Annotated in this window: 53 protein-coding genes and 6 tRNA genes (2 of these 59 cut by a window edge); 34 read left to right on the top strand and 25 right to left on the bottom strand. The window is 69.3% G+C overall.

Annotated features, from left to right (window positions below):
- The 4 genes from BLV94_RS10245 to BLV94_RS10230 all read right to left on the bottom strand — a co-directional run.
- Positions 1-1,735: the 5' portion of a 3-hydroxyacyl-CoA dehydrogenase NAD-binding domain-containing protein gene (locus BLV94_RS10245; protein ID WP_072942303.1), read on the bottom strand. 374 nt of this gene lie to the left of the window's left edge; 1,735 of the gene's 2,109 nt are visible here — the first part of the coding sequence; it begins with the start codon at positions 1,733-1,735; its stop codon lies beyond the left edge, outside the window.
- A complete protein-coding gene (locus BLV94_RS10240; protein WP_072942301.1) occupies positions 1,736-2,944 on the bottom strand; it encodes a thiolase family protein in 1,209 nt (402 codons plus the stop codon).
- A 149-nt stretch (positions 2,945-3,093) separates the two neighbouring features.
- Positions 3,094-4,380, bottom strand: a complete 1,287-nt coding sequence (locus BLV94_RS10235) for a ribonuclease D (RefSeq protein WP_072942299.1) — start codon at positions 4,378-4,380, stop codon at positions 3,094-3,096.
- Positions 4,381-4,429: 49 nt separating this feature from the next.
- Complete coding sequence (locus BLV94_RS10230) at positions 4,430-5,824, bottom strand: WS/DGAT/MGAT family O-acyltransferase (protein ID WP_072942297.1); 1,395 nt, start codon at positions 5,822-5,824, stop codon at positions 4,430-4,432.
- 169 nt (positions 5,825-5,993) lie between these two features.
- Between BLV94_RS10230 and BLV94_RS10225 the strand changes: the two genes are divergently transcribed.
- Positions 5,994-7,244, top strand: coding sequence for an alpha/beta hydrolase (locus tag BLV94_RS10225; protein WP_072942296.1), 1,251 nt, complete (start codon positions 5,994-5,996; stop codon positions 7,242-7,244).
- Here BLV94_RS10225 and BLV94_RS10220 read toward each other — a convergent pair whose 3' ends face one another.
- Complete coding sequence (locus BLV94_RS10220) at positions 7,245-7,838, bottom strand: DUF3000 domain-containing protein (protein WP_072942294.1); 594 nt, start codon at positions 7,836-7,838, stop codon at positions 7,245-7,247.
- Between the two features lie 161 nt (positions 7,839-7,999).
- Here BLV94_RS10220 and hemE point away from each other — a divergent pair, with 161 nt between their 5' ends.
- Genes hemE through BLV94_RS10200 form a run of 4 tightly spaced genes read left to right on the top strand, consistent with a single transcriptional unit; the run spans position 8,000 to position 13,489 of the window.
- Positions 8,000-9,067 carry a uroporphyrinogen decarboxylase gene (gene hemE / locus BLV94_RS10215; protein WP_174705497.1) on the top strand — a complete coding sequence of 356 codons (1,068 nt, stop codon included), beginning with the start codon at positions 8,000-8,002 and terminating at the stop codon, positions 9,065-9,067.
- Positions 9,064-10,425 carry a protoporphyrinogen oxidase gene (locus BLV94_RS10210; protein ID WP_072942291.1) on the top strand — a complete coding sequence of 454 codons (1,362 nt, stop codon included), beginning with the start codon at positions 9,064-9,066 and terminating at the stop codon, positions 10,423-10,425. The genes hemE and BLV94_RS10210 overlap by 4 nt, the downstream gene beginning before the upstream one ends.
- Positions 10,426-10,429: 4 nt before the next feature.
- Positions 10,430-11,125 (top strand): hydrogen peroxide-dependent heme synthase, encoded by a 696-nt coding sequence (gene hemQ, locus BLV94_RS10205; RefSeq protein ID WP_072942290.1) that lies wholly within the window; start codon positions 10,430-10,432, stop codon positions 11,123-11,125.
- Positions 11,126-11,140: 15 nt separating this feature from the next.
- Complete coding sequence (locus BLV94_RS10200) at positions 11,141-13,489, top strand: molybdopterin-dependent oxidoreductase (RefSeq protein ID WP_072942288.1); 2,349 nt, start codon at positions 11,141-11,143, stop codon at positions 13,487-13,489.
- Here the strand turns inward: BLV94_RS10200 and msrB are convergent.
- From msrB to BLV94_RS10180, 4 genes are read right to left on the bottom strand one after another with little or no spacing between them, the layout of a single operon-like run.
- Positions 13,449-13,886 carry a peptide-methionine (R)-S-oxide reductase MsrB gene (gene msrB / locus BLV94_RS10195; protein WP_072942286.1) on the bottom strand — a complete coding sequence of 146 codons (438 nt, stop codon included), beginning with the start codon at positions 13,884-13,886 and terminating at the stop codon, positions 13,449-13,451. The two genes, BLV94_RS10200 and msrB, sit on opposite strands and share 41 nt — an antisense overlap.
- A gap of 58 nt (positions 13,887-13,944) precedes the next feature.
- Positions 13,945-15,279 (bottom strand): glycosyltransferase family 87 protein, encoded by a 1,335-nt coding sequence (locus tag BLV94_RS10190; protein ID WP_072942285.1) that lies wholly within the window; start codon positions 15,277-15,279, stop codon positions 13,945-13,947.
- A gap of 34 nt (positions 15,280-15,313) precedes the next feature.
- Positions 15,314-16,879: an alpha/beta hydrolase gene (locus tag BLV94_RS10185; protein WP_083395547.1), complete on the bottom strand. Its 1,566-nt coding sequence runs from the start codon at positions 16,877-16,879 to the stop codon at positions 15,314-15,316.
- A gap of 14 nt (positions 16,880-16,893) precedes the next feature.
- The gene (locus BLV94_RS10180; RefSeq protein ID WP_072942455.1) at positions 16,894-17,682 is read right to left on the bottom strand and encodes a pyrimidine reductase family protein; all 789 of its coding nucleotides are present in this window, start codon (positions 17,680-17,682) and stop codon (positions 16,894-16,896) included.
- A 34-nt stretch (positions 17,683-17,716) separates the two neighbouring features.
- Between BLV94_RS10180 and zapE the strand changes: the two genes are divergently transcribed.
- The gene (gene zapE, locus BLV94_RS10175; protein WP_072942283.1) at positions 17,717-18,733 is read left to right on the top strand and encodes a cell division protein ZapE; all 1,017 of its coding nucleotides are present in this window, start codon (positions 17,717-17,719) and stop codon (positions 18,731-18,733) included.
- A gap of 8 nt (positions 18,734-18,741) precedes the next feature.
- On the opposite strand, the gene BLV94_RS10170 is transcribed toward zapE, so the two are convergent.
- The 3 genes from BLV94_RS10170 to BLV94_RS10160 are packed head-to-tail and all read right to left on the bottom strand — an operon-like array spanning position 18,742 to position 20,853.
- Positions 18,742-19,272, bottom strand: a complete 531-nt coding sequence (locus BLV94_RS10170) for a GNAT family N-acetyltransferase (RefSeq protein WP_072942281.1) — start codon at positions 19,270-19,272, stop codon at positions 18,742-18,744.
- Positions 19,269-19,610, bottom strand: coding sequence for a hypothetical protein (locus tag BLV94_RS10165; protein ID WP_072942280.1), 342 nt, complete (start codon positions 19,608-19,610; stop codon positions 19,269-19,271). Before BLV94_RS10165 ends, BLV94_RS10170 begins: the two co-directional genes overlap by 4 nt.
- Before the next feature lie 22 nt (positions 19,611-19,632).
- Positions 19,633-20,853: an MFS transporter gene (locus tag BLV94_RS10160; protein ID WP_072942278.1), complete on the bottom strand. Its 1,221-nt coding sequence runs from the start codon at positions 20,851-20,853 to the stop codon at positions 19,633-19,635.
- A 441-nt stretch (positions 20,854-21,294) separates the two neighbouring features.
- Between BLV94_RS10160 and BLV94_RS10155 the strand changes: the two genes are divergently transcribed.
- The gene (locus BLV94_RS10155) at positions 21,295-21,783 is read left to right on the top strand and encodes a 2-isopropylmalate synthase (RefSeq protein ID WP_072942277.1); all 489 of its coding nucleotides are present in this window, start codon (positions 21,295-21,297) and stop codon (positions 21,781-21,783) included.
- A 70-nt stretch (positions 21,784-21,853) separates the two neighbouring features.
- Here the strand turns inward: BLV94_RS10155 and BLV94_RS10150 are convergent.
- The 5 genes from BLV94_RS10150 to BLV94_RS10130 all read right to left on the bottom strand — a co-directional run bounded on the left by BLV94_RS10150 (position 21,854) and on the right by BLV94_RS10130 (position 22,338).
- Positions 21,854-21,928: transfer RNA gene (locus tag BLV94_RS10150), tRNA-Val, on the bottom strand.
- A 16-nt stretch (positions 21,929-21,944) separates the two neighbouring features.
- Positions 21,945-22,017, bottom strand: a tRNA-Gly gene (locus BLV94_RS10145).
- 80 nt (positions 22,018-22,097) lie between these two features.
- Positions 22,098-22,169, bottom strand: a tRNA-Val gene (locus tag BLV94_RS10140).
- Position 22,170: 1 nt separating this feature from the next.
- A tRNA-Cys gene (locus tag BLV94_RS10135) sits at positions 22,171-22,241 on the bottom strand.
- A 24-nt stretch (positions 22,242-22,265) separates the two neighbouring features.
- Positions 22,266-22,338 (bottom strand) — tRNA-Gly (locus BLV94_RS10130).
- A gap of 252 nt (positions 22,339-22,590) precedes the next feature.
- On the opposite strand from BLV94_RS10130, the gene BLV94_RS10125 reads away from it, so the two are divergent.
- From BLV94_RS10125 to BLV94_RS10075, 11 genes are all read left to right on the top strand, one after another.
- Positions 22,591-22,662: transfer RNA gene (locus tag BLV94_RS10125), tRNA-Val, on the top strand.
- A 155-nt stretch (positions 22,663-22,817) separates the two neighbouring features.
- Positions 22,818-24,020, top strand: a complete 1,203-nt coding sequence (locus tag BLV94_RS10120) for an RtcB family protein (RefSeq protein WP_072942275.1) — start codon at positions 22,818-22,820, stop codon at positions 24,018-24,020.
- A gap of 77 nt (positions 24,021-24,097) precedes the next feature.
- Positions 24,098-24,523 (top strand): TIGR02611 family protein, encoded by a 426-nt coding sequence (locus tag BLV94_RS10115; RefSeq protein WP_072942273.1) that lies wholly within the window; start codon positions 24,098-24,100, stop codon positions 24,521-24,523.
- Between the two features lie 95 nt (positions 24,524-24,618).
- The gene (thrS, locus tag BLV94_RS10110; RefSeq protein ID WP_072942271.1) at positions 24,619-26,676 is read left to right on the top strand and encodes a threonine--tRNA ligase; all 2,058 of its coding nucleotides are present in this window, start codon (positions 24,619-24,621) and stop codon (positions 26,674-26,676) included.
- A gap of 5 nt (positions 26,677-26,681) precedes the next feature.
- Positions 26,682-27,257 carry an ATP adenylyltransferase gene (locus BLV94_RS10105; protein ID WP_072942269.1) on the top strand — a complete coding sequence of 192 codons (576 nt, stop codon included), beginning with the start codon at positions 26,682-26,684 and terminating at the stop codon, positions 27,255-27,257.
- Between the two features lie 79 nt (positions 27,258-27,336).
- Positions 27,337-28,002 (top strand): phosphatidylinositol phosphate synthase, encoded by a 666-nt coding sequence (pgsA, locus tag BLV94_RS10100; RefSeq protein ID WP_072942268.1) that lies wholly within the window; start codon positions 27,337-27,339, stop codon positions 28,000-28,002.
- Positions 27,999-28,904 (top strand): phosphatidylinositol mannoside acyltransferase, encoded by a 906-nt coding sequence (locus tag BLV94_RS10095; protein ID WP_072942266.1) that lies wholly within the window; start codon positions 27,999-28,001, stop codon positions 28,902-28,904. Before pgsA ends, BLV94_RS10095 begins: the two co-directional genes overlap by 4 nt.
- Positions 28,901-30,028, top strand: coding sequence for a glycosyltransferase family 4 protein (locus BLV94_RS10090; RefSeq protein ID WP_072942265.1), 1,128 nt, complete (start codon positions 28,901-28,903; stop codon positions 30,026-30,028). The genes BLV94_RS10095 and BLV94_RS10090 overlap by 4 nt, the downstream gene beginning before the upstream one ends.
- Positions 30,025-31,047, top strand: coding sequence for an NUDIX hydrolase (locus BLV94_RS10085; protein ID WP_072942263.1), 1,023 nt, complete (start codon positions 30,025-30,027; stop codon positions 31,045-31,047). Before BLV94_RS10090 ends, BLV94_RS10085 begins: the two co-directional genes overlap by 4 nt.
- Positions 31,048-31,198: 151 nt before the next feature.
- Entirely contained in the window at positions 31,199-32,101 is a 903-nt protein-coding gene (gene pdxS, locus BLV94_RS10080; RefSeq protein WP_015890540.1) for a pyridoxal 5'-phosphate synthase lyase subunit PdxS, read from the top strand.
- A gap of 152 nt (positions 32,102-32,253) precedes the next feature.
- Positions 32,254-33,075 carry an acyl-CoA thioesterase gene (locus BLV94_RS10075; RefSeq protein WP_072942262.1) on the top strand — a complete coding sequence of 274 codons (822 nt, stop codon included), beginning with the start codon at positions 32,254-32,256 and terminating at the stop codon, positions 33,073-33,075.
- A 5-nt stretch (positions 33,076-33,080) separates the two neighbouring features.
- On the opposite strand, the gene BLV94_RS10070 is transcribed toward BLV94_RS10075, so the two are convergent.
- Complete coding sequence (locus tag BLV94_RS10070; protein ID WP_072942260.1) at positions 33,081-33,704, bottom strand: nucleoside/nucleotide kinase family protein; 624 nt, start codon at positions 33,702-33,704, stop codon at positions 33,081-33,083.
- A 56-nt stretch (positions 33,705-33,760) separates the two neighbouring features.
- Here BLV94_RS10070 and BLV94_RS10065 point away from each other — a divergent pair, with 56 nt between their 5' ends.
- A complete protein-coding gene (locus tag BLV94_RS10065) occupies positions 33,761-34,615 on the top strand; it encodes an acyl-CoA thioesterase (protein ID WP_072942259.1) in 855 nt (284 codons plus the stop codon).
- Positions 34,612-35,220, top strand: coding sequence for a pyridoxal 5'-phosphate synthase glutaminase subunit PdxT (gene pdxT, locus BLV94_RS10060; RefSeq protein WP_072942257.1), 609 nt, complete (start codon positions 34,612-34,614; stop codon positions 35,218-35,220). Before BLV94_RS10065 ends, pdxT begins: the two co-directional genes overlap by 4 nt.
- A 55-nt stretch (positions 35,221-35,275) precedes the next feature.
- Here the strand turns inward: pdxT and BLV94_RS10055 are convergent, their stop codons facing one another.
- Complete coding sequence (locus tag BLV94_RS10055) at positions 35,276-36,196, bottom strand: hypothetical protein (protein WP_072942256.1); 921 nt, start codon at positions 36,194-36,196, stop codon at positions 35,276-35,278.
- Positions 36,193-36,549 (bottom strand): GntR family transcriptional regulator, encoded by a 357-nt coding sequence (locus tag BLV94_RS10050; RefSeq protein WP_072942254.1) that lies wholly within the window; start codon positions 36,547-36,549, stop codon positions 36,193-36,195. The genes BLV94_RS10055 and BLV94_RS10050 overlap by 4 nt, the downstream gene beginning before the upstream one ends.
- 144 nt (positions 36,550-36,693) lie before the next feature.
- Here BLV94_RS10050 and BLV94_RS10045 point away from each other — a divergent pair, with 144 nt between their 5' ends.
- The 10 genes from BLV94_RS10045 (at position 36,694) to BLV94_RS10000 (ending at position 48,167) form a co-directional block, all read left to right on the top strand.
- Positions 36,694-37,446, top strand: a complete 753-nt coding sequence (locus BLV94_RS10045) for a YebC/PmpR family DNA-binding transcriptional regulator (RefSeq protein WP_072942248.1) — start codon at positions 36,694-36,696, stop codon at positions 37,444-37,446.
- Positions 37,447-37,574: 128 nt separating this feature from the next.
- Complete coding sequence (gene ruvC / locus BLV94_RS10040) at positions 37,575-38,144, top strand: crossover junction endodeoxyribonuclease RuvC (protein WP_072942246.1); 570 nt, start codon at positions 37,575-37,577, stop codon at positions 38,142-38,144.
- Entirely contained in the window at positions 38,141-38,743 is a 603-nt protein-coding gene (gene ruvA, locus BLV94_RS10035; RefSeq protein WP_072942244.1) for a Holliday junction branch migration protein RuvA, read from the top strand. Before ruvC ends, ruvA begins: the two co-directional genes overlap by 4 nt.
- Positions 38,740-39,837, top strand: coding sequence for a Holliday junction branch migration DNA helicase RuvB (gene ruvB, locus BLV94_RS10030; protein ID WP_072942242.1), 1,098 nt, complete (start codon positions 38,740-38,742; stop codon positions 39,835-39,837). Before ruvA ends, ruvB begins: the two co-directional genes overlap by 4 nt.
- A 136-nt stretch (positions 39,838-39,973) precedes the next feature.
- Entirely contained in the window at positions 39,974-40,351 is a 378-nt protein-coding gene (yajC, locus tag BLV94_RS10025) for a preprotein translocase subunit YajC (protein ID WP_072942240.1), read from the top strand.
- Positions 40,352-40,496: 145 nt separating this feature from the next.
- Complete coding sequence (gene secD, locus BLV94_RS10020; RefSeq protein WP_072942238.1) at positions 40,497-42,167, top strand: protein translocase subunit SecD; 1,671 nt, start codon at positions 40,497-40,499, stop codon at positions 42,165-42,167.
- Positions 42,164-43,390, top strand: coding sequence for a protein translocase subunit SecF (gene secF / locus BLV94_RS10015; protein WP_072942236.1), 1,227 nt, complete (start codon positions 42,164-42,166; stop codon positions 43,388-43,390). Before secD ends, secF begins: the two co-directional genes overlap by 4 nt.
- A 1-nt stretch (position 43,391) precedes the next feature.
- Positions 43,392-45,158, top strand: coding sequence for an ABC transporter substrate-binding protein (locus tag BLV94_RS10010; protein ID WP_072942233.1), 1,767 nt, complete (start codon positions 43,392-43,394; stop codon positions 45,156-45,158).
- Positions 45,155-45,688 (top strand): adenine phosphoribosyltransferase, encoded by a 534-nt coding sequence (locus tag BLV94_RS10005; protein WP_072942453.1) that lies wholly within the window; start codon positions 45,155-45,157, stop codon positions 45,686-45,688. The genes BLV94_RS10010 and BLV94_RS10005 overlap by 4 nt, the downstream gene beginning before the upstream one ends.
- Before the next feature lie 103 nt (positions 45,689-45,791).
- The gene (locus BLV94_RS10000; RefSeq protein WP_072942231.1) at positions 45,792-48,167 is read left to right on the top strand and encodes a RelA/SpoT family protein; all 2,376 of its coding nucleotides are present in this window, start codon (positions 45,792-45,794) and stop codon (positions 48,165-48,167) included.
- 78 nt (positions 48,168-48,245) lie between these two features.
- Here the strand turns inward: BLV94_RS10000 and BLV94_RS09995 are convergent, their stop codons facing one another.
- Complete coding sequence (locus BLV94_RS09995; protein ID WP_072942230.1) at positions 48,246-49,040, bottom strand: peptidylprolyl isomerase; 795 nt, start codon at positions 49,038-49,040, stop codon at positions 48,246-48,248.
- A 22-nt stretch (positions 49,041-49,062) separates the two neighbouring features.
- A complete protein-coding gene (locus BLV94_RS09990) occupies positions 49,063-49,941 on the bottom strand; it encodes a peptidylprolyl isomerase (protein ID WP_072942228.1) in 879 nt (292 codons plus the stop codon).
- 177 nt (positions 49,942-50,118) lie between these two features.
- Here BLV94_RS09990 and BLV94_RS09985 point away from each other — a divergent pair, with 177 nt between their 5' ends.
- Genes BLV94_RS09985 through BLV94_RS09975 form a run of 3 tightly spaced genes read left to right on the top strand, consistent with a single transcriptional unit; the run spans position 50,119 to position 52,708 of the window.
- Positions 50,119-50,799: an MBL fold metallo-hydrolase gene (locus BLV94_RS09985; RefSeq protein WP_174705493.1), complete on the top strand. Its 681-nt coding sequence runs from the start codon at positions 50,119-50,121 to the stop codon at positions 50,797-50,799.
- Positions 50,800-50,814: 15 nt separating this feature from the next.
- Entirely contained in the window at positions 50,815-52,086 is a 1,272-nt protein-coding gene (hisS, locus tag BLV94_RS09980) for a histidine--tRNA ligase (RefSeq protein WP_072942224.1), read from the top strand.
- On the top strand, positions 52,049-52,708 hold the full coding sequence (locus BLV94_RS09975; RefSeq protein WP_072942223.1) for a hypothetical protein: 660 nt from the start codon (positions 52,049-52,051) through the stop codon (positions 52,706-52,708). The genes hisS and BLV94_RS09975 overlap by 38 nt, the downstream gene beginning before the upstream one ends.
- Positions 52,709-52,712: 4 nt before the next feature.
- On the opposite strand, the gene BLV94_RS09970 is transcribed toward BLV94_RS09975, so the two are convergent.
- From BLV94_RS09970 to BLV94_RS09960, 3 genes are read right to left on the bottom strand one after another with little or no spacing between them, the layout of a single operon-like run.
- Positions 52,713-54,110: a hypothetical protein gene (locus BLV94_RS09970; RefSeq protein ID WP_072942221.1), complete on the bottom strand. Its 1,398-nt coding sequence runs from the start codon at positions 54,108-54,110 to the stop codon at positions 52,713-52,715.
- Entirely contained in the window at positions 54,107-54,436 is a 330-nt protein-coding gene (locus BLV94_RS09965) for a type VII secretion target (RefSeq protein ID WP_072942219.1), read from the bottom strand. The genes BLV94_RS09970 and BLV94_RS09965 overlap by 4 nt, the downstream gene beginning before the upstream one ends.
- Positions 54,437-54,495: 59 nt before the next feature.
- Entirely contained in the window at positions 54,496-55,203 is a 708-nt protein-coding gene (locus BLV94_RS09960) for a TetR/AcrR family transcriptional regulator (RefSeq protein WP_072942217.1), read from the bottom strand.
- A 221-nt stretch (positions 55,204-55,424) separates the two neighbouring features.
- Here BLV94_RS09960 and BLV94_RS09955 point away from each other — a divergent pair, with 221 nt between their 5' ends.
- On the top strand, positions 55,425-56,652 hold the 5' portion of the coding sequence (locus tag BLV94_RS09955) for an amino acid permease (protein WP_072942215.1). The gene runs 311 nt beyond the window's last position; 1,228 of the gene's 1,539 nt are visible here — the first part of the coding sequence; the start codon lies at positions 55,425-55,427; its stop codon lies off the right edge, out of view.

The following is a 56,652-nucleotide window of genomic DNA, read 5'->3' as shown; positions in this document are numbered from 1 at the left end:
CCGCGGCGAGGGTCTCTCCGGTGTGCAATGCGACCGCCGGACCGACGAGCGCCAGCAACGTGAACGGGGTCATCGGCATCCCGAGTTCGGCGATGGCGTTGTCGGCCACCTCGAACGGGGTTCCCTCGTCGACCGCGTTCATGACCTCACCGAGGGTGCGGATCAGGAGCCGGTTGAAGACGAACCCGGGCAGGTCGGCGGAGCCGACGGCCGACTTCTTCAGCGCCCTGGCGGTGGCGAATGCCGTTGCCAGGGTGGCGTCGTCGGTCTTCTGGCCCTTGATGACCTCGAGCAGCGGCAGCACGGCGACCGGGTTGAAGAAGTGGAAGCCCACCACCCGCTCGGGGTGCTTCAGGTCCGCGGCCATCTCGGTGATCGGCAGCGAGGACGTGTTGGTGGCGAGGATCGTCTCGGGGGCGATGTGCTCCTCGAGTTCCGCGAAGATCTTCTTCTTCAGGTCGAGGTTCTCGAACACCGCCTCGATCACGAAGTCGGTGTTCGCGAACGCCGCCTTGTCGAGCGACCCGGACACGAGTGCCTTCAGCCGGTTGGCGGCGTCCGGGGACAGCCGGCCCTTGCCCTGCAGCTTGTCGATCTCGCCGTGGACGTAGCCGACACCCTTGTCGATGCGCTCCTGGTCGATGTCGGTGAGGACGACCGGCACCTTCAGCTGGCGGACGAACAGCATCGCGAGCTGGCTGGCCATCAGACCGGCCCCGACGATGCCGACACCGGTGACCTTGCGCGCGAGCGACTTGTCCGGTGCGCCCGCGGGCCGCTTGGCCCGCTTGTTCACCAGGTCGAACGCGTACAGCCCAGCGCGGAGTTCGTCGGCGAGCAGCAGGTCGGCGAGCGCCTCGTCCTCGGCGGCGAAGCCCTTGTCGAGCGACGCCGGGTCGGTGAGATCGGTGGTCCGAGCCAGCTCGAGGAGTTCGACGGCCTTGACCGGTCCGGGTGCGTTGTTCTTGGTCTTGCCCTCGACGATTGCCTTCGCGCGGGCGATCGCGTCGTCCCAGCCCTTGCCCCGGTCGATCTCGGGACGCGCGGGGGTGATCTCGCCGGCCAGGACCTGCGCCGCCCAGGCGAACGACTGCTCGAGGAAGTCGGCCGAACCGAACACCGCGTCGACGACGCCGAGTTCGAGGGCCTTCTTCGGGGTGAGCGTCCGGTTCTGGTTCAGCGCGTTCTCGAGGACGACGGTGACCGCGTTCGAGGGACCGATGAGGTTGGGCAGCAACTGCGTTCCGCCCCAGCCCGGCACCAGCCCGAGGAATGTCTCGGGCAGACCCAGCGCGCCGGCGTTCTCGGAGGCGGTGCGGTAGTGGCTGTGCAGCGCGACCTCGAGGCCGCCGCCGAGCGCGACGCCGTTGACGAACGCGAATGTCGGCACGGACGATTCGCGCAGCCTGCGGAACACCTTGTGCCCGAGTCGGCCCAGTTCGAGCGCCTGGTCCCGGTTCGTGATGCTCGGAACACCCTTGAGATCCGCGCCGGCGGCGAAGATGAAGGGTTTGCCGGTGATCGCGATCGCGACGGGGTGGGCGGCGAACGCCTCGTCCAGGGCCGCGTCGAGGGCCGCCAGGCCACCCGGCCCGAACGACGACGGCTTGGTGTGGTCGAAACCGTTGTCGAGGGTGATCAGCGCGACCGGGCCCTCGATGCCCGGTACCGCGACGATCTTGGTGTACGCGTTGGTCACGACCTCGTCGGCGAATGCCGTTGCAATGTCGGTCATCTACTTGGCTCCATCGAAGTTCGGGTTCTCCCAGATCACGGTTCCGCCCATGCCCAGACCGATGCACATCGTGGTCAGGCCGTAGCGGACGTCGGGGCGCTGGGCGAACTGGCGGGACAGTTGGGTCATCAGGCGGACGCCGGAGGACGCGAGGGGGTGGCCGCACGCGATGGCGCCGCCCCACTGGTTGACTCGCGGATCGTCGTCGGCGATGCCGTAGTGCTCGAGGAACGCGAGAACCTGGACGGCGAACGCCTCGTTGATCTCGAACAGGCCGATGTCCTCGATCTTCAGACCGGTGCGGCCCAGCAGTTTCTCGGTGGCGGGCACCGGTCCGATGCCCATCACCGCGGGGTCGACGCCCTGGAACGCGAATCCGACCATGCGCATGCCGATCGGCAGCCCGAGTTCGAGCGCGGTGTCCTCACCGGCGAGGAGAGCGGCGGTGGCGCCGTCGTTCAGGCCGGCCGCGTTGCCCGCGGTGATACGGCCCGCGGGACGGAACGGCGTCTTCAGCTTCGCGAGGTCCTCGAGGGTGGTGCCCGGACGCGGCGGCTCGTCCTCGGTGGCCAGCCCCCAGCCCGCGGCGGAGCGGGTGGCGACGGGCACGAGGGTGTCGGCGATGAAGCCGGCCTTGCGGGCGGCCTCGTACTTGTTCTGGCTGGCGACGGCGTACGCGTCGGTGCGGTCCTTGGTGATGCTCGGGAACCGGTCGTGGAGGTTCTCGGCCGTGTTGCCCATGACGAGTGCGCTGGGGTCGACGAGGCGGTCGGCCAGGAACCGGGGGTTCGGGTCGGCGCCCTCACCCATCGGGTGGTGGCCCATGTGCTCGACGCCGCCGGCGATCACCACGTCGTACTGGCCGAAGCCGATGCCCGAGGCGGTGGTGGTGACGGACGTCATGGCGCCGGCGCACATGCGGTCGATGGCGAAACCGGGGACCGTCTCGGGGAGCCCGGCCAGGATCGCGGACGTGCGGCCGATGGTGAGGCCCTGGTCGCCGGTCTGCGTGGTCGCGGCGATGGCGACCTCGTCGATGCGCGCGGGGTCGAGTTGCGGATTGCGGCGAAGCAGCTCACGGATGGTCTTGACGACGAGGTCGTCCGCGCGGGTCTCCGCGTACATGCCCTTGGGGCCGGCCTTGCCGAACGGAGTGCGGATGCCGTCGACGAAGACGACGTTGCGTTGAGTTGTGGTGGATGGAGCCACGCGAATTCCTCCTGATGGAGCAGTTTGGTTCCGGATCACGGCCAGGCGTCCGGCCTCCAGACCAGCGTACCCCTACCGTTACTCGCGGGTAACTTAATGGGTACCTCATCGGGAATTCACGCGCTCACCCCGCGTGTCGATGCTCGCGATCAGTCGTCGCCGGAGCCCTTCTGCTCGGCCGCGGCGCGCAGCGCGGTCGCCAGCCGGGGCACGGTCAGCATCCGCTGCCAGGGTCGCGCCCCGCCGGCGTCGAGCACCCCGTCGATCGCCGCCTCGGCGCCGTCCTCGGGAGCCGCCCAGTCCCAGCACAGCCTCCGGACGAGTTCCGGGGTCACCAGGTTCTCCACCGGCACCGACACCTCCGCCCCGAGAGCGGCCAGCGCGGCGCGGGCCGCCGTCAGCCGTTCCGCGGCGTCGGGGTCGTGCCGCGCCCACCGGCTCGCGGGCGGGGGGCCCGTGAACGGCGGGGTCTTCGGTGGAAGTTCGGAGTCCGGCAGCGCCCCGGCATCCTCGAGCGCCTGCAGCCAGATCCTGGAATGCCGCCGCTGTCGGGGACCGCCGAACACGGGCAGCGCCCGCAGCGCCTCGATGCTGTGGGGGTCCTTGGTCGCGGCGTCGATGATCGCCGAATCCGGAAGCACCCGGCTGGGGGAGACGTCGCGTTTGCGGGCCAGGTCCTCCCGGGCCTGCCACAGCGACCGTGCGGCGGCGAGTTGCCGCTGCGTCTTCAGCGACGTGATGTGCGACGTCCGCCGCCAGCGGTCGGCCTTGGGCTTCGGTGGTCCCGCGAGCCGGATGTGCTCGAATTCCTGTGCCGCCCACTCGCTCTTGCCCTGCTCGTCGAGTTCCGCGGCCATCACGTTCCGCAACTCGACCAGGACCTCGACGTCGAGGGCCGCGTAGTTCAGCCAGGTGTCGGGCAGCGGCCGCTTCGACCAGTCGGCGGCGCCGTGCCCCTTCCGGAGTTCGAGGCCCAGCGTCCGCTCGACGATGGCGGCGAGGCCGACCCGTTCGAACCCGGCGAGGCGCCCCGCGAGTTCGGTGTCGAACAGCGTCGCCGGCGCCAGGCCGATCTCCGCCAGCCCCGGCAGATCCTGGTCGGCGGAGTGCAGGATCCACTCCAGCGGGTTGATCACGTCCGCCAGCGGGGCGAGATCGGCGGCGGTGGGGATCGGGTCGAGGAGCACCGTCCCCGCGCCCTCCCGGCGCAGCTGCACGAGATACGCCCGCGCCGAATAGCGGAAGCCGGACGCCCGCTCGGCGTCGACCGCCAGCGGCCCGGTGCCCTCGCTCAGCGCGGCCGCGGCCTTCGCGACACCCTCCGCGGTGGTCACCACGTCGGGTACGCCGTCCCGGGGTGCGAGCAGGGGTACTACCTGCCTGCCGGGTTCTTCGGCGGGGACGGGTGACGAGGCGTCGTCGGTGACTTCGGACATGACAGCTGACTCTACGTCGCTTCGGGATTCCCGCAGCGCACCGGCGGGTTCACGGCCGGTTCCCCGCTGCTTCGACGAGCTCGTCCAAGGCCGCCGGAAACGCGTCGACGAGGTCCCAGAGGTGGGGCGCGAGTTCGGGGCAGCTCATCAGGCCGACGTCGAGTTGACCGTTCAGCGACATCACCGTCACGTTGAGCCCCGCGCCGTGGAAGATTGGGCCCAGCGGATACATCGCCCGGATCAGGGCGCCCAGGAAGTACAGCGGGACCGCAGGCCCCGGCACATTCGAGATCACCAGGTTGTGGACCACCGGATGCCGTTCCGCCAGGCCGAGGGTCGAATAGAGGCGCATCGCCGTGCCGAACACGGCCTGGCCGGCGAACTGCGACCAGTCCTGCAGCAGGCTCGGGCCGAGCGTCTCGTTATGTTCCTTGGACGTCGAGTTGTGCTCGCCGATCGCCAGCAGGCGTTCGGCGGGATCCTCGATCTGCGTGCCGAGTTGGGTGAACATCCCGGACACCTGGTTGGTGCCGGGCCGGTCCGATTTTCCGTGGACCGACACCGGGACGATCGCGACCAGCGACTTGTCGGGCAGTTCCCTGCGGCTGTGCAGGTACTTCCGCAGTGCGCCCGAGCACAGGGCGAGAACGACGTCGTTGACCTTGACGTCGAACGCGTTCTTGACCGTCTTGACCTTGTCGAGGTCGAGCTGGGTGAACGCGAGATTGCGGTGGCTGGTCAGCGTGCCGTTGAGGGACGTGCGCGGTGCGGTGAACGGCGCAGGCATCGCCTCGCCGCGCCGGGCCCGGCCGATCCAGCGGGGCAGCAGCGTCAGGCTCTGCGGGACGATCCGCAGCAGTTTCGCGGGCCGGGACGCGACGGCGAGCAGCCCGCCCACGGCGATGTCGAGCGTGCTCGCCTGCCCCGCGCTCTCGGCGGAGTCGTCGCGGTCGGGCCGCGGGGCGTCCGGTTCGAGGCCGCACAGCTGGGCCATCATGTTGGCGCCGGTGATCCCGTCGACGCCGGCGTGGTGCATCTTCGACATCACGGCGACGGAACCGTCCTCGAGGCCCTCGATCACCCACATCTCCCACAGCGGCCGGGCGCGGTCGAGGGGGATGCCCGCGATGTCGCCGCACAGTTCGGCCAGCTCGTCGCGGCCGCCGGGGGCGGGAAGGGCGACGCGGTGGCAGTGCCGGTCGATGTCGAAGTCGGTGTCCTCGACCCACACCGGGTGGTCGAGGTTGAACCTGGAGTCCTGCAGCTTGCGCCGGAACGCGGGAATCGCCTCGGTGCGGGCGCCGAGTTCGGCCTTGAGTCCGGCGAACGTGTAGCCGCCGGGAATCGTCGAGACGTCGAGAACGATGACTCCGCAGACGTGGAGGAGTTGCGTCGACGTTTCGAGATAGAGGAAGGACGCGTCGAGACCGCTGAGTCGCTGCATGAAACCGATACTAGAACACGTTCTAGAATCTGGTCCAACGAATCGCGGAACCGCGAGGTCCGCGCGACGGTGGGCCGACGAGGCGGCGCTCGGTGCCGTTCTCGATCCGCCCGCGCAGGGGTGTGGGGCGCGCAACCGCCCGATTAGAACATGTTCTACGGTGGGAGGTATGACCCGAGGCTTCGTTCTCCGGCAGGCCGTCGGCGCCGCACTCGCCGCCAACGCCCTGCGTCCCCTGCCCGGTGCGCCCACCTCGGTGGTCGCGTTCTTCTCGGGGTGGCTGACCACCGAACTCGCACCCCACCTCCTCGCCGTGACCGCCGCCGACGCCGCCCAGCACGCGGCCCGTCACGGAACGCGGACCCGCAGCGACCGTGTCGGTCTCGCACTGGCCGCCGCCTCCGCCGCCGGGCTCGCCGCCGTCATCGCGACCGGCCGGGGCGCCGGAGCCGAAGCCGAATCCGCGCTCGTCGAGACGCTCGGCGAGAACTACACCGACCGCGACCACGCCATCGACCATCCCGGGCGACCCGTGTGGCGGCAACTCCTCAACCCGTTCTGGATGCGGAACAAGGCCGTCACCCGGGTCCGCAACCTCGCGTACGGGCCGGGCGGGCGCCGGGCCCGCCTCGACATCTACCACCGGCAGGACCTGCCGTCGAAGAGCCCGGTCCTCCTCCAGATCCACGGCGGAGGCTGGGTGATCGGGAACAAGGACCAGCAGGGTCTGCCGCTGATGCTCGAGATGGCCTCGCGGGGGTGGGTGTGCGCGGCCGTCAACTACCCGCTGTCGCCGAAGGCGAAATGGCCGGAACACCTGATCGCGATCAAGCAGGCCCTGGCCTGGCTCCGGGAGCACGTCGAGGAGTACGGCGGCAACCCCGACTTCATCGCCGTCACCGGCGGTTCCGCGGGCGGCCACCTCGCCGCCATGGTCGGCCTCACCGCGAACGACAGCCGGCTGCAGCCCGGATTCGAGGACGTCGACACGTCGGTCCAGGCGTGTGTGCCCTACTACGGCGTCTACGACTTCGCCGGCGACACCGGAATCAAGGCCGTCCTCCAGCGCGTGCACTCCGGACTGATGCCGATGGTGCTCGGCAAGAACGCCGCGTTCCCCGACGACTACCGGGCCGCGTCGCCGCTCGCGCACCTCCGGGCGGACGCACCGCCGTTCTTCGTGATCCACGGGACGAGTGATTCGCTCATTCCCGTCGCCGAGGCGCGGATCTTCGTCGACGAACTCCGGCAGGTGTCCGGCAACCCCGTCGTCTACGCGGAACTGAAGGGCGCGCAGCACGCGTTCGACGTGTTCCCCTCGATCCGCAGCATCTCGGTCACGCAGGCGGTCGGGCGGTTCCTGGAATGGTCGCGCAGCGCCACCACCGACGTCCCCGCGGCGGGCACGGAATCGGCATGACTACTTGCCGCCGAGCGTCTTCAGCTGCGCCACCCCGGCGGGCGGCAGACCGGCCGCGTACGCCAGCACCTCGCAGAACGCCTCGACGTGCGCGGCCAGTTCGACCGACGTCGCCGTCCACGACGCGCGCAGCTCCAGCTGATGCGCATGCGGGGGACCGGCGATGTCGCCGTACCGCACCGACGTCGTCGCGGTCACGGTCCCGCCGAGCGCGTTGAGGGGTTCGTGGCGCGACTCCAGCGCGTCGACGAGCCAGCTCCACGCCACCTCGGGAAGCAGGGGGTCGGACGCCACGGCGGCGTCCAGGTCGGCCTGAATGTAGGCGACCAGCCGCATCGTGCCGTTCCAGGCCTCGTCGCCCTCGGGGTCGAACAGGAGGATCAATCTGCCGAACGCGTCACCCTCGCTCTGCTCGGCGACGACCCCGGTGTCCTCGTGCACGACCTCGGCGCCGACGGCGTAGCTGAACGGCGCGAGTCGTTGCGGGGGCCGGATGGGACCCAGCTCGATGTCCGCGCGGACCTGCGCGGAATTCATCGCTTCGACGGCGGCGCGGAACTCGGCCGGTTCGGCGGGCGATCCCGAAGTCGTCACAGCCCGGGACGTTAGACCCGGACCCACGCATCTCGTCGGAGGCGCGCCGAGCAGGGCCGATCGGCGGCGGAGCCGCGGCATGGCAGCATGAGAGCTGCCGAAATTCGAGCAGGCAGAGAGCGCGAGGACCGATGAGCGGGTTGGAAAGCACCAATGCAGGCATGAGCGAACGGGCGACGTACGCCGCGAGGCGGGTGCTCCCCGACGCACCCCTCCTGGCGGCCGCGGGAGGCCGCGCTCCCGGCCGACGCCCGGTGTGGTTCATGCGGCAGGCGGGCCGCTCGCTTCCCGAGTACCGCGAGATCCGGTCGGGGATCGGCATGCTCGAGTCGTGCTTCGATCCGGCACTGGTCTGCGAGATCACCATGCAGCCCGTGCGCAGGCACGGGGTCGACGCCGCGATCCTGTTCTCCGACATCGTGGTGCCGCTGAAGGCGGCCGGCATCGATCTCGACATCGTGGCCGGCACCGGTCCCGTCGTCGCGAATCCGGTCCGGTCGATCGCGGACGTCGCAGCCCTGCCCCGGCTCGTGCCCGAGGAGGTCGGTGCCGTCGCGCAGGCCGTGCAGCTGCTCACCGCGGAACTCGGGTCGACGCCGCTGATCGGCTTCGCCGGCGCCCCGTTCACCCTCGCGTCGTACCTGGTCGAGGGCGGACCGAGCCGCAATCACGAGCGCACGAAGGCGCTGATGCACTCCGACCCGAAGACGTGGCACGCGCTGCTCGGCACGCTCGCCGACACCACCATCACGTTCCTGCAGACCCAGCTGCGCGCCGGCGTCGACGCGATCCAGCTGTTCGACTCGTGGGCGGGTGCGCTGTCGCTGGCCGAGTACCGCGAATTCGTGCTGCCGCACTCCGAGCGGGTGTTCGCCGAGGTGGCGAGCGCGAAGGTGCCGCGGATCCACTTCGGTGTCGGAACCGGTGAACTGCTCGGCGCGATGGGCGAGGCGGGCGCCGACGTGGTCGGCGTCGACTGGCGCATCCCCCTGGACGTCGCGGCGCGCCGGGTCGGCCCGGGCAAGGCGCTGCAGGGCAACCTCGACCCCGCGGTGCTGTTCGCGGGACCGGCGGCCGTCGAGAAGCAGGTCCGCCGCATCACCGCGGAGGCCGACGCCGCCCTCGCCGCAGGCGCGACGGGACACATCTTCAACCTCGGGCACGGCGTCCTGCCCGATACCGACCCGGGCGCGCTGACCGCGCTGGTCGAGTTGGTGCATTCCCTGTGACCGGGTCGTCGCCGAACGTACTCGTCGTCGGCGGCGGCATCTCCGGGCTCGTTGCCGCGTACCGCCTGCGGCAACGGCTCGGCGCCGGTGCCCGGATCGTCGTCGCCGACGGCGCGCAGCGGCTCGGGGGCAAGCTGCGCACGGTGGATCTGGCCGGGGAACCCGTCGACGTCGGGGCGGAAGCCTTCATCGCGCGGCGCCCGGAACTGCCTGCCCTGCTCGGCGAACTCGGTCTCGCCGACCAGCTCGTGTATCCGGCGGGGCTGCGTCCGCTCATCTGGTCCGAGAACGCTCTGCACCCGCTGCCCGCCGACACCCTCATGGGGATCCCCGCGGACGAGAACAGCCTCCGGGGCCTCGTCGACGAACGGACCCTCGCGCGGGTGGCGGGGGAGCGGACGGTGCCCCTCGACTGGACGCCGGGTGACGACGTCTCCGTCGGTGCGCTGGTCGGCGACCGGTTCGGTGCGCAGGTGGTCCGGCGGTCGGTGGATCCGCTTCTCGGAGGGGTCTATTCGGGGCTGGCGGACACCATCGGTGTCCGCGCCGCCCTCCCCACCCTCGCGGCCGCCCTCGACCGCGGTGCCACGAGCCTGTCCGCGGCCGTGGCGGAGGCACTTCCCCCTCGCGCTGCAGGACCGGTGTTCGGGGCGCTGCGCGACGGCTACGGCGTCCTGCTGCGCGCCCTGACGGACGCCGCGGGCGCAGAGATCGTGCACGAGCGAATAGAAGCGCTCGACCGCGACGGCGACGGCTGGTCGGCGGACCCGGTGGGCCGGGTGGACGGTGTCGTGCTCGCCGTGCCCGCTCCGCAGCTCGCCGAACTGCTCGCCGGCGTCGCCCCCCGCGCGTCGGCGGCCGCCGCCGACATCCCGCTGGCCTCCTCGGCCGTCGTCGCGCTGGCCCTGCCTGCCGGCACCGACATCCCGCAGAACTCCGGGATCCTGGTCGCCACCGACACGTCGCTCGGCGCGAAGGCGTTCACGCTGTCGAGCCGCAAGTGGCCGCACCTCGCCGAGCGGGAGGTCACCCTCGTGCGGGCATCGTTCGGACGGTTCGGCGACGCCGCCGTCGTCGACGCACCCGACGACGAGCTGATCGCCGCGGCCCGGCGCGACCTCGCGACCGTCACCGGGGTGTCCGCGGAGCCCGTCGCCGCGCACGTCCAGCGCTGGCACGGCGGACTGCCGCAGTACGGTCCCGGCCACCTCGAGCGGGTGGCGGTGATCGAGCAGGAAATCGCAGGTCTGGACGGTGTCGAGGTGTCCGGGGCGCTCCTGCGGGGGGTGGGTGTACCCGCGTGCGTGGCCGCTGCGACGACGGCGGCTGCACGGCTCTCCGGGCGAGTGGCACGATAGACCCATGGCACGCCTCGACTTCGACGCATTGAATTCTGAAATCCGCTACCTCATGTTCTCGGTGTTCCAGGTGGAACCCGGTGTACTCGGGGACGACCGGGAAGCTGTGATCAAGGAGGCACGGATCTTCTTCGAAGCTCAGGCCGAGAAGGGTGTCGTGGTGCGCGGGCTCTACGACGTGGCGGGACTGCGCGCCGACGCCGACTTCATGATCTGGACGCACTCGGCGAGTATCGAGGCCCTGCAGGCGACGTACGCCGACTTCCGCCGCACCACCGCCCTGGGCCGCGTGAGCAAGCCCGTGTGGAGCAACGTCGCGTGCCACCGTCCGGCCGAATTCAACAAGAGCCACATCCCGGCGTTCCTGGCAGGCGAGGATCCGGGCAACTACATCTGCGTGTACCCGTTCGTCCGCTCCTACGAGTGGTACCTGCTGCCCGACGACGAGCGCCGGAAGATGCTCGCCGACCACGGCATGGCGGCCCGCACCTACAAGGACGTGCGCGCCAACACCGTGCCGGCGTTCGCGCTCGGCGACTACGAGTGGATTCTCGCGTTCGAGGCGCCCGAGCTGTACCGCATCGTGGACCTCATGCGCGACCTGCGCGCCACCGAGGCCCGGCTGCACGTCCGCGAGGAGGTGCCGTTCTTCACCGGCCCGCGGGTGGATGTGGAGAAGCTCGTCGCGGCTCTGCCGTGATCTGACGCACGAGAAATGAGTGACGCCGACGGGGCCCACAGGGCGCCCCGCTACCAGCACATGTCGCACTGGGGCATGTTCGAGGCCGAGGTCGCCGACGGCGACGTCGTGGCCGCGCACCCGTACACCGGTGACGCCGACCCGTCACCGGTGCTGGGCAACCTCGCCGGGTCGGTCCGAACCAAGGCGCGGATCACCGGTCCGGTCGTGCGCCGGGGGTGGCTCGAGAACGGCCCGGGACCGAGCACCTCCCGCGGCTCCGACGAGTTCGTGCCGGTCGACTGGGAGGAGCTGACCCAGCGGCTGGCGAACGAACTGCGCAGGGTGGTCGACACCCACGGCAACAGCGCGATCTACGGCGGTTCGTACGGGTGGGCCAGCGCGGGCCGGTTCCACCACGCGCAGAGCCAGGTGCACCGGTTCCTGAACACCCTCGGCGGCTACACCCGTTCGGTGCACAGCTACTCGCTGGGCGCGACGGGCGTCGTCATGCCCCGGGTGGTGGGCACGCACTGGAAGATGTTCGCCCGCTCCACGTCCTGGAGGCTCATCGCCGAGCACACCGACGTCATGGTGTGCTTCGGCGGCGTCCCCCTCAAGAACACCGGCGTCAATCACGGCGGCACCAGCGACCACCCCACCCGTGACGCCCTCGATGCCCTGCGGCGGCGCGGCGGATCCGTCGTGTCGTTCAGTCCGTTGAGCGACGACGTGCACGGCGTCGCCGAACGGCATGCGCCGGTGCCCGGCACCGATGTCGCGATCATGCTGGCCCTCGCATATGTTCTCGCGTCGGAAGGCCTGCACGACACGGCGTTCCTCGCCAGCCACTGCGTCGGCTACGACCGCTTCGAGGACTACCTGCTCGGACGCTCCGACGGTGTCCCGAAGTCGCCGGCCTGGGCGGAGCAGATCTCCGGCATCGCCGCCCCGGACCTGGTGGCCCTCGCCCGGCGGATGGCGGCGGGCCGGACGATGGTGACCGTCACCTGGTCGCTGCAGCGGGTCCGGCACGGCGAGCAGGCCCCGTGGATGGGGGTCACCCTCGCCGCGATGCTGGGCCAGATCGGCCTTCCCGGTGGAGGTTTCGGTCACGGCTACGGTTCCATGAACGAGCCCGGGCTCGCCCCGGTCCCGTACCCGCTGCCCACGCTTCCTCAGGGTCTGAACCCGGTCCGCGACTTCATCCCCGTGGCCGCGGTCTCGGACATGCTCCTGAACCCGGGCGCCCCGTTCGACTACGACGGTCAGCGTCTGACGTACCCGGACATCAAGATGCTGTACTGGGCGGGCGGCAACCCGTTCCACCACCATCAGGACATTCCGCGTCTGCGCCGCGCACTGGCCCGGCCCGACACGATCGTCGTCCACGACCCCTACTGGACGCCGATGGCCCGGCACGCGGACATCGTCGTCCCGTCCACCACGTCGCTCGAGCGGGCCGACATCAGCTGCACCCGCAACGATCCGCTGCTCGTCGCCATGCACGCCGCGGTGACGCCGTACGCCGACGCGCAGGACGACTACGACACGTTCGCCGCCGTCGCCCGGAAACTGGGTGTCGGCGAGAAGTTCACCGAGGGCCGCACGTCCGGGCAGTGGCTCGAGCACCTGTATGGGCAGTGGCGGGACTTCGTCCGGGCGGACGGCGGACCGGCGCCGAGTTTCGACGACTTCTGGACGCAGGGCCACGTGCGGATGCGGACCGAGGACGACCTGATCCTGTTCGGCGACTTCCGGGCGGATCCGGTGAAGTTCCCGCTCGGCACCCCGAGCGGGCGGATCGAGATCTTCTCCGAGGACATCGACGGATTCGGCTACGACGACTGCGCCGGCCACCCCCGCTGGTACGAGCCGGAGGAGTGGCTCTGCGGCCCGCGGGCCCGGCAGTTCCCGCTGCATCTGATCGCCAACCAGCCACGCACCCGCCTGCACAGCCAACTCGATCACGGCGGCACCAGCCAGAAGTCGAAGATCCGGGGCCGCGAACCGCTGCGCATCCATCCGGACGACGCCGCCGACCGCGGACTGACCGGCGGCGACGTCGTCCGCGTGTTCAACGACCGGGGCGCGTGCCTCGCCGGTGTGGTGGTGGACGAGGGTGTCCGCCGCGCGGTGGTGCAGCTGTCGACGGGGGCCTGGTACGACCCGCTGGACGCGACCGACCCGGATTCGCTCTGCGTGCACGGGAACCCGAACGTGCTGACCCCGGACGTGGGGACGTCGTCACTCGCCCACGGCTGCACGGGCCAGCACGTGCTCGTGCAGATCGAACGCTACGACGGCGAGCTGCCGCCGATCCGGGCGTTCGATCCGCCCGCGATCATTCGCCGGCCGGTTCCAGAACCAGCGAGATCGAATTGATGCAGTACCGCTGATCGGTGGGGGTGGGGTAGCCCTCGCCCTCGAAGACGTGGCCGAGGTGGCTGTGGCACGTCGCGCAGACCACCTCGACGCGGCGCATGCCCAGCGAGGTGTCCTCGCGGAGGATGACGGCGTCCGAGTCGGACGGGTCGAAGAACGACGGCCACCCGCAGTGCGATTCGAACTTCTCGGTGCTGCGGAACAGTTCGGCGCCACAGGCCCGGCAGTGGTAGACGCCTTCCGTCTTGGTGTCGGTGTATTCGCCGACGAAGGGGCGCTCGGTGCCGGCCTGGCGCAGCACCGCGTACTCCTCGGGAGTCAGTTTCTCGCGCCACTCGCTGTCGGAGAGAGCAACCTTCGGGGCGGACTGCGTGGGATCCTGCTGCTGCGAACTCATGGCTCCACGCTAATACGTTTCGCCGGTTCCGGCCGTGAGGCCCCGGCGTGTGACAGAGCTACGTCTTGGCGGCGGCCGACTCGATGTGCGGCTGCCGGTCCGGTTCCGGCTCCCGCGGAGTCTCGGGGGCCTTCTCGCCCGGTTCGAGGAGGAACGCCGGATCGATGCCCCGGTCGAGGCGGCCTTCGCGTCGCGCCGTGACGTAGCGGACGGTGAGCACACCGAAGATCACGAGGAGCATCAGACTCCACCCCAGCGTGGTCTTCATGTACTCGGCGGTCCGGCCGGCCTCGATGAACCGGCTCGACAGCCAGCTGTCGTAGCTCATGAAGCCGTACACGGCCAGCCACGCCGGCCAGTTCCGCATCACCGAATTCTTCAGCACCACGGACATCAGGAGCGGGAACAGCATCATCGAGTAGTACATCTGGCCCAGCGAGCCGAGCAGCCACGACGCGGTCAGCAGAACCCCGGACGTGGTGACCACGAAGAACAGTTCGTCGTGGCGGTAGAAGCGGTGGAGCAGCCACAGCGACGAGAGCACGATGGCGGCGAAGACGCCGCGCAGCGCCCAGATCACGCCGGTGGGCAGACCGTAATACTTGCCGTTGCCGACGATCGCGCTGTTGAAGTAGTCGCGCGACTCCATCAGGTACGGCACCGTGTGGTGCACGAAGTCCATCGGGTCCGCGGACAGCGGCCACGCGACGGCGGTGAGGATCAGGGGGATGCCGATCGCGGTGACGAACACCTTCCACTGTCCGCGCACCAGAGGCAGCAGCAGAAGTGGGGCGAGGATCGGTTTGACCGCGAACGTCAACCCGATGGCGACGCCGGACCACATGTCCTTGCGCTTCATGAGCAACACCAGGAACGCGATCTCGCCCAGCAGGACGAGACCGTTGATGTTGGTGAAGACCAGGGTATTGGTGACGGTCTCGGACGAGAACGTGGCGAGCAGCAGGATCGGGGCCGCGATGGAGTTCAATCCCAGGCCGAACAGCCGCAGCAGCAGGTACAGCGCGATCACGATGGCGATCGCGTTCGCGATGATGAACAACCAGCGGGACTTCTCGGGGTCGATCACCGCGATCGGCGCCATCAGCAGCGTCCCGGACGGCGGATACAGGTAGTGCGGATCGACCCAGTTGAAGTTGGCGGTGTAGACGGGACGCCCGTTGAGGAAGGCCAGCGCTGCGTTGTAGACCGGCCGGAAGTCGTCGGTGATGTACCCGTTGACCGCCTTGACGACCACTCGATGCAGCACGGTCATGACGGCGATCGGCCACAGCGCGAAGTTGATTACCTCGTTGGCAGTCCGCCCGGTGCGCGGTTCGAGTTGTCGAAGGAACACCACGGCACGGTACACCGAGATGCCCTGACGTGCGGTCACGCACCCCCTGTGGGTGTCGGGCGGAACACCTCCGCTAAGCGGGGCAGGCGCTGCCGTCCGGCGGCAGCTTCCCGTCCGTGACGTAGGTGACGATCGACTTCTGCGCGCAGTCCGAATGGGTGGCGGGGTGGCCGCTGCCGTGCCACGTCAGCGTCGCCGTCGCGGCGCCGGCACTCGACACGGCCCCCGTCACCGTCCCCACCCCGGCGTTCCCGACGACCGGGTCGGCGGTGCCGCTGAGCACCAGGACCGGCAGTGTCAGCTCGCCGGGCAGGGCGGGGGGCGCGGTCGCGGGCCAGGACGTGCACGTGAGCAGGCCGACGGCGGCGTTCGGGCCGAACAGCGGGAACCGTTCGCCCCACAGCTTCTGCAGTTCCCGGACCCGGTCGGGTGCGGGCCACTGCTGGCCGTCCGTGCAGCGGGTGATGAACTGGCCGTCGCTCTCGTAGGCGGCCTCGGCCTGCGCGATCGCCGCGAGGATCGGCGCCGTGTTCCCGGCGAGGGCGGCGGACACCGCATCCGACAGGGCGCGGACACGGCCCTGCTGGTCGCCGCCTGCCGCGGCGAGCGACCCGGACACCGCGGTGAGGAGGGCGTTCGCGGAGACCCGCGGGATCTGGCCGTTCGCGGCGCGGGTGACGGCGTCCGTCACCGCGGCGCGGGGATCGGCGCCGAGAGAGCAGTTCAGGGCGGTGCACTGGCGGGCGAACGCGTCGAACGCCGCCTCCTGACCCGCCACCTGCTGCTCCGTGACGGTCGCGGCGTCCACTGTGGTGACGGCGGGGGAGTCGAGGACGAGCCGGCCGACCCGGCCGGGGTACTTGGCGGCGTAGCTGAGCGCGACGGCGCTGCCGTTGCCGGTGGCGAGGATCCCGAGCGCGTCGACGTCCCAGGTGCGGCGCAGTTCCTCGATGTCGTCGGCGGCGTGGGTGCTGTCGAACGCGAGTTCCTGCGGCTGCAGGTAGTCGGTGCACGCGATGGTGGCGTCGCGGCCCAGCGCGGTCACCTTGTCGACCTGGTCACCCGTCCCCGGGTCGAACTGCCCGAGATTCGCCAGGCTGCTGCGGAGTTCCGGGGTGAGGCACTCGATCTCCTGCGAGGCGGCGATCCCGCGGCGGTCCACCGCGACCACCGGACGCGTCGACAGCAGCGACGTCAGACCACCGGTGCTCAGCGCCGCGAGCGTCGCGGTCGACGACCGGTCCGATCCCGACGTGAGCACGAGCGGGGCCGCGTTCTCGGGGGTGTCCGCGAGCCGCGCCCGCATCGCGCCCATCGTGAAGGTCCCGGGCAGGGTGCCGCTCTCGTCGACGGCCGCCTCGTAGGAGCCGCATTCGAAGATGAGCCCGGCAGGGGGTGTCGTGCCCGGGCCCAGGGCGCCGAGCGTGCTCTGCGTGCAGTCCGTCCACGCCACGTCGTTCTTCGGGGTCTGCAACACGGGCGGGGCAGCGTCGGGGTTCTCGCTCTCGGTCGCGGTGGGTTCGCTGCCGCCGCCCTCGCGCTCGACTGCCACGTGCGGACGGTTGGACGGTCCGGCTCCGCACGCGGTGCACACCACGAGAACCATTGCGAGCAACACCGATCTGCGCATGGCGACCACCCTGCCAGGTTCCCCTACGGGCGGGGCATCCGCACCCATCGGGTGAGGACGGTGCCATCGGTGTCGGTGAGGATGTGCGCGGGAGTCATCGAGGTGATCCGGGCATTCGGTGCGGTCGCGACGCGACCGGCGGTTCCCCCGGCGAGCACCGGCGCCGTAGTCAGGCAGACCTCGTCGACGGCGTCGTCCGCGATCAGCTGCCCGAACAGGCTCGGGCCGCCCTCACAGAGCACCCGCCGGAGTCCGAGGTCGTCCAGCGCCGCGAGCAGTCCTTCACTGGTGATCTGCCCGTCGCCGGCGGTGACGATCCGGGCGCCCGCGTCGGTGAGGGCGCGGATCCGCGCCGGGTCCGCGTCCGCGCACGTGACGACGATCGGGGCCACCTCGGTGTCCGTGAACAGGCGGGCCTGCGGGTCGAGGTGGGCGCGGGCGGACAGGACGGCGATCGGCGGGACCTCCGGCATCCCCGAGGCCACCCGGCGACGCCTGCCCTCGGCGCCCACGCGCGCCCCGCCGTAGTTCTCCGCCCGGACGGTTCCGGCCCCGACCAGGACGACGTCGGCCAACTCCCGCAGGGTTGCGAAGACCAGTGCGTCCGCGGGGGTGCCGAGCGCCCCGCTGACCCCGTCGACCGAGACGGCGCCGTCGATGCTGCTCACGAAGTTGACGCGGATCCACGGTCGAGGGGTCTCCGCCGGGTAGGCATACAGTTCGCGCAGCGTGTTCGCGGCCGATTCGCTGGACTCCTCCCGGACGGGCGGGCGGTCCGGTGTGAAAAATGTCGCAATATGTACACGGTGCATGTTGGTGATCACAACACGTGGATACCCTGCTTGTATGCATGCACGTCTTGTCGATCGCAGCCCCGTGGTCCCCGCTGATCAGTTGGTAGCTCAGATGGTGCCCCCGGCCATGTTCGACGAGGTGAGCTTCGCGTCGTACATTCCCGATCCCGCAGAACCCAGCCAGGCCGCCGCGGTCCAGAAGGCGGAGGAGTTCGCGAAGAAGGTCGTGAAGATCCGCAGCGGCGGTCGACGCGGCCTGTTCGGGAAGAAGACGCCGGCCACCGGTGCCGGTCTCTACCTCGACGGCGGCTTCGGCGTCGGCAAGACCCACCTCCTGGCCTCGATCTTCCACAGCGTCCCGTCGCCCAAGGCGTTCGGCACGTTCGTGGAGTTGACGCACGTCGTCGGCGCCCTCGGCTTCAACAAGGCCGTCGAGCAGCTGTCCGACCACAGCGTCCTGTGCATCGACGAATTCGAACTCGACGACCCGGGCGACACCATGCTGGTCTCCCGCCTGCTGTCGGAGTTGTCGGCTCGCGGCGTGTCCATCGTGGCGACATCGAACACGCTGCCCGGCCAGCTCGGTGAGGGCCGATTCGCTGCACAGGACTTCCTGCGGGAGATCAAGAAGCTCGGCTCCATCTTCGAGACGATCCGCGTCGACGGACCCGACTACCGCCACCGCGACCTGCCGCCGGCCCCGGACCCGATCTCCTCGGAGGAGCTCGCCGAGCGCGCCGAGAGCATCCCCGGCGCCACGCTCGACGACTTCGACGCGCTGTGCAAGCACCTCAGCACGCTGCACCCGTCCCGCTACAACAAGCTGGTCGCGGGTATTCCGGCCGTGTTCCTGGACGGCGTCCACCCCGCCGAGGACCAGTCGGTCGCGCTGCGGCTGGTGGTCCTCGCCGACCGCCTCTACGACGCGAGCATCCCGGTCACCGTGGCCGGGGCCAAGCTCGACGCGATCTTCACCCCCGAGATGCTGGCCGGCGGGTACCGGAAGAAGTATCTGCGTGCCACGTCGCGCCTGCTGGCGCTCTCGCGTTTCGAGGTCGCGGCGAGCTGACCCGGCCGCTACAGCGCCCGCTGCATCACGAAATCGTGGTGCAGCTGGGTGCCGACGACGAACGTCTTCGTTCCGACCTGCGCGAATCCGTGCTTCGCGTAGAAGCGCTGGGCTCGCACGTTCTCCTGGTTCACGCCCAGCCACAGCCCGGCGCACCCCGCCGCGACCGCGCGTTCGACGATCGCATCCATCAGCGCGGACGCGACACCGGTCCCGTGATTGCCGGGCAGCACATACAGCTTGCTGATCTCGGTGGTCGGCCGCAGGGTCACGACCCTGCCGACGTCCGGGTCGGCGGGTTCCCCGTCGATCAGCATCGCGTAGCCGACGATCGCCCCGCCGTGCGTGACCTTGAGGACGGTGCGGTCGGGGTCGGTGAGGTACTCGGAGAACCGCTCGGCGGACAGCACGTCGTCGATGAACGTGGCGATGTCGTCCTGCGTCGCCCCGGGCGGGCACGCGAGGGGGAACGTCGCCGCGGCGACGTCGGCGATCGCTTCGGAATCCCAGATTCCCGCCGGGTCGATTTCGACAGTCACAGCTGATCCACCGCGTCCTTCGCTTCCCGAAGTGTCATCCCCGTACTGTCCCGCAGCAGGCCGGCCGCCGCAACGGTCCGGCCGTACTCGACCGTGGCCTTCGCGTGCCGCACGCCGATTCCGTCCCGTGCGACGAGAAGCTTGATCGCCTCGGTGGTCCGGCCCCGGTCCAGGAGGCACGTCACCTCGTCCCGGGTGGCGTCGTCGAGTTGCCGCCACGTCGATGCGGGGTGCAGGTCGGGTGGGGTGTGCGAGCCGCCACGACAGGACCGCGACGAGACCAGAACCGCGATGTAGACGTTTCCCACCGCGATCACGAACCATCCCCAAGTCGGCATGACCTAAGTAGAACATCTGCTGTCAGTCGCGATCGGGGGCCCACTCGGATTGCTCGTCGCGGTCCCGGTCCGGGGCGAACGCGGGCGCGAGGAGCAGGAGCCCGACCGCGAACAGGAGCGGGACCACGAACCCGATCCGCAGGCTGGTCGCGGCGGCGACGCCGCCGATGATCGCTCCGCCCACGAGGGTTCCCGCGTAGTTGAACAGGTTGATCCGCGCCACGACGTCGTCGACCTGTCCGGCGGGCGCCAGTCGTCCGGCGGCGCTGAAGCACAGGGGAGCGACGACCGGGACACCGAGGCCCACGACGAGGAATCCTCCGATGGCGACGGCCGGGGACCCGGCGAACACGACGACCGCCATTCCGGCGACACCGACCGCCGAACCTGCACGGACGACGGCGATCTCGCCGTACTTCGCGACCCAGAAGTCGCCGCTGAGCCGCGACACCAGGGCCGCGCACTGGTACGCGGCCAGGGCCAGCGCAGCGGTGCCCGCATCCGCGAGCAGCACATTCTTGACGTACAGCGCGGACCAGTTCGCGACACCGAAATCGATGGCATAGAACAACGCCATCGCGGTACCGAGTGCGAGCAGGGCGCGGATCGGAACCGGAACGGCCACAGGGCCGGTCGCCGGTGCGGCGGTGCCCGCCGGTTCCCGGCGGCGGAGGAGCCGGGGCCCGCAACCGGCCAGACCGGCGGTCACGACGAACGCCGCCGTCAGCTGGGCGGCGGCGACACCCACGCCGAGTGCCGACGTCGCGGCGACGAAGAGCGCGCCCGCAATGGCGCCGACACTCCACACCGCGTGGAACGACGACAGGATGAAGCGGCCGTAGGCGTGCTGGATCGTCACCGCCTGCATGTTGGCGGCGGCGTCGACGATGCCGAGTCCGGCCCCGTACGCGGACAGGCAGACGAAGAAGGCGGCGGTGTTCGGGCTGAAACCGAGCACCCCGCCTGCGGCCGCGATCGTCGCGAGCCCGAGTTGCAGTGCCGTCCTGCTGGAGAATCGGCGGGCCAGGTGCTCGGCGAGGATGCTGCCCGCCCCGGCGATGAGGGACACGGTCACGACGGCGACCACGATGACCGTGTCGTCGAACCCGAATCGGTCCTGGTACTGCGGCAGCTGGGTGAGGACGGCTGCGAGGAGAAAACCCTGCAGTCCGAAGGCGGCCGCGGCGGCGATCCGTGCCGATCGGTGGTCGGTGGACACTTCCGCGCGTGGTGGATCCGTCATGGGGCCGGCCTTCGATCGTGGACATCCGATGATTGGACGAGTGTCCAATACTTTGCGGGGATGCGCAGCGTTCTCCGGATCGGCGGGCGATATGTCCGAAAGCGACGGTCGGTGAGGTGCCCGGAACAAGACTGAGCCCCAGCCTTGGATGGGGGGTCATGGCTGGGGCTCATTGCCATCGGGGGGGTGGATGGCAAAGTCGACGATACATGAGGAATTCCTCACGTTCCAGAAGCAGGGGTAACGATTTCGTCACCCGACCGTCGCCGGCACTACCGCACGCACCGGGGTTGTCTCGGCGGACGGTTGTCGCTTACAGTGTCCTCCATGCAGCGCATCCTCGTAGTTCTCCGCCGTAGCGGGGTCTGATACGGACCGACCCCTCGCTGCGGGTCGTTGAGCTACGCGTTGGTCCTCCCTCCTTTCAGGAAGACCACGAGAATGAGCGCCAACACTTCTTTCGCTTCGACCTTTCCCTCGTCGGCACCGGCCGCCGACCCGTTCGCCGCCCGCCACGGCAAGTCGCTGCCGTCGGAACTCCGCACCGAGGCCGCCGGAATGGCCTGGAAGGCGTTCGACACCGTCTACGCGCCGTCCAACGGCCCGTTCCGCCTGGGTAGCTGGTCGGAAACGAAGACCGGACCCGGAATGTGGGATTTCGAAGCTACCCTCGGCATCGGCGAATCGATCTGCAAGACCGGTGCGAGCGCGCCCGGCCCCGTCGCCGCCATGACCTCGATGCTGTACGACGCGGGGTGTGCGATGGAGATCCTGTCTTTCCATCAGCACGAGATCGGGCACCGCACAGCGACCTTCCTGCTGTGTGAGAGTGCCGGCATCCGGCTCTGGGCGATGGGAATCGGGGAGTCCGGCACGGAATCGACTCTGCGGGCGATGATCTCCGGCGCCAACCGGCTCCGACCCGCCTGACGCACAACGACGTGCGGCCCCGGTCTGTGACCGGGGCCGCACGTCGTGAACTGTTCTGTTGAACGCGAAATGGTGCGCGATACTGGGATTGAACCAGTGACCTCTTCCGTGTCAGGGAAGCGCTCTCCCGCTGAGCTAATCGCGCGGGACGGAAAAAAGAGAGCGGACGACGGGATTCGAACCCGCGACCCCAACCTTGGCAAGGTTGTGCGCTACCAGCTGCGCCACGTCCGCATTCGTGAAGGCCCCTTGCGGGGCCGTCACTGTCGAGCAAGTCAAACATCTAACAGTCGAGCATCTAGCATCTATCTCGGTGCGCGATACTGGGATTGAACCAGTGACCTCTTCCGTGTCAGGGAAGCGCTCTCCCGCTGAGCTAATCGCGCGAGGTGGAGACGGGAATCGAACCCGTGTGCACGGCTTTGCAGGCCGTTGCCTCACCACTCGGCCACTCCACCGTAAAGGTTGAGTCCAACCTCTCGAGCGGACGACGGGATTCGAACCCGCGACCCCAACCTTGGCAAGGTTGTGCGCTACCAGCTGCGCCACGTCCGCATGCACCGTGTAACTCGCGGAGAATGTTCTCCGTGGTGCGGTTGAGAACATTAGCCGACCATCCGCGATAGTTACAAATCTGCAGGTCAAGGCATCAGACGGTGAACTGCGTGTGAACGGGACCGGGTCGCGGGCGCGCCGCATGCGGGGTCCGGCACGAATCCCACACGAATCCCATCGGGGTGATTTTCGTTCGGCCGCCGGGTCTGTTAATGTTCCAACTCGTTCGAGCGCGAGTGTCTGGCGCGCCTCGGTCCCGTGGCTCAGTGGAAGAGCGTCCCGTTCACACCGGGAAGGTCGCTGGTTCGATCCCAGCCGGGACCACCGAGAGAAGAGGTCGTTTCCGAAATCGGAAACGGCCTCTTCTTTTTCGTGTGCGCACTCGGAAAATCGGTTGTTGCCACTCTCCGGCGCGACGGACAATGAACTGAGCCGGCCGAAATTTCCCGGGTGATCCGCTACCGAAGGATTGAAGTCCCATGTTCCCCGTGAGGCTGGAAGGCACCACCGCGCCGACATTGATGTGGGCGGAGGAGCAGACCATCGAGCAGGCGGCGTTGCAGCAGCTGCGGAACATGGCGGACCTGCCGTGGGTGCACGGGGTCCGCGTCATGCCCGACGTCCACGTGGGCAAGGGCGCGACGGTCGGTTCCGTCATCGCGATGCGGGCGGCGGTCGCCCCCGCGGCGGTCGGCGTCGACATCGGCTGCGGAATGACGGCGGTCCGGACCGATGTGACCGCGGGCGACCTGCCCGACAGCCTGCGGTCGATGAGGTCGCACATCGAGCGGGCGGTGCCCGTCGGTTTCGCCATGCACGAGCACTCGGTGAACGTCGGCGCGCTGGGTACGGATGCCGGGGGAGTGAAGAAGGGGTGGCACCGCTTCTGGCAGGAGTTCGGCGACCTGCATTCCGGCGTGCAGTCCCGGGAGTCGCGGGCGATGAAGCAGATCGGCACCCTCGGCGGCGGCAACCACTTCATCGAGGTGTGCCTGTCGGACGCCGACGAGGTCTGGCTGATGCTGCACTCCGGGTCACGCAACATCGGTAAGGAGCTGGCGGAGCGGCACATCGCGGTGGCGCGGGCCCTGCCGCACAACCAGCGGCTGGTCGATCGCGATCTCGCGGTGTTCCTCGCAGGCAGCAAGGAGATGGACGCGTACCGCCACGACCTGACGTGGGCGCAGGAATACGCGGCCCGGAACCGTGCCGTCATGCTCACGTTGGTGATGCAGGCCTTCCGGCAGTCCCTGCCCGGCAGGACGGTGCGCTTCGACGAGCCGATCTCCTGTCACCACAACTATGTGTCGGAGGAGATCGTCGACGGCGAGCCGATGCTCGTCACGCGTAAGGGCGCGATCCGGGCGGGCCGGGGTGATCTCGGACTCATCCCCGGGTCGATGGGCACCGGTTCCTACGTGGTGCGGGGCCTGGGCTCCGAGTTGTCGTTCAATTCGGCGTCGCACGGGGCGGGACGGACGATGAGCCGCACCAAGGCGAAGAAGAGGTTCACCGTCGACGACCTGGTGCGGCAGACGTCCGGCGTCGAGTCGCGCAAGGACGCCGGCGTGATCGACGAGATCCCCGGCGCCTACAAGGACATCGAGCAGGTGATCGAAGCGCAGGCCGATCTCGTCGAGGTCGTGGCACACCTGCGGCAGGTCGTCTGTGTGAAGGGGTGACCGCAGGTCGCGGTCGGTAGGGTGGACTGGTGACCAGCAGAGAAGCTCGACCGGGACCCGCGCCCGAGAACGGGGATGTGGACGACTCGGATCTGTCCCCGTTCCAGGAAGCGGAGAGCCGCTGGCGCCGGTGGCGGGCACACGTCGCCGCGCGCCCGAGCCTCAACCTGGCGTACCGCATCGTGGTGGGGGTGATCGGCGTTCTCGTGCTCGCCGCCGGGATCGTCGCGATCCCGTACCCCGGCCCCGGCTGGCTGATCGTATTCGCGGGGCTCGGAATCCTCGCGTCCGAGTTCGCGTGGGCGCACCGGTTGCTGCACTACGCGCGGCAGCGCTACGACAAGTTCATGGACTGGTTCTCGCGGCAGTCGCTGGTGGTCAAGGGGGCGGGCGCGCTGCTGACGTGTGCCGTCGTACTCGCCACGCTGTGGTTGCTCGGGACGTTCGGGCTCGTCGGGACGTGGATCGGCCTCGACTACCCGTGGCTGGAGAGCCCGCTCTAGCCGGACGCATGATTGGGTGTCACTGCTGGGCCGATAACATGGGCTGGCACATTCACCATGTCTGCACCGCACACCTCACCTAGGAGAACATCGCCGTGAGCACCCCCGCATCCGCCGCCCCAGCCACCCTCGTCCGGGTGCCCGCGGGGACGACGGCCGGTACAGCGGTTCGGGAGGCCGGCTACCCCAGCAAGGGCCCGGACGTCGTCGTCGTGGTCCGTGACGCCGAGGGCCAGCTCAAGGACCTGTCCTGGGTGCCCGACGCCGACGTCGAGGTCGAACCGGTCGCGGCGAACACCGACGACGGCCGCAGCGTCATCCGCCACTCGGCGGCGCACGTGCTCGCGCAGGCTGTCCAGCAGGAATTCCCCGAGGCCAAACTCGGCATCGGCCCGCCGATCAAGGACGGCTTCTACTACGACTTCGCCGTCGAACGCCCCTTCACTCCCGAGGACCTCGCGAACCTCGAGAAGCGGATGAAGAAGATCGTCAAGGGATCACAGCGGTTCTCGCGCCGCGTCGTCGATTCGCTGGAGGAGGCCCGCGCCGAACTGGCGAACGAGCCCTTCAAGCTCGAACTCATCGACGACAAGTCGGGAATCGACGATCCGGAGATCATGGAGGTGGGCGGCAACGAGCTCACCATCTACGACAACCTGGACCCGCGGACCGGCGAGAAGGTGTGGGGTGACCTGTGCCGCGGCCCGCACATTCCCACCACCAAGCACATCCCCGCGTTCAAGCTCACCCGCAGCTCGGCGGCGTACTGGCGCGGCAACCAGGACAACGCCGACCTCCAGCGCATCTACGGCACCGCGTGGGAGTCGGCGGAGGCGCAGGAGCAGCACCTGGAACTGCTCGCCGAGGCCGAGCGCCGCGACCACCGCAAACTGGGGTCGGAACTCGACCTGTTCAGCTTCCCCGACGAGCTCGGCTCGGGACTGCCCGTGTTCCATCCCCGGGGCGGGATCATCCGCACCGAGATGGAGGACTACTCCCGCAAGCGCCACGTCGAGGAGGGGTACGAGTTCGTCAACACCCCCCACATCACCAAGGGCCACCTCTACGAGGTGTCGGGTCACCTGGACTGGTACCGCGACGGCATGTTCCCCGCGATGCACATCGACGAGGAACTGAACGAGGACGGCACCGTGCGCAAGCCGGGCCAGGACTACTACCTCAAGCCGATGAACTGCCCGATGCACAACCTCATCTTCCGGTCCCGCGGACGGTCGTACCGCGAACTGCCGTTGCGGCTCTTCGAGTTCGGTTCGGTGTACCGGTACGAGAAGTCGGGTGTCGTCCACGGACTGACCCGCGTGCGGGGTATGACGCAGGACGACGCGCACATCTACTGCACCCGCGAGCAGATGCGCGACGAACTGGCGACCACCCTGCAGTTCGTCCTCGGCCTGCTGAAGGACTACGGACTGGACGACTTCTACCTCGAGCTGTCCACCAAGAACCCGGACAAGTTCGTCGGCGACGACGCCGTGTGGGAGGAAGCGACGGCGACGCTGGCCGAGGTCGCGGAGTCGTCGGGGCTGAACCTCGTTCCCGATCCGGGTGGCGCCGCGTTCTACGGCCCGAAGATCTCGGTGCAGGTGCAGGACGCCCTGGGGCGCACCTGGCAGATGTCGACCATTCAGCTCGACTTCAACCTGCCCGAGCGGTTCGACCTCGAATACACCGCCAACGACGGCACCAAGCAGCGGCCGGTGATGATCCACCGGGCCCTGTTCGGCTCCATCGAACGGTTCTTCGGTGTGCTCACCGAGCACTACGCGGGTGCGTTCCCCGCCTGGCTGGCGCCCGTCCAGGTGGTCGGCATCCCGGTGGCCGAGACGTTCGCCGATCACCTCTTCGACGTGGTGAAGCGGCTGAAGGCCGCCGGTGTCCGCGCCGAGGTCGACGCGAGCGACGACCGCATGCAGAAGAAGATCTTCAACCACACGGCGCAGAAGGTGCCGTTCATGCTGCTGGCGGGTGCGCGCGACGTCGAAGCCGGCGCCGTAAGCTTCCGATTCCGCGACGGCACCCAGGTCAACGGGGTGTCCGTGGACGACGCCGTGCGCATCGTCACCGAGTGGATCGGCCGCCGCGAGAACGCCTCGCCGACCGCGGAACTGCTGCAATCCGGTCAGGAAGGGTGACGCACATGACCGGAGGTGACGACCTGACGGCCGACGAGATGCTCGGCGGCCCCGGCCGCCTGGTCGACCGCGGCCCCGGCGAGCCCGATCACCTTCAGCGGATCTGGTCGCCGCACCGCATGTCGTACATCGCCGAGACGCCGAAGTCGCGGGACACCCCGAACGAGCCGTTCATCGACATCCCGAAGATGGACGACGAGGACGGGCTGATCGTCGCCCGCGGGGAGCACGTGTACGCGGTGCTCAACCTGTACCCGTACAACCCGGGGCACCTGATGGTGGTGCCCTACCGCAAGGTCGCGGCGCTCGAGGACCTGACGGAAGAGGAAAGCGCCGAGCTGATGTCGTTCACACAGCAGGCGCTGCGCGTGATCAAGCGGGTGTCGCGGCCGGACGGTTTCAACGTCGGCCTCAATCTCGGTGCGGCGGCGGGTGGTTCGCTCGCCGAGCACCTGCATCAGCACATCGTTCCGCGCTGGGGCGGAGACGCGAACTTCATCACGGTCCTCGCCGGGGTCAAGGTCATGCCGCAATTGCTGCGCGAGACCCGGGGGCTGCTGGCGAAGGCCTGGAATGAATGACGCGATAGATGAATGACGCGCGAGTCGCTGACTCACGCGTTCGGGGTTCCTGTCGGGAAGTGAAGAACGGGGTGGAGAGGTGCTGAGCTTCTTCGGGCGGGCATCGGTGTCCAAGGTGACGGCGCCGCTGGGGAAGGCCCTGGTCAAGACCGGGCTCACCCCCGATTCCGTCACCGTCATCGGCACCGTCGCGACCGTGGCGGGTGCGGTCACACTGTTTCCCAGCGGACATCTGTTCTGGGGAGCGATGTTCATCTGGCTGTTCGTGATGTTCGACATGCTGGACGGCGCGATGGCACGCGCGCGGGGCGGCGGGACCAGGTACGGCGCCGTGCTCGACGCCACCTGCGACCGGGTGGCCGACGGCGCGATCTTCGCCGGCCTCGCCTGGTGGGCCGTCTACCACGAGAACAGCAAGCCGCTGCTGATCGCGACGCTGCTGTGCCTCGTCACGTCGCAGGTGATCTCGTACGCCAAGGCGCGCGCCGAGGCGAGCGGACTGTCCGCCGACGGCGGCCTCATCGAACGGCCCGATCGGCTGATCATCGTGCTCGTCGGCGCCGGCGTCACCGGGCTCGGAGTGCCGTGGGCCGTGCACGTCGCGATGTGGTTGCTGTCGGCGGGCAGCGTGATCACCGTGTTCCAGCGGGTTCTGGCGGTCCGCCGGTCGCCGGGGGCGCGGGACGTGCTGCCCCTGCCGCCCGCAGATCCGACGCCGGAAGACGGACAGGCGACCGCGCAGTGAGCGGCGTGTCCGAACGCCTCAGCGACCTGGGGTACGCGGCAGGCTGGCGGCTGGTGCGTGCCCTGCCCGAGAAGGCCGCGGTCACCCTGTTCGACAGGGGAGCCGACTTCGCCGTCCGGAACGGCGGCCCGGACCAGTTGCGCCGCAACCTCGCCCGGGTGCTGGGGGTGACCCCCGCCGAGGTGCCCGATGCGCTGATGCGGGCGTCGATGCGGTCCTACGCACGGTACTGGCGGGAGGCGTTCCGGCTGCCGTCGATGGACCTGGTGAAGACCGGCGCCGCCCTCGACGAGCTGATCGAGGGACAGAAGCACCTCGACGCCGCGAAGGAAGCCGGCCGGGGCGCGATTCTCGCACTTCCGCACAGCGGCAACTGGGACATGGCCGGTGTGTGGTGCGCCCAGCACTGGGGTGGCCTGTCCACGGTCGCCGAACGGCTGAAACCCGAATCGCTGTACCAGCGGTTCGTCGACTACCGCGAAGGCCTCGGCTTCGAGATCTTCCCGCTCAGCGGCGGTGAGCACCCCCCGTTCGTGGAACTGTCGGAGCGGCTGCGGGACAACGGCATCGTGTGTCTCCTCGGTGAACGCGACCTGGCGAAGAAGGGGGTCCCGGTGACGTTCTTCGGGGAACCGACCCGCATGCCCGCCGGTCCCGCCAAGCTGGCGATCGACACCGGTGCGCCGCTGCTGCCGGTGCACTGCTGGTTCACCGACAGCGGGTGGGGTTTCCGCATCGACCCGCCGATCGACACGACCGCGGGCGTGGCCGCGGCGACCCAGGTCCTGGCGGACCGGTTCGAGGCCAACATCGCCGCACATCCCGAGGACTGGCACATGCTTCAGCCGCTGTGGCTGTCCGACCTGTCGCAGGCGAGGCTCTCCCGTATGGAGAACTCGTGAAGATCGGCATGGTCTGCCCGTACTCGTTCGACGTCCCGGGCGGAGTGCAAGCCCACGTCGTCGACCTCGCGGAGGTCCTGATCGAGCGCGGGCACAAGGTGAGCGTCCTGGCGCCGGCGTCCGACGACGTCGACCTGCCCGGTTTCGTCGTGTCGGCGGGACGCGCCCTCGCGATTCCCTACAACGGTTCGGTGGCCCGGCTGAGTTTCGGCCCCGCCGCGAGTGCCCGGGTCCGGCGCTGGATCTCGGACAACGACTTCGACGTCCTGCACATCCACGAGCCCAACGCGCCGAGCCTGTCGATGCTCGCCATGCGGGTGGCGGAGGGGCCCATCGTGGCGACGTTCCACACCTCGACCACGAAGTCGTTGGTGCTGAGCACGTTTCAGGGTGTGCTCCAGCCGTACCTGGAGAAGATCAGCGGGCGCATCGCGGTATCGGAACTCGCGCGGCGCTGGCAGGTGGAATCGCTCGGCTCCGACGCCGTCGAAATCCCGAACGGCGTCGACGTCCCGGCGTTCGCGCACGCCGAACCGCTGCCCGGCTATCCGCGCCCCGGCAAGACCATCCTCTTCCTCGGCCGCTACGACGAGCCCCGCAAGGGCATGGCCGTGCTCCTGAAGGCGCTGCCCACGCTGGTGGAGAAGTATCCCGATCTCGAGGTGCTGGTGGTCGGCCGCGGCGACGAGGACAAGTTGCGCCGCGAGGCGGGCCCGGTGTTCGGGCATCTGCGTCTGCTCGGCCAGGTCGACGACGCCGAGAAGGCGTCGGCGCTGCGGAGCGCCGACGTGTACTGCGCCCCCAACCTCGGCGGTGAGAGCTTCGGCATCGTGCTGGTGGAGGCGATGGCCGCCGGAGCCGCCGTCGTGGCGAGCGAACTGGACGCATTCCGCCGGGTCCTGCGGGACGGGCAGGCGGGCGTGCTGGTGCCGGTGGGGGATGCGGCGGCGCTCGCCGCCGGGATCGACTCGGTGCTCGGCGACCCCGAGCGCAGCGCCGCGCTCACCGACGTCGGCCGCACAGTGGTCACCGAATACGACTGGCCGGTGGTGGCCGAGCAGATCCTGCGTGTCTACGAGACGGTCACCGTCGGCCGCGACGGCGTGCGGGAGGTCGGCTCGTGACGCTCTCCGCCCTCACGATCCTGGTTCTCGCGCTGGTCGCGGCCGTCGTCCTCGCGATCGGCCTGTGGGCGTACGGCACGGCCAACCGCCTCGACCGCCTGCACGTCCGCTCCGACCTGTCCTGGCAGGCCCTCGACGCTGCCCTCGCCCGCCGGGCGGTGGTCGTCCGTGCGGCGGCCGCGGCGATGGACCCACCCGAGGGCAGGTCGCTGGCCGCGTTGGCGGCCAGGGCCGAACGAGCGGACCGGGCCGACCGGGAGATCGCCGAGAACGCGTTGTCCAGCGCACTCTCGTCGCTCGACCCGGACACCCTGCGCCCCCAGTTGGTGGCGGAACTCGCCGACGCCGAGGCGCGGGTGCTGATCGCCCGCCGATTCCACAACGACGCCGTCCGCGACACGCTCGCCCTACGCACCCGGCGGCCCGTCCGATGGCTGCACCTCGGGGGCACGGCCCCGCTGCCGACGTACTTCGAGATCACCGAACGTTCGTCCGCCGCCGCGGTCACCGAGGGTCTGTCCCTCGACTCGGTCCGGACGTCGGCCCGGGTGGTGCTGCTCGACGGTGACGGCCGGGTGCTGCTGCTGCGGGGCCACGACCCCACCGTCCCCGACATCTACTACTGGTTCACGATCGGCGGCGCCGTCGAGAAGGGCGAGAACCTGCGGGCGGCGGCGGTCCGGGAGATCGCCGAGGAGACCGGGCACACCGCATCACCCGAGTCGCTGCGCGGACCGATGTGGCGTCGGGTGGCGATCTTCTCCTGGAACGGGCAGCTCATCCGGTCCGAGGAGCTGTTCTTCGCGTTGCGCACCGACGGGTTCGAGCCGCATCACGGCGGCTTCACCGAACTCGAGAGCCGCACCATCACCGGTCACCGGTGGTGCACCGCGGACACGGTACGGGAACTGGCGGCGGCGGGCGAAGCCGTGTACCCGCACGACCTCGCGGATCTCCTCGACGAGGCCGAAGCGGTCGCCGTTGCCGCCGACGACCCCGAGGTGCGCGCGATCACCTGAGCCGCCCGCAGGTCCGGAGAAAGCCAGCAATCGCGGACTGGCTACGGAAGTGGACTGGCGTTCGTCCTAGAATCAAGTACTGCAGCGTGAACGTCGTCGCTCACGCATGCCGCTATCGCAATCAATCCACGCCACACCTCAGGAGTTCGCTGTGAGCACCCCCGACACCACCCCCACCACCGGTACGGCGCGCGTCAAGCGCGGCATGGCCGAGATGTTGAAGGGCGGGGTCATCATGGACGTCGTCACCCCCGACCAGGCGAAGATCGCCGAGGACGCCGGTGCCGTCGCGGTGATGGCACTCGAGCGGGTGCCCGCGGACATCCGCGCCCAGGGCGGCGTGTCCCGGATGAGCGACCCGGACATGATCGACGGCATCATCTCCGCCGTGTCGATCCCGGTGATGGCCAAGGCCCGGATCGGGCACTTCGTCGAGGCGCAGATCCTGCAGTCGCTCGGTGTCGACTACATCGACGAGTCCGAGGTCCTGACGCCCGCCGATTACGCCAACCACATCGACAAGTGGAAGTTCACCGTTCCGTTCGTCTGTGGTGCCACGAACCTTGGTGAGGCGCTGCGCCGGATCACCGAGGGTGCGGCGATGATCCGCTCGAAGGGTGAGGCCGGCACCGGGGACGTGTCCAACGCGACCACCCACATGCGCACCATCGGCGGGGAGATCCGCAGGCTGACGTCGCTGAGCGAGGACGAGCTGTACGTGGCGGCCAAGGAGCTGCAGGCCCCGTACGACCTGGTCGTCGAGGTCGCCAAGGCCGGTAAGCTGCCGGTCACCATGTTCACCGCCGGCGGCATCGCCACCCCGGCGGACGCGGCGATGATGATGCAGCTCGGCGCGGAGGGTGTGTTCGTCGGTTCCGGCATCTTCAAGTCGGGCAACCCGGCCGAGCGCGCCGCGGCGATCGTCAAGGCGACCACGTTCTTCGACGACCCGGACGTCCTCGCGAAGGTTTCCCGCGGGCTGGGCGAGGCGATGGTCGGCATCAACGTCGACGACATCCCCGTCCCGCACCGGCTCGCCGAGCGCGGCTGGTGACCTCCGCGATCGATCTGTGATCGATCGCTCTCCCTCTGCACTGAGTTCGCCCGCACCGCACGAGGCCCCGACCAGGACCTCGTGCGGTGCGGTGCACCGGTGCCCGGGACCGTGGGAGAGTGTCAGCGGACGAGCATCGGAAGGGGCCGTGGATGGCGACGATCGAAGAGATCCTGGAAGTGGAACGCCTCGAGGAGAACATCTTCCGGGGCATAGCGACCGAGACCATGCTTCCCCGCACCTTCGGCGGGCAGGTGGCCGGTCAGGCGCTGGTGGCGGCGGTCCGCACCGTCGACCCCCGCTTCGCGGTGCATTCGCTGCACGGATACTTCCTCCGCCCCGGAAATCCCACGATGCCGATCGTGTACCTCGTGGACCGCATCCGGGACGGCCGCTCGTTCGTCACCCGGCGGGTCAGCGCCGTTCAGGACGGCCAGGCCATCTTCACGATGTCGGCGTCCTTCCAGGTCGACGACGTGGGCATCGAGCACCAGGACGAGATGCCCGTGGTCCCGCCGCCCGACAATCTGCCGTTCACCGGCGAATCCGACGACCCGGAGATCGCCTGGCTGGCCCGGGAGTGGTCCGACTGGGACATCCGGATCGTCGGACACGGCGAGGTCGACCGCATCCGCGGTGCGGCCGCCCAGCAGCAGGCGTGGTTCCGGTCCCGCAGGACGCTGCCCGACGACCCCGTCTTCCATGTCTGCGCGCTGGCGTACATGAGCGACATGACGCTCATCGGTTCCGCGATGACCCCGCATCCCGGTGTCGAGATCGACAGTGCCTCACTCGATCACGCGCTGTGGTTCCTGCGCCCGTTCCGGGCCGACGAATGGCTGCTGTACGACCAGACGTCGCCCGCCGCCGGCTTCGGCCGGGCTCTCGCGCAGGGACGGATCTTCGACCGGAAGGGGAACCTGGTCGCCGCCGTGGTGCAGGAAGGGCTGACCCGGTTCCTGCGCACGACGTGAGCGGCTCAGCGGCCTGCTCGGACCGCGGGTTTCGGCGGATGGTCGTACCGCACCAGCAGGTCGGGTTCGCCGGTGACGTCGGCGGCGCGGCGCAGCAGTGCGGGCACGGTCCATCGTTGATCGTCCGGAGTACGGCGCCGCAGGGCCCCTTCACTCAGGTGGAGTTGCACGGTGACGTCGAAGTCGAGGTCCCGGCCGAGCAGCATCGGGCCTGTCACGAGAAGCACCTGCCCGTCGGCGGCGGGCACGCGGGCGCAGCGGGCGGAGCGATCCTCGGCCTCGTCCCACAGCCGCGGCAACCACCGGCGGTCGGCGCGGACCGACCGCACCACCTCCCGGTTCAGTGCGTCGTAGTCGAACCAGAGCGTGCGGTAGCTGAGTTCGTCGTCGCGTCCGTGCTCGAACCGCAGGGAGGCGGGCCGGACGTAGTCGTGGACGGACACGACGTCGCAGGGCCGGCCCTGTTCGCGCAGCGACGCGCAGATCGCGTCCGAGAGGGGGAGCGGCTGCGCGGCGTCGGGGGCATCGATCGCGACGACGGCGGTGCCGTCCACCGCGAGACAACGCTCGGTGACGAGTGCGACGAGACCGTCCGGGCTCGTCGGTGTGAACATCGTCATGGCACCCATGGTGCCTCGAGCCCGAACCGTGCGGATAACCTTGACCAGGCACAGAAGGAGGGCGGATGGCGAGCATCGAGGACATTCTCGAACTCGAAGCGCTGGAGAAGGACATCTTCCGCGGGTCGGTTCATCCGTCCGTGCTGAAGAGGACGTTCGGCGGGCAGGTCGCCGGTCAGTCGCTCGTCTCCGCCGTCCGCACCGTCGACGAGAGATTCGAGGTGCACTCCCTGCACGGGTACTTTCTGCGCCCCGGAAATCCGGCGGAACCCACCGTGTACCTGGTCGACCGGATCCGGGACGGCCGGTCCTTTTGCACCCGGCGCGTCACGGGCATCCAGGACGGCAAGGCGATCTTCACCATGTCGGCCTCGTTCCACTCGCAGGACGAGGGCATCGAGCACCAGGACACGATGCCGTCGGTCCCCGAGCCCGAAGAGCTCGTCGACGCACAGACCGTCGAGGAGATGGCCGCCACCGATCTCTACCGGGAGTGGAAGGAATGGGACGTCCGTATCGTTCCGGCCGACTGCACCAGGAAGACTCCCGGAATCGCCGCGCAGCAACGCGTGTGGATGCGTTACCGCAACACACTGCCCGACGATCGGGTCTTCCACATCTGCACCCTCGCCTACCTCAGTGACATGACGCTCCTCGGCGCGTCGAAGGTCCCGCACCCCGGAGTGGTCACCCAGACTGCGTCGCTCGACCACGCCATGTGGTTCCTGCGCCCGTTCCGCGCCGACGAGTGGCTGCTCTACGACCAGACCTCACCCTCCGCCGGCTTCGGCCGCGCCCTCACCCAGGGCCGCATGTTCGACCGGAACGGCACCATGGTCGCCGCCGTGGTGCAGGAGGGGTTGACCCGCATCCAGCGCGATCAGGACCTGCGCGACATCGAGACAGGAAACATGGCATGACCCGTCCCCTCGTCGGAGTGCTCGCCCTGCAGGGCGACGTCCGTGAACACCTTGCTGCACTGAATGATTCGGGCGCCGACGCCGTGGGCATCCGTCGCCCGGAGGAGCTCGAGAAGATCGACGGCCTGGTGATCCCGGGCGGTGAGTCGACGACGATGAGCAAGCTGCTGCAGATCTTCGAACTGCTCGAGCCGCTGAAGGCCCGCCTGCGCGACGGGTTGCCCGCCTACGGGTCGTGCGCCGGGATGATCCTCCTCGCGAGCGAGATCCTCGACACCCGGCCCGACGCCCAGCACCTCGGCGCCATCGACATGACCGTGCGCCGCAACGCATTCGGCCGTCAAGTCGATTCCTTCGAGTCCGACCTCGAATTCGAGGGCATCGTCGGCGACCCGATGCGGGCCGTGTTCATCCGGGCCCCGTGGGTGGAGCGCGTCGGCGACGAGGTCCAGGTCCTCGCCCGGGTGCCCGAGTCGGGTGGCGCGGCCGCCGGACGCATCGTGGCCGTGCGGCAGGGTTCCGTGGTGGCGACGTCGTTCCACCCGGAGGTCACGGGGGATCGGCGAGTGCACGAGTTGTTCGTCGACATCGTCCGCGGGGTCTAGGGCACCTTCCCCGATCCCCGTTTCGGCGCTCCCGAGAGGGATCGGGAGACACGCCCTAACCCGCCGGACGGGGTGCGGCGAGCGAGTTGAGGAGCGCCGCACCCTGAGCGGCGCCGTCGACGGTGACGGCGAACGGGCGGCCGCCGGCGCGGGTCACCACGATGCCCTCGCCGCCGCGGATCACCACCGCGGTTCCGCGCGGTGAGAAGCGGTATCCCCAGCCGCCCCAGTCCCCGGGGCGGATCTCGGTCACCTGCGCCTCGTCGACCGCGTCGAGTGGGATGTGCCGCCAGCGCACGTTCCACGACGCGAGGCTCAGCCCGGTGCGGTCGACCTGCACGGTCACGGAAGCGAAGGCGCCGCCGGCGACCACCAGGACGAGGAACAGCGCCGCGAGCCAGAGTGCGCCCACCAGCGCGGACACGAGCGCGGCGACGGCCATGGCGAGAGCGAGCACGCCCGCCCAGCGCCCGCGCGCGTATCCGGTCCAGGACGCGCGTTCGCCGGGCGCCAGGGGGACGGGCAGTGTCGGCGCGGGGCCGTTCTCCGTGGCGTGCGACGGCCGGGGGAGCAGGACGAACGTGGCGACCGCCCACAGGATTCCCAGCAGGGGGATCACGATCCACCAGCCCAGCGTCGCCGCGCCGGGCGAGCCCGCACGGACGGTGGCGGCGACGCTGACGATCCACGTCGTGGCCACCGTCCACCCGGTGAACACGGTGGCGGGGAGCCAGAGCGCGGCGTCGGTGCGGATCCGGGCCGCGGCGACGCCGGCGGTGCCCGCGGCGATTGCGCAGACGGCGAGGGCGATCCAGAAGTAGGTGGTCGTGTCGCTGAAACCGTCGGGTCGGGTGCCGGACCAGTGGCTGGCCACCACCGGCGGCAGATCGCCGCCCCACGCGAGTCTCGCGATCACGAGGGCGAGGAGGGGTACCGCCGAGGTCGCGGCGAGGAGGCGCGTGCGGGAGGTCGTCATCGTTCGGTGGTCTCCTTGATCACGTCGAGCATCTGTTCGGTGTCGAGTCCGAGGCGCCGTGCCTCGGCGACGAAAGTGCGTGCGGCTTCGGTCAATCCGGTACGAATCGGGTCTGTGTCGGCGCGGACGACCGCGCCCCGGCCCCGGCGGAGGTCGATCAGCCCCTCGTCGCGGAGGGTGGCGTAGGCGCGCAGCACCGTGTGGAGGTTGACGTCGATGGACTCGGCCAGTGCCCGGGCGGAGGGCAGCCGGTCGCCCGCGCCGATCTCGCCGCGCAGGAACGCGCCGCGCACATTGGCGGCGATCTGTTCGCCCAGTGGGGTGCCGGAGCTGTGGTCGACTCGCATCAACATGTTTGCATTCTATGCAAACAATGGTGACTTTTGCGAGTTGTTACCCCGGGATAGCGCAGGGGTGGCCGGGCTGCGGGTAACATCGTCAAAGCTGAAACCGCGCAGTCGGCGTGCCAAAAGCAGCAGGAAAGGGGCTTGAATCGCATGAGCGGCCACTCCAAATGGGCCACCACCAAGCACAAGAAGGCTGTGATCGATGCCAAGCGTGGCAAAGCCTTCGCGAAGCTGATCAAGAACATCGAGGTGGCGGCCCGTACCGGCGGTGGCGACCCTGCGGGAAATCCCACCCTGTACGACGCTATCCAGAAGGCCAAGAAGACGTCGGTCCCCAACGACAACATCGAGCGCGCCCGCAAGCGCGGCGCCGGTGAAGAAGCGGGCGGCGCCGACTGGCAGACCATCATGTACGAGGGCTACGGACCCAACGGCGTCGCCGTCCTCATCGAGTGTCTGACCGACAACCGCAACCGTGCGGCCGGCGAGGTGCGGACCGCGATGACCCGCAACGGCGGAAACATGGCCGACCCGGGTTCGGTGTCCTACCTGTTCGCCCGCAAGGGCGTCGTCACCCTGGAGAAGGGCGACCAGACCGAGGACGACGTGCTCATGGCGGTCCTCGACGCGGGCGCCGAAGAGGTCACCGACCTGGGCGAGACGTTCGAGATCGTGAGCGAGCCCACCGACCTCGTGGCCGTGCGCAGCGCTCTGCAGGAGGCGGGCATCGACTACGACTCCGCCGAGGCCGACTTCCGCGCATCCGTCGAGGTCCCGGTCGACGCGGACGGGGCCCGCAAGGTGTTCAAGCTCGTCGACGCACTCGAGGAGTCCGACGACGTGCAGAACGTCTACACCAACGTCGACCTCTCCGACGAGGTGCTCGCCGAACTCGACGACTGATCGCACGGCGCGGGGCGGGGGAGCGGTGCTCGCCCGCCCCGCGCCGTCCTGCGTGTTGGTGCGCCGCCACGTCCGACCCCACGGCTAAGCTATCGAACAGCTGTTCGGCGTGGGAGAGGTGGCTTTGCGTGCGTGTGCTGGGTGTGGATCCCGGTCTGACCCGGTGCGGATTCGGAGTGGTGGACGGCGGCAACGGCCGCACCGTCACCCCGGTGGCCGTCGGCGTGGTCCGAACCCCGGCAGACCTCGAATTGTCGTCACGACTGCTGCGGATCTCCGAGGCCGCCGAATCGTGGATCGATCTGCACCGGCCGGAGGTCGTGGCGATCGAGCGGGTGTTCTCCCAGCACAACGTGCGCACCGCGATGGGTACCGCGCAGGCGGGCGGCGTCGTCGCCCTCGCCGCCGCGCGTCGCGGCATCGGCGTGTGTTTCCATACCCCCAGTGAGGTCAAGGCGGCCGTCACCGGAAGCGGATCGGCCGACAAAGCTCAGGTGACGGCGATGGTGACACGCATCCTCAAGCTGGCGGCCGCGCCCAAACCGGCCGACGCCGCGGACGCGCTGGCCCTGGCGATCTGCCATTGCTGGCGGGCGCCGATGATCGAACGCATGGCCCGCGCCGAGGCCGCGGCCGCCGAACAGAAACGTCGCTACCAGGCCCGGCTGGCCGAAGTGAAGAAGGCAGGTACACGATGATCGCGTCCGTCCGCGGCGAGGTGCTCGAGATCGCCCTCGACCATGCGGTGATCGAATCCGCGGGAGTGGGATATCGCGTGAACGCGACCCCGGCCACCCTCGGCGGGCTGCAGCGGGGAACCGAGGCCCGGTTGGTCACGGCGATGATCGTCCGCGAGGACTCGATGACGCTGTACGGGTTCCCCGACTCTGAGTCCAAGGAGTTGTTCGGGCTGCTCCAGACGGTGTCGGGTGTCGGTCCACGCCTGGCGATGGCGACACTCGCCGTCCTCGAACCCGAGGCGTTGCGGGCCGCGCTCGCCGAGGGCAACGTCACGGCACTCACCCGGGTGCCCGGCATCGGCAAGCGCGGGGCCGAGCGGATGGTCGTCGAACTGCGCGACAAGGTCGACGCGGTCGCGTCCACGTCCGGGGCGGTGCCGCTCGGCGCGGGCGGCGGCGGATCGATCCGCGATCAGATCGTCGAGGCGCTCGTCGGGCTCGGCTTCCCGGCCAAGCAGGCCGAACAGGCCACCGACTCCGTCCTCGCCGAGGCCCCCGAGTCGACCACCTCGTCCGCGCTGCGCTCCGCCCTGTCCCTGCTCGGGAAGACCAGATGAATCCGGAACCCGGCGGCGACTACGACGACGAGTCCCCGGTCTCGGCCGATCTCGTCGCCGGCGACGGCGACATCGAGGCCAGCCTGCGGCCGAAGAACCTGCACGATTTCATCGGGCAGCCGCGGGTCCGGGAGCAGTTGCAACTCGTCCTGACCGGCGCCAAGATGCGCGGCGGCACCCCCGACCACATCCTGCTCTCCGGACCTCCCGGGCTGGGAAAGACCAGCATGGCGATGATCATCGCCGCCGAACTGGGTTCCTCGCTGAGACTGACGTCGGGTCCGGCGCTCGAGCGCGCCGGCGACCTGGCCGCCATGCTGAGCAATCTCGTCGAGGGCGACGTGCTGTTCATCGACGAGATCCACCGCATCGCCCGTCCGGCGGAGGAGATGCTCTACCTCGCGATGGAGGACTTCCGGGTCGACGTCGTGGTCGGCAAGGGTCCCGGCGCCACCTCCATACCCCTGGAGGTCGCGCCGTTCACCCTGGTCGGGGCCACCACCCGCTCGGGGGCGCTCACCGGGCCGCTGCGCGACCGGTTCGGGTTCACCGCCCACATGGACTTCTACGAACCGGCGGAGCTGCAGCAGATCCTCATGCGATCGGCGGGCATCCTCGGGGTGCAACTCGGCGAGGAGGCCGGCGCCGAGATCGCGAGCCGGTCCCGGGGCACACCCCGCATCGCGAACCGCCTGCTCCGCCGCGTCCGCGACTACGCCGAGGTCCGCGCGGACGGCGTCGTCACCCGCGAGATCGCGCACGCCGCCCTCGCCGTGTACGACGTCGACCAGCTGGGACTCGACCGCCTCGACCGTTCCGTCCTCAGCGCCCTGGTGCGCAGCTTCGGCGGCGGCCCGGTCGGGGTGTCCACCCTGGCGGTCGCGGTGGGTGAGGAGCCCGCCACCGTCGAGGAGGTGTGTGAGCCGTTCCTCGTCCGCGCCGGAATGATCGCGCGCACACCCCGCGGCCGTGTCGCCACCGCGGCCGCGTGGATACAACTGGGCCTGACCCCGCCGCCGGACGCCGTGACCGGCGGAATCGAGGTTCGCGTCAACGAACCGCAGGCCTCCCTGTTCGATCCGGAAGACCCCTGATCGACTCCCGGAGAAACGCCCGCCTCGTGCCGACCGAACCGGTGTCCGGGCCGGTGATGGCACACTGGTGTATTGCATCGGTCCAACCGGGACCAGTGCTTCGGACCGTGCGACATACCTCGAGGTTGACTTACAGATGGATTTTCTCTTCCCGCTCCTGATTCTGGCGCTGCTCGTCCCGATGTTCCTGGGGATCCGCCGGCAGAAGAAGGAGGCGGCCAAGGTGACCGTTCTGCAGGACTCGCTCTCGGTGGGCGACCGTATCCTCACGACCGCCGGTCTGCACGGCACCGTCGTCGCGCTCGGCGACGACACGATCGACCTCGAGATCGCTCCCGGCGTGGTCACCACGTGGTCGCGTCTCGTCGTCCGCGAGCAGATCGTCGACGCCCCGCTGCAGGGTGACGGTGCCATCGACCACGAGTCGATCGACGCCGACGCCCCCGCCACCGACATCGTGCGCGAGGATCGTGAGAACGGCGGCGACACCACGCCGCGGCTGAACAAGGATTGATCGACGCTTCCGCGCGGCACCCGCGCAACCGTCGTGTCGCAGGCGCCCCGGGCGCGGTGACCGGGGCACAGCCCTGCGTCCGCCTGGTCCGGTGCGCTGTGAGCGTTCCCACCCGAACTGCACGTACTGAGGAGACATAGAGATCGTGGCACCTTCCACAGGATCGGTGCATCCCGTCCGCTACCTCACCGTTTTCGCGGTGCTCGTGGCGGTTCTGTATGCCCTGGTGTTCTTCACCGGCGACAAGTCCGCGACACCCAAGCTGGGCATCGACCTGCAAGGTGGGACCCGAGTCACCCTCACCGCGCGCACCCCGGACGGCAGCAAGCCGACGCCGGACAGCCTGCGGCAGGCGCAGGAGATCATCGAGACCCGTGTGAACGGACTCGGCGTGTCCGGCTCCGAGGTGGTCATCGACGGCGACAACCTGGTCATTACCGTCCCCGGCGACGACAGCGCCCAGGCCCGGTCGCTCGGCCAGACGGCGCGGTTGTACGTCCGCCCCGTCCAGACGTCGCAGGCCGCGGCCGCTCCAGGCACGCAGGCGCCCGCCGCCGGTGAGACGCCGGCCCAGGCGCCCGCAGGAACCGAGACTCCCGCGCCGCAGAACCGGCCGTTCCCGGCACAGGACCCGTCCACGTCACCCGCGCCCGCCCCCACGGCGGAACCGGCGCCCACCGACGAGTCCGGGACCGAAACCGCCGAGGCGGCTGACGAGATCGCGGCCGCCCGGGCCACGCGCCAGAGCACCGACCCCGCCGTACAGCAGCAGGCCATGGCGACCCTCGACTGCAGCGTGCCCGACCCGTTGCGCGGCAACGACGACCCGGCTCTGCCGCTGGTTGCGTGCTCCACCGACGGTCAGGCCGTGTATCTGCTCGAACCGGCGATCATCGACGGCCAGGAGATCGCCGACGCGACGTCCGGGTACAACTCCCAGCAGTCGCGGCACGAGGTGAGCCTGACGTTCAAGTCCGAGGGCAGCAACACCTGGGCCACGTTCACGTCGCAGAACATCGGTAAGCAGGCCGCGTTCACACTCGACTCCAAGGTGGTGAGCGCGCCGGTCGTCCAGGGCGCGACACCCGCAGGCAGTTCGACGTCGATCACCGGTTCGTTCACCGCGGACAGCGCGAAGGAACTCGCGAACACCCTGAAGTACGGTTCGCTGCCGCTGTCGTTCGCGGCGTCGGAGGCCGAGACGGTGTCCGCGACCCTGGGTCTCGCCTCGCTGCAGGCCGGTCTCATCGCCGGTCTGGTGGGTCTGGTCCTGGTGCTGCTCTACTGCCTGCTCTACTACCGCATGCTCGGAGTGCTCACGGCGCTGTCCCTGGTCCTGTCCGGTGTGATGGTCTACGCGATCATGGTGCTGCTCGGCCGGTACATCAACTTCACCCTCGATCTCGCCGGCATCGCCGGTCTGATCATCGGCATCGGCATGACGGCCGACTCGTTCGTGGTGTTCTTCGAGAGAATCAAGGACGAGATGAGAGAGGGACGCAGTTTCCGGTCCGCGGTTCCGCGCGGCTGGGCGCGTGCGCGCAGGACCATCCTGTCCGGTAACGCGGTCAGCTTCATCGCCGCCGCGGTGCTGTACATCCTCGCGATCGGCCAGGTGCGCGGGTTCGCGTTCACCCTCGGCCTGACCACCATTCTCGACGTCGTCGTCGTGTTCCTGGTGACGTGGCCGCTGGTCCACCTGGCCTCGAAGTCGCCGTTCTGGTCGAGGCCGGGCGTCAACGGACTGGGTGCCGTGCAGCAGATCGCCAAGGAACGCAAGGCTGCCGCAGCGTCGGCGAAGGAGTCACGAGTATGAGCGAATCGACCACGTCGTCCAAGTCTGCGTCGCAGACGGACCCCGAGTCTTCGCTGTCCGATTCGGGCGTCAACCAGACATCGATGCCCCGGCACAGCTGGCTGTCCCGGCTGTACACCGGAACCGGCGCCTTCGAGGTGGTCGGCCGCCGCCGCTTCTACTACATCCTGACCGGCACGATCGTGCTGATCTCGCTGCTGAGCATCCTCGTCCGTGGATTCACCCTCGGTATCGACTTCGAGGGTGGATCGCGGATCCAGTTCCCCGCGGGCGACGGGGTCGACACCACACAGGTGGAGAACGTCTACTCCGACGCGCTGGGAATGGACCCCGTCTCGGTGCAGACCGTCGGCTCGGGTTCGAGTGCGACCGTGCAGATCCGCTCGGAGGCGCTCGACGCGGCCCAGGTGGTGAAGCTGCAGAACGCGCTGTACGACGAGTTCCAGCCGAAGGACAGTGACGGCACCGTCAACGAGAACGTGATCAGCGTCGCCGACGTCAGCGAGACGTGGGGCGGGCAGATCACCCAGAAGGCGCTGATCGCGCTGCTTGTGTTCCTCGTGATCGTCAGCGTGTACATCGCCGTCCGGTTCGAGCGCGACATGGCGATCGCCGCGATCGTCGCATTGTTCTTCGACATCGCCGTCACCGCCGGTGTGTATTCGCTCGTCGGCTTCGAGGTGACCCCGGCGACCGTCATCGGCCTGTTGACGATTCTCGGATTCTCGCTCTACGACTCGGTGGTGGTGTTCGACAAGGTCGAGGAGAACACCCGGGGAATTCTGCATCTGACCCGACGCACGTACGCCGAGCAGGCGAACCTCGCGGTCAACCAGACGTTGATGCGCTCCATCAACACCACACTGATCAGCGTGCTGCCGGTGCTCGCGCTGATGGTGGTCGCGGTGTGGATGCTCGGTGTCGGAACGCTGAAGGACCTGGCGCTGGTGCAGCTCGTCGGCATCATCGTCGGTGCGTACTCGTCGATCTTCTTCGCGACACCGTTGCTGGTCACCCTGAAGGAGCGGTGGGGTCCGGTGGCCGCGCACACGCGGAAGGTCCTCGCCCGACGGGCGACCCTGGCCGAAGGCGGAGCGCAGAAGGCCGGCGCGCCGGCGACCGCATCCACCCCGGAGGCGGCCGTGCCGCGTTCCCGAACCGCGTCGACCGCACCTGCTCCGGGCTCACGTCCCACCGGGAAGCGCAACAAGAAGAGGCACTGACATGCCCGCATCGCACAGCACCCGGCGCGGTGCGCCCACCCGACGCGGCCGGACGGCGGCCGTGTCGGGTGCCGGTCTCCTCACGGCCGTGCTCCTCGCAGGCACCCTCGTCGGATGCGCCGAGGAGGGCGAGCAGATCCCGTCGATCGGCTACGCCATCGACAACACCGTCACCACCTACAACGCGAACAGCGTCGCGGGTGCGGTGTCGGGGGCGCGTCAGGCGTTCGCGCGGGTCCTGCCCGGGTTCAACTACACCGGGCCCGAAGGCGGACCGGTGGCCGACACGGACATCGGCACCGCCAACGCGATGCCCGGGGACGCCCTCACCATCCAGTACAAGCTGAACCCCAACTCCGTCTACTCCGACGGCGTCCCGATGTCCTGCGACGACCTGGTGCTCACCTGGGCGGCGAACAGCGGCCGCTTCACCCGCCGGAACGACCAGGGCGCGACCGTCCCGATGTTCGATGCGGCGAGTACCGCCGGCTACACGGACATCGACCGGATCGACTGCCAGACCGGTGCGAAGGATGCCGTCGTCACGTTCAAGGCGGGACGGAACGTCACCGACTGGAAGTCGCTGTTCGGTGCGACGTCGATGATGCCGGCGCACGTCGTCGCCACTGCCACCGGTGTCCCCGACATCGTGTCCGCCGTGCAGAATTCGGACACCGCGGCCCTCACGCGCGTCGCGGACTTCTGGAACTCCGGATGGACGATGACACCGGGCGACCTCGATCTCACGCTGTTCCCGGCATCCGGCCCCTACAAGGTCGAATCGTTCTCCGCGGACGAGGGTCTGGTGCTGGTGGCCAACGACCGCTGGTGGGGGAACCGTCCCGCCACGTCCCGGATCGTGGTGTGGCCCAAGTCTTCCGACATCAGCGCGCGGATCGGTGACGGTGCGGTCGAGGTCGTCGACGTCGCCGCGGGATCGACGCCGGATCTGGACCTCGGCGGGTTCGAGGTGACCGAGGTGGCCTCCCGCAGCGTCGAGCAGTTCGTCTTGTCCACCTCGGGGCTGTTCGAGAACGCGGCGGGACGGCGGGCGTTCGCGGCCTGCCTGCCCCGCGACGAGCTGGCGACGAAATTCGGGCTCGCCGCGGAACCGGACGCGGACGGCGCCGGCTCCGGCGGTCCGGTCGGCACGCGGGTCACCGCACCCGACAGTCTCGTCCACCAGTCGGTGGCCGGCGCTGTCGGCGGCCGGTACGAGACGGCGGACACGGCGGCGGCCACCGCCGCGCTCGCCGACACCGACAACACGTCGGCGACCGTCCGGATCGGATACCTGGGCCCGAACCCGCGGCGCGCCGACATCGTGTCCGCGGTCGCGGCGGCATGCGCCCCGGCCGGGATCACCGTGCAGGACGTCGCCTCGCCGGAGTTCACACCGTCGATGCTGCGCGGCGGGCAGGTGGACGTGGTGCTCGCGGGGACGGCGTCCGCCCCCGGTGCGGCAGGCACCGCCGCGGCCACCACCGCGATGTACGCCCTCCGCAGTGGAAACGGATCGAACTTCGGCGACTACAGCAACAGTCGCGTCGACCGGATCGTCGATCAGCTCGCCGTCGACGACTCGACCGCCACCCAGCTGTCGCTGTCGACGGAGGTCGAGAACATCCTGTGGTCGGACGTGCCGACGGTGCCGCTGTTCGACCAGCCGCGAACCGTCGCGTTCGCGTCGGGTCTGCAGGCGGGAACGGTCAATCCGACTGTTTCGGGCGCCGCGTGGAACATGGACAGGTGGGTTCTGCGCCGGTGATCGATCATTCCGCGGCCCGTGACGCCGTCACCCGGCTCACCCGGTGGGCCGACGACTTCCCACAACCCGGCGTGCGGTTCGCCGATCTGACGCCCGTCTTCTCCGACGCCGACGGTTTCCGTGTCGTCGTCGACGCCCTGGCCGCGTGCGCGCCGGCGGCGGAGGTGATCGCCGCCGTCGACGCGCGGGGGTTCCTCCTCGGCGGCGGCGTGGCCCGGGAGCTGGGATCCGGTGTGGTGGCCGTGCGGAAGTCGGGCAAACTGCCGCCGCCCGTGCTGTCGCAGTCGTACACCCTCGAGTACGGAACGGCCACGCTGGAGATCCCGGACGGATCGATCGGCCTGGAGGGGCGTTCGGTTCTCGTCGTCGACGACGTCCTCGCCACCGGCGGCACCCTCGACGCGACGGCGCGGCTGGTGGAATCCGCAGGTGCCCGCGTGATCGGCATCGCCGTGGTCCTGGAGATCGCCGCGCTGGGCGGCCGCGAGCGCCTCGGAAAGTACCCGCTCACGTCCCTCGTCACGGTCTGAGTACTAAAGTTGGGCCTGGTGGTCGTCACGGCCACCGGGGCGCATGCCCGAGACCAGCCAGGGCCCCAGAGCCCGAGCCATTTCAGTGGTAGGAGGTGACGGCATGACTTCGAATCTTGATCGGTCGCAGAACACGGGAACACCCGCGTCTGCGCAATCCGATGCCGAGTCACCTGCAGCGAACCCGGCTTCCGGTAACAACCGTGGAGCACAGGGATTCGCCGTTCCGGCGTCCGCATCGCGCCGGGTACGAGCGCGACTCGCCAGGCGCATCACAGGTCAGCGGAACACGACCATCCGGCCGGTTCTCGAACCCCTCGTCAGTCTGCATCGCGAGCTCTACCCCAAGGCGGACCTGGCGCTCCTGCAGCGCGCCTACGACGTTGCCGAGGAACGGCACGCCAGCCAGCGCCGCAAGTCGGGCGACCCGTACATCACGCATCCGCTCGCCGTCGCCAGCATCCTCGCCGAACTGGGGATGGACACGACCACCCTGGTCGCGGCCCTGCTCCACGACACCGTCGAAGACACCGGCTACTCCCTCGACCAGCTGACCGACGAGTTCGGCGAAGAAGTCGCGCACCTCGTCGACGGCGTCACCAAACTCGACAAGGTGGTGCTCGGCAACGCCGCCGAGGGCGAGACCATCCGCAAGATGATCATCGCGATGGCCCGCGATCCGCGCGTGCTGGTGATCAAGGTGGCCGACCGGCTCCACAACATGCGGACCATGCGGTTCCTGCCACCCGAGAAGCAGGCCCGCAAGGCCCGCGAAACGCTCGAGGTGATCGCGCCGCTGGCCCACCGGCTCGGCATGGCCACCGTGAAATGGGAACTCGAGGACCTGTCCTTCGCGATCCTCCATCCCAAGAAGTACGACGAGATCGTGCGGCTCGTCGCCGACCGGGCGCCGTCCCGCGACACCTACCTGGCGAAGGTGCGCGCGGAGATCAACGCGACCCTGACCGCGTCGCGGATCAACGCGGTCGTCGAGGGCAGGCCCAAGCACTACTGGTCGATCTACCAGAAGATGATCGTCAAAGGCCGCGACTTCGACGACATCCACGACCTGGTCGGGGTGCGGATCCTGTGCGACGAGGTCCGCGACTGTTACGCGGCCGTCGGTGTCGTCCACTCGCTGTGGCAGCCGATGGCCGGCCGGTTCAAGGACTACATCGCGCAGCCGCGCTACGGCGTCTACCAGTCGCTGCACACCACCGTCGTCGGACCCGAGGGCAAACCCCTCGAGGTGCAGATCCGCACCCACGACATGCACCGGACCGCGGAGTTCGGCATCGCTGCGCACTGGCGGTACAAGGAGACCAAGGGCAGGCACTCCGGTGACGTCGCCGAGGTCGACGACATGGCGTGGATGCGTCAGCTCCTCGACTGGCAGCGTGAGGCCGCCGACCCGGGTGAGTTCCTGGAGTCGCTGCGCTACGACCTCGCGGTCAAGGAGATCTTCGTCTTCACCCCCAAGGGCGACGTGGTGACCCTGCCCGCCGGGTCGACGCCCGTCGACTTCGCGTATGCGGTGCACACGGAGGTCGGGCACCGCTGTATCGGCGCCCGGGTCAACGGCAGGCTGGTGGCGCTCGAACGCAAGCTCGAGAACGGCGAGGTGGTGGAGGTCTTCACCTCCAAGGCCGTCAACGCCGGTCCGAGCCGCGACTGGCAGACGTTCGCCGTGTCGCCGCGCGCCAAGACGAAGATCCGGCAGTGGTTCGCCAAGGAACGCCGCGAAGAGGCGCTCGAGGCGGGCAAGGACGCTATCGCGAAGGAGGTGCGGCGGGTCGGCCTGCCGCTGCAGCGCCTGATGAACGCCGAGTCGATGGCGTCCATCGCACACGAACTGCACTACACCGACGTGTCGATGCTGTATACGGCGGTCGGCGAGAGTCACGTGTCGGCGCAGCACGTCGTCCAGCGTCTGGTGGCCCATCTGGGCGGGGTCGGCGACGTCGAGGAGGAGCTGGCCGAGCGGTCCACCCCGTCGACCATGCCGATGCGTCCGCGGAGCACCGGCGACGCGGGTGTGCTGGTTCCCGGCGCGGAGGGCACGGTCGCCAAACTCGCCAAGTGCTGCACACCCGTTCCCGGCGACGAGATCATGGGCTTCGTGACCCGGGGCGGCGCGGTCAGCGTCCACCGGACCGATTGCACCAACGCCGGCTCCCTGCAGGAGCAGTCGGAGCGGATCATCGAGGTCAAGTGGGCGCCGTCCCCGTCGTCGGTGTTCCTGGTGGCCATTCAGATCGAGGCGCTCGATCGGCACCGGTTGCTGTCGGACGTGACGAAGGCGCTCGCGGACGAGAAGGTCAACATCCTGTCGGCATCGGTGACGACGTCCGGCGACCGGGTGGCGATCAGTAAGTTCACGTTCGAGATGGGCGACCCGAAGCACCTCGGGCACGTGCTGAACGTGGTCCGCAACGTCGAGGGCGTGTACGACGTGTACCGGGTGACGTCCGCCGCCTAGCGCTTGTTCCCGGCGACGAACGGGACGGTCGTTCGAGCAGATCGAACGACCGTCCCGTTCGTGCGGTCGGGTGCGGGGTCAGCCGACCTTCGCGGTCTCGATCTGTACCGGGGTGTTGGGCTTGCCGCCGCCTGCGGACATGGATCCGTCGTCGCCGTCGGCCGCGATCTTCTCGACGGTCGCGAGGCCCTCCTCGGAGATCGAACCGAAGACGGTGTAGTTGGGCGGGAGCACCGAGTCGGCGTAGACGAGGAAGAACTGGCTGCCGTTGCTGCCGGGCTGCCCGCTGTTGGCCATCGCGACGGTGCCGCGGGGGTAGACCACCGGATTCGCGAGTGCCGGATCGTTCGGCGCGAACGCGGTCTCGGGGTACTCCGTGTCGAATCCGTAGCCCGGGCCGCCGGTGCCCGCCCCGCTCGGGTCGCCGCACTGCAGCACCTGCAGACCCACTTCGGTCGTCAGCCGGTGGCAGGGGGTGTCGTCGAAGTACCCCTGCTGGGCCAGGCTCGTGAAGCTGTTCACCGTGCACGGGGCCTCGGCGCGGTCCAGGACCAGGCCGATCGGTCCGGCGCTGGTCTGGAGATCGACGGGAACCGTGCCCACGGTGGACACACCGGACGTGGGCGGCGGGGTGACGTCCTTGACGGCGGGCCGCCCCGCCGGGTACGTGCAGTCCACGGTGGCCCCGGCGGGAGCCGGGACCGCGGGGAGCGTGCCGAACTTGGACAGGTCGAGCGACTGCTCCGCCGCGCTCGTGGCGGCCGCCTTCGACGAGGTGCTGGTCGACGAGCCGCCGGAGTCGGACGAATCCGAACAGCCGGCGAGGAGGACCGCGAGGCTCACGCCTGCGACGAGAATCGAGGTGCGTTTCATCGGTCCATCCTCACACGTGACGTCAGTCCATCCGGACGGACGTGATGTCGATGGGCAGGTTCGGCTTGCCGCCGCCGGCCTGCATCGATCCGTCGTCACCGGCCGCCGCCACCTTCTCGATGGTCGCGAGACCGGTCTCGTCGACCTTCCCGAACGCGGTGTACTGCGGGGGGAGCTGCGAATCCGCGTAGACGAGGAAGAACTGGCTGCCGTTGCTGTCGGGCTGACCGCTGTTGGCCATCGCGATCGTGCCGCGCGGGTAGGTCACCGGAACCTGCAGCGCCGGATCCGACGCCTCGTACTGGTCGGTGGGGAATTCGTTGGCGAACCCGTAGCCCGGACCGCCGGTGCCCGCGCCGGTGGGATCGCCGCACTGCAGGACCTTCAGTCCCTCGGACGTGACGAGCCGGTGGCAAGGGGTGTTGTCGAAGTAGTTCTGGCTCGCCAGGCTCAGGAAGTTGTTGACCGTGCACGGGGAGTCGGCGTTGTCCAGGACCAGACCGATGTTTCCCTGCGTCGTCTGCATGCTGACGCTGACTTCCCGGAGCGTGGTGTCGATCTCGTCGGTGCGCGGCGGGTTAACCTGCTTCGCCGGCGGCTGACTGTCGGGGGTGTACGTGCAGGACACCTTCTCGGGCAGCGGTTCGGACCGGCCTGCGGGCATCACACCGGGCGACTGCGGTGACGCCGACACCGACTCCGCCGCCGATGCCTCCGTCGCCTCGTCGTCGCCGCGGGTGAGGGAGAAGACGACGGCGCCGGCGGCCACCACGAGCACGACACCGAGCACCGAACCGGCGATGGTCAGCTGCTTACGCTTGCGTGCTCTGTCGGCGCGGCGTTCGAGCTGACGCTCGAGCTTTCGTTTCGCTGCTTCCCGGCGCTGCTCGTTGCTCGGCACTGCGGTGGTCCTCCCGTGTCGGTCTGGCTGGAAGTCGGTCGATAGGGCCGTTGGCCGGTGCGAACTGCCCCCGGCACACGACCTCCAGAGTCTGCCATCCGAACCTGAGAACATCCTGGCGGGGCGGCGGCTTAGGCTGTAGCGACTGCAATGACCACTCGAACAGGAGCGTCGCGCGTGCTCGTCACAGGATTCCCGGCCGGGATGTTTCAGACCAACTGCTACATCCTCGCGCAGGACGATGCCCCGGAGTGCGTCGTCGTCGACCCAGGGCAGGATGCCGCCGAACCGTTGTTCGAGTTCCTGGACCAGTCGAATCTGACGCCGACGGCGGTGCTGCTGACCCACGGACACCTCGACCACGTCTGGAACGCCTACGACGTCTGCGAGAAGTTCGGGATCCCCGCGTACATCCACCCCGAGGACCGCTACATGCTGTCGGACCCCGGCCGCGGCATCGGCCCGACGATGAAGCCGTTCATCGAGGGCATGACGTTCGTCGAGCCCGGTGAGGTGATCGAACTGGCCGACGGCGACGTGATCGAGCAGGCCGGGATGTCGTTCGCCGTCGACCACACCCCCGGGCACACGCAGGGGTCCGTGGTGTTCCGCACCCGGGTCGTCACCGAGAACGGCCCCGTCGAGATCGCCCTCACCGGTGACACGCTGTTCCAGGGATCGATCGGCCGGAGCGACCTGCCCGGCGGCAATCACGAACAGTTGCTGCAGTCCATCGCCGACAAGCTTCTGGTCCTGGCCGACGACACGGCGGTCCTCCCCGGGCACGGCGGTTCGAGCACCGTCGGCGCCGAACGTGGGTCGAACCCGTTTCTCGTTGGACTCCCGGGATCGAAATAAGGAAAAGTAACGACAGTGAGCAAAGCCAGCACCTTCTCCGCCCCCAAGGGCGTCCCCGATTACGTCCCGCCGCAGTCGTCCGAGTTCGTCGCGGTCCGTGACGGACTCACGCGCGCTGCGCGTCTGGCCGGATACGGCCACATCGAACTTCCCATCTTCGAGGACACCGGGCTGTTCGCCCGCGGTGTCGGCGAGTCCACCGACGTCGTCAGCAAGGAGATGTACACGTTCGCCGACCGCGGTGACCGTTCGGTGACACTGCGGCCCGAGGGCACCGCGGGTGTCATGCGGGCCGTGATCGAGCACGGCCTGGACCGCGGCCAGTTGCCGGTCAAGCTGAGCTACGCCGGCCCGTTCTTCCGTTACGAGCGACCGCAGGCCGGCCGGTACCGCCAGTTGCAGCAGGTCGGGGTCGAGGCCATCGGCGTCGACGACCCGGCACTCGACGCCGAGGTCATCGCCGTCGCCGACGCGGGTTTCCGCGGGCTCGGTCTCGAGGGTTTCCGGTTGGAGGTCACGTCCCTCGGCGACGACACGTGCCGTCCGCAGTACCGGGAACGGTTGCAGGAGTTCCTGTTCGCGCTTCCCCTCGACGAGGAGACCCGTCGGCGGGCGGAGATCAACCCGCTGCGGGTGCTCGACGACAAGCGCAAGGAGGTGCGCGAGATGACGGCGGACGCCCCGCTCATGCTCGATCACCTCTCGGACACGGCGAAGGCGCACTTCGACGAGGTGCTCGCGCACCTCGACGCGCTGGGGGTGCCGTACGTGGTCAACCCGCGGATGGTCCGCGGCCTCGACTACTACACGAAGACGACGTTCGAGTTCGTCCACGACGGTCTCGGCGCGCAGTCGGGAATCGGCGGCGGCGGACGTTACGACGGTCTGATGGCTCAGCTGGGTGGTCAGCCGTTGTCCGGAATCGGTTTCGGGCTCGGTGTCGACCGCACCGTCCTGGCGCTCGCCGCCGAGGGCAAGACCGCGGGCTCGACGGCCCGCTGCGAGGTCTTCGGCGTCCCGCTGGGCGAGGAGGCGAAGGCGAAGCTGGTGGTGATCGCGCAGCAGTTGCGCGCCGAGGGAATTCGAGTCGATCTCGCGTACGGCAACCGCGGCGTGAAGGGCGCGATGAAGGCCGCAGACCGGTCCGGCGCCGCGCTGGCGCTGGTGCTCGGCGACCGCGACATCGCCGAGGGCACGGTGGGAATCAAGAATCTCGCCACCGGCGATCAGGAATCGGTGTCGTCGGCGGATGTTCTCGCGCGCGTCGGAGCCATCCTTGGCGCCTGACGACACCGCGCCGGTGTCGCTCGACCTCGTCCCGATCGCGTTGATCGCGCCGCGGCTCAAGAAGGTCGCGGCGATCGCCGTGCTGATCGGTGTCGTGGTCGGCGTCGTCGTCGGGTTCTTCGGCCCGGTGTGGGTCGGCGTGACGGTCGGGGCCGTGATCGCAGTCCCGACCGCCGCGTCCGCGCTGCTCACGTTGCGGCGTCGCATCACGCTGCAGGCCGGGCGGATCCGGTCGACGGGGGGACTGCGCAGCCGGCACGTCGACGTCACCCGCGCGGTGGCCGCGGAACTGGTGGTCCGTTCGGCCCGGGTCAGCGAGGTGAGTGTCCGGATCACGGATCCCGACGGGAGCCTCGCGATTCCGCTCGCCCTCTACACGACGGACGGCGGCCGGGAACTCGAGATCCTCGGGCTCCGCAGGCTGGCGGACGCCCTGACGACTAGCGAGCTGGTACCGGCTGCGGCGATCGCGTCGGTCCTCATCGAGCAACTCCGCGCGGAAGCGCGCGGCGCGGCTCTCCCCGAACGCGCGTTGTTCCGGGCCGTGGAACTGGTGCGTTCGGAGGGCCGCGTGCCCACCACCACGCTCACCGATCACGAGGTGGCGGCACTGCTCGACTGAGTGATCAGCCCCGATCGCCGAACGCGGCGTCGTCGAGATCCTCGCCGCCGATCACGGCGGGCGCGACCATCGGCAGGTCGCCGACGAACGCGTTGTTCTCGCCGGCGTTGACGAGGTAGCTCGGTGTGGACCGGCCGCTCAGCTGTTCGTCGCCGCCGCGCCCCGCGCCCGCCATGCCGGCGCCGCCCATTGCCCCGCCCGGTGCGAGAGGGGACGAGGCGGCCGGAGTGGCGCCGGGTGCCGGAGCGGTGCCCGGTGTCGTCGGGGTCGCAGTCGCCGGGGGCACGACCGCCCCGGAAACCGCTCCGCGGGGTACCGAACTGCTTCCCGCCGAGGTGCTTCCGCCCGCGCCGCCGCCGTACATGCCGATGCCCGCGCCGCCTGCCGTGCCCACCGCGCCGGGTACTCCGCCGACGGCACCGTGTGCCGGGGTGACGGCGGATTTCGCCGCGACGGTGTCGGCGGGCAGATCGGACGAGGAGACACTGGCCGCCTGGGTACTCGCCGACACCAGGTCTCCGACGCCGTCGGTAACGGTGGAGATCATCGGCTTGCCCACGCCCTCGATGACGGTGGACGCGAAAGCGAACGGTGACGTCGGTGCCGCTCCCGCCACGGCTCCGGGTGCCGGGGGCGGCGGTACCGGGACCGGCGCGGCGAGACCGTTCATCGTGAGGGTCTGCTCGTTCAGTTCGGTGCGGGTCTGCGTCACCACTCCGATGGCCGCCTTGATGTGCTCGGCCGCGGACGCGAGAAGCATCGCCTGCCCAGGCGGAGTCATCACCATCGGCGCGGCGGCGACCGCGGTGGCCGCGAACGACTCCGAGATCGTCATCAGGTTCGCGTTGCCCCGCGCCACGGACGCGGCGGCGGTCTGGGTGGTGGTCGCGATCTCCGTGCCACGTTCGCTCAGTTCGGTGCCGCTCGCCTGGGCCTGCACACCCTGGGACTGCGCCGCCTGCGCCGCCTGGCTCTGCCAGATCTGGTCGAGGACCTTCAGACCCGACAGGCTCATCGACATGGCCTGGTCGATCAGGCCCGAGGACATGTCGAGGAGGGACGTCGGGTCGAACGAGCCGAACGTGCCGGTGCCGAAGCTCCCGGCGAGATCGGTGAGCGGCTTGAACAATTCGTCCAGACCCGGCAGTGCGGGCAGAGCGTGCCCCTGCAGCAGTGCCTCGACCGGGTTCGGTGGCAGGGGCGGCAACGACGGCAGGGCCGGCAACGGTGGCAGCTCACCGAGCGGCGCATCCAGCAACGGGCCGAGCGGGGAATTCTGCAGGGCCTCGAGCGGGGTGCTCGGCAGTGGTGTGGCGAGGGCGTCGCCGACGGGCGAGCCCTGGATCAGGTCGAGAACAGATCCGGGCTCGGCGGGATGACCGGCGGCTTCGGGGGAGGTCATGCGAGGCCCCCGAGCCCGTCGCCGACGGCGCCGAGCGCTGCGCTGTTGGCGCCGTCGACGGAGTCGTAGGACCGGGCGGTGGCGTCGGCCGCGATCGCGGTCTGCGCGTAGTGCGTTGCGAGTTCGGCGACCGATGTGGCGTGACGTGCCTGCGCGGCAGCGAAGGACGCGAGAAAGTCGGCTCCGATCGGGCCGAACACGGGCGCGAGCGCCGCGAGATTCGCGCCGAGATCGAGTGCGGCGGCGCTGCTGATCTGTTCGGCGGCCTGCGCAGCGGTGGCGCCGTATTTCCTGATGCCGTCCGTGACGACGAAGACTTCGCTCAAGATAACCCCCCAGTGTTAAGCGTTCGCCAGACTTTATCGCACGGGAACGACATGCCCGGCTAGAGGTGAAGGGGTGTTCCGCCCTCGGTCTCGGCGAGCAGTGCGCGCGACTTCGCCCGGATTTCGTCCAGCGGGTCCGTCCATCCGAGTGCGCGGAGGCAGGCGTCGGCGAGGAGTCCGGCAGCGCCCTCGTTCTCGGGCCCGGGCAGCAGTCCGCGTTCGATGTCGGCGCGGGTTGCGATGGCGCTCTCGACGATTCGGAACGGCAGGTCGGCCAGGGCTGGGGAGGTGCTGCCGGATTCGCCGGTGATTTCCGTGAGCGCCCGGTCCGCCAGCTGCCGATAGTGCCCGCGGAGCAGGGTGCGCTGGGTGCGGAACGGCTCGAATCGATCGGTCAGCAGTTCCGGGAGAAGGTACAGCGCACCGAGATTCCATCTGGTGGCCGTGAGTTGTGTGACGTCGTAGGTGGCCAGCGCGTGCAGGCGCACCGTGGCGGGGGCGTCGGCGCCGGTGAGCCGCTCGGCGGCGGCGAGCGCGGGGGAGACCGTTTCCTCGAGCAGCGCCGCCAGGATCTCCTCCTTGTTGGGAAAGTGGTGGTAGAGCGACGCCTGCCGGATGCCGACCATCTCCGCGATCCGCCGGGTCGAGGTGGCGGCGAAACCCTTGGTGGTGAACAACTCTCCGGCCGCGTCGAGGATCTCCTCGGGAGTGGTCTGCCCTGGTCTGCGCTGACTGGTCAGTCGGGGTCGTCCCGGCCCTGTGGTCACCGCTCCATGATGTCAGGTCGCGTCCGGAGCCGACCCCGACCACCCTCCGTGAGGGTTTCGTCACGCGACCGAAACGTAGGCAACGATGCTGTTACGGCCGACCGCGATCTGGATACGCGGGCGTCACCCATCGGGGCCTCTCCGCGAGAAAACTATCGAGCGACAGATATTGCCCTCGCCGAAGGAGTACGCCCTTGAGTACACCCACAAGGACTGCGCAGGTGCCGACCGCGCCGGCTCCCGCACCTCTCCGCCCGTCCGGCGTCGACGACACGGGCGACCTCGGCGAATTCGGCTACGAGCAGCAGCTCCACCGCTCCCTGGGCAAGTTCGCGTCGTTCGCCGCCGGCTTCTCGTTCGTCTCCATCCTCACCACGATCTTCCAGCTCTTCGGGCTCGGATTCGGGTTTGCCGGGCCCGCCTTCTTCTGGACGTGGCCGGTGGTGTTCGCCGGCCAGTTCATGGTGGCGCTCAACTTCGCCGAACTCGCCGCCCGGTACCCCATCTCGGGGGCGATCTACCAGTGGTCACGCCGGATGGGCGGCGAGGTGGTCGGCTGGTTCGCCGGATGGTTCATGATCCTCGCGCAGATGGTGACGGCGTCCGCCGCGGCCATCGCCCTGCAGGTCGTTCTCCCCAACGTGTGGAGCGGATTCCAGATCATCGGGGAGGACAGCACACTGACGTCCGCGAGCGGTGCCGCCAACGCGGTGCTCCTCGGCTCCGTCCTGCTCGTGCTGACCACGTTCATCAACTGCATCGGCGTCAACTGGATGTCCCGGATCAACAACATCGGTGTGACCTGCGAGATCGTCGGGGTCATCGCGGTGGTCGGGATGTTCCTCACTCACGCCCGGCGCGGACCGGACGTCGTGTTCGACACCGGCACGGCGGGCGCGTCGCCCGGCTACGGATGGGCGTGGATCGTGTCGGGGCTGATGGCGGCATACGTGATGGTCGGGTTCGGTTCGGCGGGCGAACTCGCCGAGGAGACGAGGAACCCGCGCCGGGTCGCACCGCGCACGATCCGCCTCGCGCTGTCCGTGTCGGCGCTCGGCGGCGGGCTGATGATCATCGGCGCCCTGATGGCCGCGCCGAGCCTGACGGACGGCCGTCTCGCCGCCGAGGGACTGCCGTACGTGCTCTCGTCGATCCTCAGCTCCCCGTGGGGAACCCTGCTCCTCGTCGACGTCGCGATCGCCGTCTTCGTCTGCACGCTCGCCATCCAGACGGCGGCATCACGGCTGGTGTTCTCGATGGCCCGGGACGGCCGGCTGCCGGCCTCGCGGATTCTGTCGACGGTGAACCCCCGCACCGGAACACCCATCGCGCCGTCCGTGCTGATCGGCCTCGTGTGCATCGGCATCCTCGCCGTCAACGTCGGGAACTCCGCGATCTTCGCGACCCTCTCGAGCGTCTGCATCATCCTGATCTACCTCGCCTACCTGA

This window comes from Rhodococcus koreensis (assembly GCF_900105905.1).
In the GTDB taxonomy this organism is placed as follows: Bacteria; Actinomycetota; Actinomycetes; order Mycobacteriales; family Mycobacteriaceae; genus Rhodococcus_F; species Rhodococcus_F koreensis.
Note: the sequence above shows the minus strand (reverse complement) of the source record. Positions and strands in the feature narration are given on the sequence as shown.

What these genes read in the sequence shown, in the direction of transcription:
- BLV94_RS10235 (WP_072942299.1), bottom strand. Translation starts at nt 4,380, where the DNA reads ATGTCCGAAGTCACCGACGACGCCTCGTCACCCGTCCCCGCCGAAGAA.
- BLV94_RS10230 (WP_072942297.1), bottom strand. Translation starts at nt 5,824, where the DNA reads ATGCAGCGACTCAGCGGTCTCGACGCGTCCTTCCTCTATCTCGAAACG.
- BLV94_RS10225 (WP_072942296.1), top strand. Translation starts at nt 5,994, where the DNA reads ATGACCCGAGGCTTCGTTCTCCGGCAGGCCGTCGGCGCCGCACTCGCC.
- hemE (WP_174705497.1), top strand. Translation starts at nt 8,000, where the DNA reads ATGAGCGAACGGGCGACGTACGCCGCGAGGCGGGTGCTCCCCGACGCA.
- hemQ (WP_072942290.1), top strand. Translation starts at nt 10,430, where the DNA reads ATGGCACGCCTCGACTTCGACGCATTGAATTCTGAAATCCGCTACCTC.
- BLV94_RS10200 (WP_072942288.1), top strand. Translation starts at nt 11,141, where the DNA reads ATGAGTGACGCCGACGGGGCCCACAGGGCGCCCCGCTACCAGCACATG.
- msrB (WP_072942286.1), bottom strand. Translation starts at nt 13,886, where the DNA reads ATGAGTTCGCAGCAGCAGGATCCCACGCAGTCCGCCCCGAAGGTTGCT.
- BLV94_RS10180 (WP_072942455.1), bottom strand. Translation starts at nt 17,682, where the DNA reads ATGCACCGTGTACATATTGCGACATTTTTCACACCGGACCGCCCGCCC.
- zapE (WP_072942283.1), top strand. Translation starts at nt 17,717, where the DNA reads ATGCATGCACGTCTTGTCGATCGCAGCCCCGTGGTCCCCGCTGATCAG.
- BLV94_RS10165 (WP_072942280.1), bottom strand. Translation starts at nt 19,610, where the DNA reads ATGCCGACTTGGGGATGGTTCGTGATCGCGGTGGGAAACGTCTACATC.
- BLV94_RS10160 (WP_072942278.1), bottom strand. Translation starts at nt 20,853, where the DNA reads ATGACGGATCCACCACGCGCGGAAGTGTCCACCGACCACCGATCGGCA.
- BLV94_RS10155 (WP_072942277.1), top strand. Translation starts at nt 21,295, where the DNA reads ATGAGCGCCAACACTTCTTTCGCTTCGACCTTTCCCTCGTCGGCACCG.
- BLV94_RS10120 (WP_072942275.1), top strand. Translation starts at nt 22,818, where the DNA reads ATGTTCCCCGTGAGGCTGGAAGGCACCACCGCGCCGACATTGATGTGG.
- BLV94_RS10105 (WP_072942269.1), top strand. Translation starts at nt 26,682, where the DNA reads ATGACCGGAGGTGACGACCTGACGGCCGACGAGATGCTCGGCGGCCCC.
- BLV94_RS10075 (WP_072942262.1), top strand. Translation starts at nt 32,254, where the DNA reads ATGGCGACGATCGAAGAGATCCTGGAAGTGGAACGCCTCGAGGAGAAC.
- BLV94_RS10070 (WP_072942260.1), bottom strand. Translation starts at nt 33,704, where the DNA reads ATGGGTGCCATGACGATGTTCACACCGACGAGCCCGGACGGTCTCGTC.
- BLV94_RS10065 (WP_072942259.1), top strand. Translation starts at nt 33,761, where the DNA reads ATGGCGAGCATCGAGGACATTCTCGAACTCGAAGCGCTGGAGAAGGAC.
- pdxT (WP_072942257.1), top strand. Translation starts at nt 34,612, where the DNA reads ATGACCCGTCCCCTCGTCGGAGTGCTCGCCCTGCAGGGCGACGTCCGT.
- BLV94_RS10055 (WP_072942256.1), bottom strand. Translation starts at nt 36,196, where the DNA reads ATGACGACCTCCCGCACGCGCCTCCTCGCCGCGACCTCGGCGGTACCC.
- BLV94_RS10050 (WP_072942254.1), bottom strand. Translation starts at nt 36,549, where the DNA reads ATGTTGATGCGAGTCGACCACAGCTCCGGCACCCCACTGGGCGAACAG.
- BLV94_RS10045 (WP_072942248.1), top strand. Translation starts at nt 36,694, where the DNA reads ATGAGCGGCCACTCCAAATGGGCCACCACCAAGCACAAGAAGGCTGTG.
- ruvA (WP_072942244.1), top strand. Translation starts at nt 38,141, where the DNA reads ATGATCGCGTCCGTCCGCGGCGAGGTGCTCGAGATCGCCCTCGACCAT.
- ruvB (WP_072942242.1), top strand. Translation starts at nt 38,740, where the DNA reads ATGAATCCGGAACCCGGCGGCGACTACGACGACGAGTCCCCGGTCTCG.
- yajC (WP_072942240.1), top strand. Translation starts at nt 39,974, where the DNA reads ATGGATTTTCTCTTCCCGCTCCTGATTCTGGCGCTGCTCGTCCCGATG.
- secF (WP_072942236.1), top strand. Translation starts at nt 42,164, where the DNA reads ATGAGCGAATCGACCACGTCGTCCAAGTCTGCGTCGCAGACGGACCCC.
- BLV94_RS10010 (WP_072942233.1), top strand. Translation starts at nt 43,392, where the DNA reads ATGCCCGCATCGCACAGCACCCGGCGCGGTGCGCCCACCCGACGCGGC.
- BLV94_RS10000 (WP_072942231.1), top strand. Translation starts at nt 45,792, where the DNA reads ATGACTTCGAATCTTGATCGGTCGCAGAACACGGGAACACCCGCGTCT.
- BLV94_RS09995 (WP_072942230.1), bottom strand. Translation starts at nt 49,040, where the DNA reads ATGAAACGCACCTCGATTCTCGTCGCAGGCGTGAGCCTCGCGGTCCTC.
- BLV94_RS09975 (WP_072942223.1), top strand. Translation starts at nt 52,049, where the DNA reads ATGTTCTCGCGCGCGTCGGAGCCATCCTTGGCGCCTGACGACACCGCG.
- BLV94_RS09970 (WP_072942221.1), bottom strand. Translation starts at nt 54,110, where the DNA reads ATGACCTCCCCCGAAGCCGCCGGTCATCCCGCCGAGCCCGGATCTGTT.